This is a genomic window from Haloleucobacter albus, from assembly GCF_052492075.1.
In genome coordinates this window covers 112,911-168,380 of sequence record NZ_JBQWAS010000026.1, presented here as the reverse complement: position 1 = coordinate 168,380, position 55,470 = coordinate 112,911, and the positions used below count along the sequence as shown (strand labels likewise).

The window sequence follows — 55,470 nt, the reverse complement described above, 5'->3', positions numbered from 1 at the left end:
CATGTACATAGCAAGGGTTGCCTGCTGGAAACCGGCGAACTGTTGCACGCCGCGACCGGAAAAACGCTGGACGCCAATATCTTCAAGGCTCACCTCCAGCGGCGTTATGTCGGGAAAGACTGAGCCCTTGCCTCCCTCTCAGCCCACGGATCTCATGACCTCCTCCCCCTCTTATGAGCGTTTTCTCGCCCTGCCCGGCATCTTCAATCTGCGGGATCTGGGAGGGTATGCGGCTGAAACGCAGCCCACGGCCTGGCGTCGCTTTCTACGCTCGGACAGCCCGCATCGCATTGGCGAGGAAGGTATCCAGAAGCTTCTGGATGAAGGGGTTCGCATGGTCATTGATCTGCGCGGGCACAAGGAAGTGGCAAATGCGCCCAACCCCTTCGCGCAGATGGGGGAGGCAATGGATCGGCCGCCTGTGATCTATCGCCATGTTTCGCTGTTCAGCGGGCTGGCGCCACAGGCTCAGCCATCAGGCGATCTGTTGCAGGAACTGTATCTGCAAGCTCTCCACCAGAGGGCCGAGGTCTTCACCCAGGTGCTGACGGATATTGCTACAGCACCCGCAGGCACAGTGTTGTTCCACTGCACCGCCGGCAAGGATCGTACCGGCCTTGTCGCTGCTCTTCTGCTCTCTCTGGTCGGAGTGGAGCCGGAAATCATCATTTCCGATTATGCCCTGACAGAACACGCCATCACGCCCCTGCTGGCGGAGCTGGAGGCCGAAGCCACCAAACGCGGGGCAGACCCCGCCCTTCTGCGCCCCTTCATGGCTTGCAATTCGGAACTGTTAACCACCGCACTGGAGCAAATGAGCCAGCAATATGGTTCCGCTGAAGCCTATCTTCTGGCTGCTGGCATGAGCGGGCAGAACATCACCCGCCTCAAGGCCCGCCTTCTGGATTGAGGCCGGCTCACCGAGTGAAGGGCAAATAGAAAAAGAGCGCGGAACGGTGTGCCCCGTTCCGCGCTCTTTTCATCCCGATCAACAATCAGAAGCTCACCCGGCCGCCTGAACAGCAAGCTTCTGGGCAGAGGCATGGGCTTCTGGCTCAAGCCGCGCTTCCACTGCGGCCTCCGCCTCTTCTTCCTCTGCGGCGGCGCGCTGGCGGTTCCACAGCTCGGCATACAGGCCACCGCGTGCAAGAAGCTCCAGATGCGTGCCGCGTTCTGCCACCTGCCCGGCGGAGAGCACGAGAATCTCATCTGCATTCACAACCGTGGAAAGACGATGTGCAATCACCAGCGTGGTGCGTCCGGCGCTCACCCGGTCCAGCGCGCCCTGAATCTCGCGCTCGGTGTGGCTATCCAGTGCAGAGGTGGCTTCATCCAGAACCAGAATGGGTGGCGCCTTCAGAATGGTCCGGGCAATGGCCACACGCTGCTTCTCACCGCCAGAGAGCTTGAGACCGCGCTCACCCACCTGGGTCTGATACCCTTCCGGCGTGGAGCGAATGAAGGCATCAATCTGCGCCAGACGCGCCGCTTCTTCCACCTCATCCGGCGCGGCATCCTGCCGGCCATAGCGGATATTGTAGGCGATCGTATCGTTGAACAGCACCGTATCTTGCGGAACCATGCCGATCACCGCCCGCAGGGATTCCTGCGTCACGTCCCGAATATCCTGCCCATCAATGGTGATGCGCCCGGCGCTGGTTTCATAAAAGCGGAACAGCAGCCGCGAGAGGGTGGATTTGCCCGCCCCCGAAGCCCCGACAATGGCCAGCGTATGGCCTGCCGGCACCTCGAACGATACACCCTTCAGAATTTCCCGCCCATTGGCATCATAGGAAAAGCGCACATTCTCGAAGCGCACCGCACCACCGGAAACCACCAGTTCCCTTGCATCCGGCGCATCCATGATCTCCGGCTTCTTCGAGAGAATGCCGAACATGGTCTCGATATCAAGCATGGCCTGCTTGATCTCACGATAGATGAAGCCAAGAAAGTTCAGCGGCACATAGAGCTGGATCATCATGGCATTCACCATGACGAAGGAGCCCACCGTCTGCCGCCCGGCGCGGATATCGAACACGCACATCACCATGATGGCCGTGAGGCCGATGGCATAGATGATCGCCTGCCCCGCATTCAGCCAGGCCAGAGAGGTGAAGGTTGTCACCGTCGCCTTTTCATAGCGGGCCATGGAGCGGTCATAGCGCTCATTTTCCCAGCGATCGGCATTGAAATACTTCACTGTCTCGAAGTTCAGCAGGCTGTCCACCGCCTTGGTGTTGGCGTCCGTATCGCTCTCATTCATCTCGCGACGAACCGAAAGGCGATATTCGCTCATCTTGAAGGTGAAGAGCCCATAGGCCGCCACTGTCAGCACCACTACAGCCACATAGCGCCAGTCAAAGGCGAAGAACAGCACGGCCAACACCAGGGCCAGCTCCACAATGGTGGGGGCCAGTTGCAGCAGCAACATGCGCACAATGGTTTCAATGCCATTGCGGGCCCGCTCCAGAACGCGCGTCAGCCCGCCTGTCTTGCGCTCCAGATGAAACCGCAGAGACAGCATATGCATATGGCGGAAGGTCTGCATCGCCAGCTTGCGCACAGCATGCAAGGCCACCTTGGCGAAGATGCCATCCCGCAGCTGCGTTACCGCCGCCATCAGAATGCGCGCGCCACCATAGGCCAGAGTGAGCAGCACCGGAATGGCGACGATATAGCCCCAGTTGGCATCAAGCCGAGACATGGCGTCTGGCGCACCGGCCAGTGCGTCGGTCGCCCATTTGAAAACAAAGGGCACCACCATGGTCGCCCCTTTCGAGGCGAACAACAGCAGCATGGTGATGACTACGCGCACGCGCAGATCCGCCCTGTCCTGCGGCCACAGATAGGGCCACAGCGCGACAAGAGTTGCCCCCATGCCAGGCTCAGATGGCGGGCTGGAAGCTCCACTGGCGGGAACGGATGCAGCCTTGCCTGCAGATGCAGAGGCCGGAGAAGAAGATGTGGAGGACATGAAAACCCGAACTCATTCTATGGCTCGCCCTGTTCCGGCACCGCCAGAAGGGTACCGAACAGGGCATCCATTTCCTGACGCAAGGCCGCAACGACCTCGCGATCTATGTGATAGTGCATGCGCTGCCCCTCCGGGGCGCAATACAGCAGGCCCGCTTCCACCAACACCTTGAGATGTTGGGAAACGGTGGACTGCGCCAAAGGCAGATCACGCACAATATCCTTGCAGGGGCAGCACTCCTGCCGGGCAAGCCGCACCAGAACCCGCAGACGCACCGGATGAGCGAGCGCGCGCAACCGTTCGGCCAGCAGATCGCATTCCGCGACAGGCGTATCATTTGCAGAAGAACAGATGGAAGACTCATTCATCGTTTATCGACGATAAACGATGAATGATACATCTTCAAGACACGGCCTTCACAAGCACCTGTAGAACAGGGCAAGTGCGATCCCTGCCATATTCCCGTCGTGCAACAGGCCCAGCGTGACAGGGCTTCTCCCCGCATCAGCAGCGGTGCAGGGTGAAAAATGATGGTACAAGACCCCTATGGCAAAGATTGAAAACATCTGTGTGTATTGTGGCTCCGCGCCGGGGAAAGACCCGCTCTTTGCGGATGAAGCCCGCCGGTTTGGCCGCATTCTGGCTGCAAATGACATTCGTCTTGTTTATGGCGGCGGTGGCATTGGCCTGATGGGAGAAGTGGCCACGGCCACCGTTCTGGCCGGCGGCGCTGTCACCGGCATCATTCCCGAATTTCTGCAAACCCGCGAAGTCCGCTTCACCCATGATGCCGAAATGATCGTGGTGGCAGACATGCATGAGCGCAAAAGGCTCATGTTTGAACGGGCAGATGCCTTTGTGGCCCTGCCCGGCGGCATTGGCACGCTGGAAGAACTGGTAGAACAGCTCACCTGGGCGCAGCTTGGCCAGCACAGCAAGCCGGTTCTTCTCGCCAATATTGCCGGCTTCTGGGACCCGTTTCTGGAGCTGATCGCGCATATGCGCGCCACGGGGTTCATCCGCCCGCGCCCACCTGTCCATATTCTGACAGCGGAACGCATGGAAGATATTCTGCCCGCCCTTCAGGCTGCGGCCGATACCCTCTCCGAGCATGAACTGCACCGGAGGGACACAACATTGACACACCAGATGTAAAACCAGCCGCACTCCGGGGGAGACCCGCTCCCGCCGGGGTGCTCAGCCGCACAGTCTCAGCCGCCGCTATATTCGGCAAAAGACATCGCGGTTTCATAGACCTTCACAACTGCCAGCATGGGCATGGCCGGCTTGACCCGATCCCAGATCCAGATCGCGATGAGTTCTGCGGTCGGATTTTCCAGCCCTTCCACCTCATTCAGGCAGTGGTGATCCAGCCGCTGCAACAGCGGTGCGAAGGCCGCTTCCAGATCGAAGAAATCCACCACGAAACCGGTCACCGGGTCCACCGGCCCTTCCAGGGTCAGCTCCACCCGGTAAGAATGGCCATGCATTCGGCGGCACCGATGCGTTTCCGGCACATGGGGAAGAAAATGGGCGGCCTCGAAGGTGAAGCCCTGCGTAATCCGCACCGTATGCGTGTGCTGCTGGGTCATGGAATACCGATCACTTTGTGAGTCTGGAGAGACAGCCGCCAGCGCGGATGCTCAAGGCAATAGGCCACCACGGCCTCTGTATTGCCCAGACGATCCGGCCCGTCCATCGGCTGAAGGAAAAAGTGTGAGAAATCGAGGCCCGCGAAATCTTCCGGGTCGTGCTCCGGCTGGGGAAACACCAGCTTCAGCTCCTGCCCGCTGCGCTGCACCAAAGGCACGTTGCCCTTCGGGCTCACAGTCAGCCAGTCAATTCCGGGGGGCGCAGCGATGGTGCCATTGGTCTCCACCGCAATCTCGAAACCCCGATCATGCGCGGCTTTCACCAGCGCTTCATCCAGCTGCAACAACGGCTCTCCGCCAGTGAACACCACAAAGCGCCGCGCAATGTGCGGGCCCCAGACCTGCACCAGCGCATCCGCCAGCGCATCCGCAGTCGCGAAACGTCCGCCGCCCATACCGTCCATGCCCACGAAATCCGTATCGCAGAAGGTGCAGGCAGCAGCAGCGCGGTCCTCTTCGCGACCGGACCACAGATTGCAGCCGGCAAAACGGCAAAACACCGCCGCACGCCCGGCATGGGCGCCTTCCCCCTGAAGGGTTCGGAACATTTCTTTTACAGCATAGGCCATGGGGCGAAGCCTTTAGACCGAACCGGGCGGATGGGGAAGCGCCACCAGCGCAGAAGTTCCATATCTGCCATGCATGAGAGAAAATCGAGACAGGTTTTCAGTCACATTCTGGCGCGCACCCCTACCGGGGCACTTCCGCTGCTGCTTCTGCCGCGCATTTGTATAATATCAGGTCACGAATGATTCAGCAGGAAGCGGAACCCGTCCGTCATGACCAGTCTCGATCTCGATGCCCGTTTCGACCCGCGCGAACTGCGCAATGCCATGGGCCGTTTCGCCACCGGCATCGCCATTGTGATGGCGCATGATGAAGAAGGGCTGATGGGCGTCACGGTGAATTCCTTCTCTTCCGTCTCGCTGGAGCCTCCGCTGATTTCCTTCTGCATGGCCCGCACGCTGCATTCCTTGCAGAGATTGCAGGAGGTGGATGCTTATTCCGTCAATATCCTGCTTGAGGATCAGCTCGAAATTTCCAATCGCTTCGCACGGCATGGCATAGACAAATTCTCTGGCACGGCATGGGAGCATGGCCCCTCCGGCGCACCCCGCCTGGTGCCGACGCACGCCTGTTTCGAATGCGTGCCCTATGCCCATTATGATGGCGGCGACCATGTGATCTTCGTGGGCCGCGTGGTGCATCTTCATGCCGAAGGCGATGAATTGCCCCTGCTTTATTATCGCGGCAACTATCACCAGCTTGCTTCACGCTGAGCTGTTCTTGCCGCGCCCACCGCGACGCTACGTCATCCCATCCTTATCTTGCGGTGCAGGCGCAGACGGAGCACCATTCCTGTGATATTTGGCTGTCGTGCCATATTGACCTCTCTTGCCTGAGAGAAAGCCCTGTCAGTGGCTCGCGACAGCAACATCCAGAAGGAAGAACCATGCTTCAGAACATCAAGAGCGTGCTGGTGGGCATGACAGAGGAAGGCATGGATGAACCCTCCTCAGCACTGAGCTACGGCCTTTCTCTGGCGCATCAGGCTGGCGCGCACGCCACTATTCAGGCGGCCTCTCTCAAGGTGGTGATGGGCAGTGCCTTTATCAGTTCTGTCGCGCGTGAACTGGTGGCCGGGCATAATCAGCGCCTGCGCGAAGCTGCTGCGCAACTGGCCGAAAAGGCCAAGGGTGATGCCGCCGCCGCAGGCGTGAGCTGCTCTGTAGAAACTCCACAGCTCTCCTATACGGAACTCGTCAATGCGGCCGTGGCTCAGGCCCGGTTGCAGGATCTTTCCATTCTGGATGCCGAAACTGCAACCATCAATGCCGACCGCGGCCTGATCGAAGCTCTGGTCTTCAACAGCGGGCGGCCTTTGATTGTGGTCCCCGCTGGGGTTGAGGAGTTCCGTTGTGAGCGTGTGCTGATCGCATGGGATGGCAGTTCGCGCGCCGCGCGGGCTCTGAATGATGCCATGCCCATTCTCAAGACCGCCACCATGGTGGAGCTGCTCTCCGTCACCACCCAGGAAGAACTGGACGCAAACGTGCCCGGTGCGGAAATCGCCCCGCATCTTGTCCGTCACGGAGTGAATGTGACCGTGAAGGGGCTTGTCGCCGGTGATGCCGGGGCTGCCGCCACCCTGCGCGACCAGGCATCGCTCTTCAATGCGGACATGATTGTCATGGGTGCCTTCAACCACTCCATCATGCGTCAGTGGATGCTGGGTGGCGTGACTCAGGAACTGCTGAAGGAATGCAAGGTGCCGCTGTTCATGTCCTACTGACAGCCTGCCCTTGAAAGAAACCGGCCCGCACTGGTGCACAGCCGATGCGGGCCACACATTTCAACCGGGACAGAACGCCATTTTCGCTGGCATCACTCAGCTGACAGCCTGCCAGTGCCCATCCGTTTTGCAGGCGGCTCCGCGCGCAATCTGCGGACGACCCTTCACATAAATGGTGTGGGAATAATCACGACAGTTCTGGAAACCCGGACGTCGATAGGCAGGGCCGGCAATCACCGTGCCCCGCGCGCCGCTCTCCCCCTTCCAGCCAATGGGATAGCCGGGGCCGCCAGTTTCCAGCGCGGAAAGCTCTGCGTCATAACCACGCTGCCTGTCGGCGGCATCCAGCCCCTCGCCCAAAGCGCCGGAGAGAAACCCGCCGGAAACCGTGCTGGGCATGGCGGGCATCTGTCCGGCCCCACCCGGCCCACCGCTGGTGGCGCAGCCGGAAAGCGCACCACTCAGCAGCGTTACAAGCGCCAGAAAAGATGGCTTTGCAGACATCGACATGACAGCAGAACTCTCGACCTGACCGCACAGGCGGCACGAACGTTTGCAGGTTCAGGAGACCCCCCCCTCCCGCTATCTGTCCTCATATACGATGCGCCTCGCGCTTCAACCAGCCAGCCCCTTCCCTCTCCGGTGTCCGGCCGCAAAAAGTGCCACAATTGCCACACATTTGCGATGCTGGTGCAGATTTGCCACGGCTTATAGAACTTTAGATGTAGGAGTTATGCACCATACCGGCTGCATTCAGGCCGGCCCCGCATCGCGCCCTGTGCGCACCGCCTCCAGCCGCGCATTCTCCCCGCTCCGGGCCAAAAGGTAGAGCGTGACAGCCACGGCCAGAACGGCCACCGCCATGAGCCAGCCTGGCATATCCCCCAATTGCGCAAACCCGGAAAGGCGGGAGGAGGCATCCTGAATCTGATCCAGAACCCCGATCACCACGGCAGGCACACCCAAAGCCATGGCTGCGATACGGGCGCCGGCCGTGGCCCTGGCCACTTCATCTCCCGCCTGCCGAAGCTGACGCGCCGAAAGCCCAGCCCGCTCCACGCTGACAGGTCGCCGGCCAGCCGTGGAAAGACGTGCGGCGGTATGAGCATCCAGCCGGCCCGTCACAGGCAATTGCATGGTTGCCTGAAACGCCGCCACACCGGCCATGCTGCGCGGGCCCCAAATACCATCCACCATGCCGGTTTCCGCATATCCCAGATCTCGCAAACGCTGCTGGACAGAACGAATCTCCGCGGCAGAAAGGCCATCCGCCACCATCACATTCCCAATATCCATGGCCTTCGGCGCATCAAATGAAATGGACGGGTCCAGAACCATCAATCGCCTCATCAGTGGGGCAATGCCGATCTGACGATCCACCGCCGCAGCTGACCATTTGCCATCCGCCACATATTTGCCCTTGCTGTACTGGTTCGAGAAGCTCCACAGATAAGCGCTCGGCACACCACGCATGCGATAGCCGAAGCCATTGAAACGCTCTCCCTCATACAAGCAGCGCGCCAAAGACCACACCACCGCCCCCGGCTTGAACCCCTTGAGCGCCAGAGCATCACGGGCTGCCTCTTCCCAGCTTGTGAAAGGCCCCCGCCCCTTCGGCACCAGACGCGTCTTGTGGCCAGTTCCCAGAATACGCTCGCCATTATGCAGAAGACCGCGAAAGTCACAGCTGCTCTCGCGGGCATGCAACACGCCTATAAAGGCCCAGGGTACGCCGCTGTCCTGCGCCACGGCCTGATAACGGCCCTTGTGCATGATGATTTTGCGCGCCATGGCATCAATCTGCGCCAGACGAGAGGCAGGAATAGCCATATGATCCCAACGCTGGGCATAATCCTTCCGAGTACGATCAAAGCTGTATTGCGCCATGACAGGCTCCTTAAAAAGGAAAAGCCCGAATGCCTGACGCATCCGGGCCACATATTCTGGAAAATATTCAATCAACTCGCGTCAGAGAGCGAAGACCCGACTGGGCGTTTGTGGTGAAATTTCATCCGGTCCGAAATCCGGCGCATCTGCGGCATCACCCCACCACAGAATATTGATATGCCAGCCGGACACAGCGAGCAGTTCGCCCACCTCATCCACATCGAAACGGCTGTTCTGCCACCGGCCGACGGTGGGCAGCGCGCCGCTTTCCATATCCGGCGCATACCCCAGCACAGAATACAGGCCCGCCAGAGCAGCATTGCGATCTGCAAAACGCAGATAGATCGTTTTCATGCCCATGCCCTCGCCTGTTGCTTCACCCCGGCATCGCTGCCCCTGACAGGCCAGATCAGAAATTCATCAATTTCGTGCCGTGTCAGATTGAAGCCGCCCAGATACAGGGTGGACCAGTCAAAAGCATCGGTTGCAGAGCTGGCGTTTGATGCCACCATACCATTCAGCCCAAAGGCCACATCGTCTCCATTCCACGCCAAAACGACCCCGACATATCCGGGCAAATCCGGGCCGGCTGTGGCGTAAATCTGCGTTGGCAAAATGGCGAGCAGCCGGGTGCCCGCACCATTTGCGCGTACTGCACCATGCTGGTGAACCGTATCTCCGCCGATCATCACCTGACTGCCGGCCACAGCCCGCACATCACCTCGCCAGGCAACCGCTCCGGGGCCGGCCCTGCCAAGCAATGATGGCGTCAGGGCGCAGATGTCCGAGATGCGCGTGGCCTGAGAGGTCGTTGTCTCGATATAGCTGGTGGCGAGAGACCCCGCCTCAAGCTGCACCTTGCGCACATCCCCGCTGGTTGTCAGGGTCAGCATGCCGTCGGAAGGCGTGAAGGTCAGTGATGAGCGCACATTCCCTTCCCCTCCTGCCAGGCTGGCGGCATGCGCACCACTCAATGTGACAAGGCCCGTGCCGATGAATGACAATGTATAGGCCTGCGCCGATACATTCAGGCTTGCAGGGGCCGTGGGTGCTGCGCTGTCAATGAACAGGTTTGTCGCCGCCCCCTCCAGCACCATGCGCCGCCGGCCGGATGAATAATCGAAAGCCAGCACATTGGCCGGCACCTGCGTGCAAGCGCCATGCGCATCACTCACCCATTTGCTTCCGCCAGAACGGGTGAAAAGAGCATCCGCCGCACAGGGTGCGCCATCCTGCACATAGCGTTCACGCACAAAATCCGCGGCGAGCACAGGTGCGGCACCATCCAGCGCCATGCCCGGCTCCAGCCACCAGTTTTCCTCATCATCGGCCCTCGCAACCGGACACATCAGATAATGCAACCCCACCCGGACCCGTCCACCCGTGAAAGCTCCGCCTTGGGCTGTCAGCCGTATGGGGGTGGGGGCATAAAAAGCCGTGGGGCCAATGACACCCGCATTTGAAGCCCCATGCTGAATGCTCAAGGCGCTCCCAAATTTCCCGCCCTCCGCCGCCACCCCGCAATCATAGGCACTGGCCCCCGTAACCGGAGACAGGGTGCGAGTGGAGACGCCAAGCACAATGGCGCGTGCCGGAATGGTCATCCGTGTTTCCGTATAGGCACCGGAAAGAACCACATCTTCCGCCACCACCCGCGCTTCGATCGCGGCCCGGCCGGGCGTGCTGGCAAGGGGGGAGCCCCAGCCACCTCTCGCAAACATGGCGATGCGCCATTCATCGCGGATGAAGGCCTGCGCACCGTCCGGCAGATCCAGAAAATCAAAGACCCCCGCTTCCCAGCAGGCCAGTTGGCCCTCATGCCCGGCGAAAGCTCCGGCAGCGCCTTCCGGCACGAACCAGCATTGCCCCTCCGCCGGTGCACCCGGCGGTGCCTGTGTTGTGATGCTTTCCAGTGAGAGATGCACCAGCGCATCCAGCCGCCGCAGAGCCTCATTATGGGTAACGTGCTTCTGCGCCTGGGACGCCGCCAGATAAGGCAGGCCCAGCCGCGCCGATTGATCGAACATCGCGAAACCTCGTGATGAAGAAAAGAGTTACACCGCAACGGTGCGCGTCAGCATCGCGCCCGGCCCCACGCTCTGGGACAACTGGGCGATGCGGAAGGTCAGGTGGCGCTGTTCCGCGCCAAAGTCCGCCAGTTCCTGCGCTGCGCCATAGGTGAAGGCGGGTGAGGTGATCTCGAAACTGCGAACGGTTTCCTCGTCCTTCAGAACCTCCACGCGATAACGCTCATCAGCTTCGCCCAGAGGCACTTCCAGCGTTTCCCATCCATCACCATCCTGCCGGGTGCGACGGGTGAAACGGCCCTCCACGCCCTGAGCCCTACGCTGCACCCGCAGATGCACGGGTGAAAGCGGGCGCAAGGCGGCATCTCCCACCTGCGCGGAGATTTCTGTCACGTTCTCCCCGCCATGGTCTTCGCGCACCGGGCCGATGCGGTAGATATAGCGTCGTCCCAACGTGCCAATGCCCTTGGCGATGGGCAGCAAAGTGGCGTCCAGCCGGACCAGACGAGTCCCCGCAGGCCATGGCGTGCTTCCCACAGCTTCAGTCCCGGCAAAGCCACGCAGCAGACCCTTGAGCCGCCACATCCGCCCATCCACCAGATCCGCCTCGCTATATTGGATCAGCTCCGGCGGCCGGCCATCCGCCATCAGCACCAGCACATTCGCTCCACCCAGAACCTGGGTGGGACTGGCGGATTGCAGGGGCAAGGCATCCATCTGCACCAGCGGGCTGTTGAAATGATCGAACCGCCAGAACGGCCCCGGTTTCAGCTCTTCCAGCAAGGTGCCGAAAGCTGCGCCTGACGTGATGGGAGCGATAGCCTCGAAGCTCGCCCCATCCATGGAGCGCCACAGCGCCAATGTGCCCGGCCATGGCGAAACCGCCGCCGCCAGATACTGCATCGGCAAGGGCTCCTGCGTCGTCAGCGCCGGAAGATCCAGAATGGCCACCTGTGGCGGCCCCAATTCCGGCGGCACACTCACCGTGCCAGTCTCCGGCAGTGCAAGGGGCGCTTCAAACACCGCCGGCTCGATACTGCGTGCAGTGATGATGCGCGCCTCTGCCTCCTCCACCCGCGTGATTTCAAGCAGATGCTCGCGCCCGTCCAGCGACAGGCGCACCACATCGCCCGGCATCAGTGCGGCAGCGGAGGGCGGCAGGGTGAAGCTGAAACTCTCGCGCCCCGCCCACAAATCCTGAAGCCACATATCTGCGGCACGCGCCATCACATTGGCCGGGGCCACCACCGCCAGACTGGCCTGCGCCACATGATGACTGCCCCCCACCAGACGGCGCGAGGATATGGACGCCTGCCGATAATCATTCTGCGGATCAATAAAGCTGATCTGCACCTCAACCGGCAGTTCGCTTTCCTGCGCGCGGGTCAGGGCAAACAGGGAGGTCTCATGCTCGCGCACCAGCATGCCACCATCCAGCTCGACCACCGCCCCCGCCCCGCGTGGCCTGAAGGCCAGCCGACCATTCTCATCCGAGGCTTCAAAACCAAATGCGCGGGCAAGGGGCTCCAGCGCGGCGCGGGCGGTCATGGGCTGTTGCACCACATAGCCTTCAATGGCCCCGAAAAGCGCGCGGCTCTCCACCGCATCAGCCCCGAAATCAGCGCACAATGTCGCCACCAGCCCATCCAGCGGAGCCGCCCCCAGCCGGCCATTCAGCCAGTGGCCCGTCGCCCAGTTGGGCGCATCGCCCCACACATCCTCCAGCAGCGGAAATTGCGGATAGGGCCGCGCATCCCAGGTCCAGAAATAGACACAGCCCTTCTCCACCATGCGCCCGCCATAAAGTGGAGCTGGCGGATTATCCGCATCCTCCGCTCCGGCGGCGTGGTCAAAGGTCGCGAGTATCGCCTCATTGCAACGGCGCTGAACGGTGTCGTCGCGCTGGCCGCTGGAGAAAGGCGGCAGGGCATTTTCAGAGGATTTGGCGTCGGGAAAGGCGCTTGGCCGGTTGGGCCCCTTATCCACGGCGGCGCATCCCGCCTCCATCAGCCGGATGGGTTTGGAGCCCGGCACCCAGCCGGTTGCCACATCCTGCCGCACCCCATCCGTGCGGGGGTGGTGCGCCTGCGCCCACCAGTTCCAGATATCCTTCTGCCGATAGATCCAGGGCTCGCCATAAGCCCCATCGGTAATAGGCTGACGCTGCTGCGCGGCACGGGCGGCATCATCCGCATAATACCATTCATAAGCCTCCCCCGCCCTGAGACGACCCTTCAGATAGGCCGGATCATGAATGCTGCGTGAGAGGGCGGCATCCAGATGGGTTGCCCCATCGCGCCAATCTGTCAAAGGCGGGTAATAATCAATGCCGATGAAATCCACCGCAGCACTGGCCCACAACACATCCAGCGGAAAAGCCACATCGCCCCCACCCAGATTTTGCGCGCCATATTCTGTCCAGTCCGCCCCATAGGAGATGCGCACATCCGGGCCGAGAATGGCCCTCACATCTGCGGCCAGCCGGGCCAGCTCCTCGGCGGCGGGGAAGCGCCCAGCCTCATCACGCAGGCGGGTAAGCGCCGCCATTTCAGAACCGATGAGAAAAGCCTCGACCCCGCCAGCAGCACCACCTGCGGCCACAGCCAGATGTGCATAATGCAGCACCATGCGACGCAGGCTCCATTCGGCAGGCCCGTGATACAGCACCACATTGCCCAGCCGCGTAAAATCTGCCGGCCCGGCCTGCCCGAACAGGGTCTCGATCTGCGCGCGGCACTCTGCCGTGCCCTCCGCACTGTCGGCGCGCCCCGGCGCCGGGTCACATACAATGCGCCCGCGCCAGGGATAAGCTGGCTGGTTCTGCGCATCGCTCCACGGGTCCGGCTGGTTGTTGCCCTCCGGCACATCCATCATCAAAAAGGGGTTCAGCGTTACCTTCAGCCCCCGCGCAGACATGCGCCGGATGGCCTGAAGCACACTGAGATCCGAAGGCGTGCCGCCATAAGCCGGGCGCTCTTCATGCGTGGAAACTGAAGATGCCAACAAGCGCGTGAGCCCACCGACAGACCATTCCACCGGCGTGGTCGCCTTCATCAGCTTCTCACAGCGCGGGCGCACCTTACAGGCCCCGGCGCGCAGATCATCTCCAAACCAGGACACCACCAGCGACACCCGCTCCATGTTCGGGCAGGTGGCCAGCAACTGGTCCAGCGCCAGGTTGAAATCGCTCGCGCCTTCGCTCACATGTCGGTTCTCCGGGCCATAGCTGGCCGGACCGTAAGCTTGGCGTACGGTGGCCGTGGCATAACCGAACTCCGTCGCACCGGGAATCATCGTCACGGCGCGGATCTGCTGTTCCAGCCGGCCCACGGCGCGCTCACCTCAATGGTGATCTGCGGCAGGCGATTGCCGAAACTGGTGAGATCCAGATTTTCAAACACCACATAGGCGATGCCACGATAGGCTGGCGCACCCTGCGCCCCCTGTTTGGCTTCAATCCACGGATCGGGCACCTGATCGGGCGCACCCGTATGCAGGCGCACCGTGTGACGACGCGTATTCAACAATTTGCCATCGGCCCAGATCCGCCCGATACGCGAAACCGGCCCCTCGCACAACGCCACTGCAAAGCTGGCATAATAGCTGTAGGTGGTGTTGGTGGCGCTGGGCATGAGGCTGCCACCCTTGCCACCGACGGATTGGGTTTCCGTCTGCGCCACCTCCTTCAGCTTCGTGGCCCAGATCACCTGCCCGGACAGGCGTGCGCGGCCATAGAGCCGGGGAATGCCCGCCCCTTCCGTGGAAGCCATCACCTCAAGGTCGGAAAGGCGTGGCCCCTGCGTGCTGGTGGCGCGGTTGCCGCCGAACAGAGTCTGGTCCACCACAGCACCGCCCAGCGCGCCCAGCGCCCGGCCGGCTACCGCACCAATGGGGCCAAACAGCGCCCCGCCCACAAACCCACCTGCCGCGCCCAGTAGCAAGGTCGCCATGGCATCACCTCATGTCCAGAAACAATGGTTCCATCTGCCGGCGCTCAGTCCGTCACACCGGGAAAGGCGAAGGCGAAAGCCGTGCGTCTCCGCCACCAGGGGGTGAAATGCCCCTCGCACACGCTCACCCCATCATAGGCATGGATGATGCGTCCGTTATCGCTGAGAAAGGCGATATGCTTGGCTGGCAGATGCGAGCGGAAGCGGAACAGCAGCACATCTGCGGGCTGCGCTGCTGCCGGGGAAATCGCCACCAGATGGCGCGCGGCTGTCTGTGCCAGCGTTTCAGTGCGCCCGGCCTCGGCCCAATCCGGTGCATAAGGCGCCAGTGGCTCCGGTTCCGGGCCGATCAGCGCCCGCCACACGCCACGCACAAGGCCCAGACAATCCGCCCCCTGCCCCTTCAGCGAGGCGCGATGGCGGTAGGGCGTGCCAATCCAGCTGCGCGCCTCCGCCAAAATCTCCACCCGGCTCACCGCTGGAAATGGTGAAGCGCTCATGAGAGCAGGCTCCCGTCATATCCCCCCTCACCCGGCACCGCGACAGAGATGACGAAATCATTCCCCGGCATATGCGGAAAGCCCTGAAAGTTGAGCGCATTGGAGAAGCGGTCACGACAGGTTGCAAAGCGCTTGTCGCAGCCTGCACGCAGTTGCAGCCTGTCACCCTCCGCCACGGCCTGCGGCGGACCCTGCCATAGCGTGATGATGGCGCCTTCACCCTCAACCCTGTGGCTTTTCACCTCGGTGGCGAAGCCCGCATTCGCGCCAGAAAGAAACTGCGCCCGCCCCCGTGCGAAAAAGCCCCCGACAAAGCCGGAAACCCCGGAAACACTCAGCCGCAGCCCATCAGACACCCGGCTCACGACCCCTTCAGCCTGAAAGGCGGGGTGCGCCAGTTCCACGCCACAGCGCATGTCTCCCAGGTCCGCATCGCAATGCGCGGCGAAAACACGCCCGCGCGTCTGGTTCAGCGCATCGCTGGAAGCCCGGATCTCGGCGGTGAAAGCGCCCTCCTCACAGCGCACCTCCCCGATCGTGCCCCGGCGCAGCAGCAGATGGGCCGAAGGCTCCGCCCAGTTGAGCAGGAACAATTCCACCGCTGCGCCATCATAAAGGCCAGCGGCCAGATCATCCACCGTGAGAAGCCCGTGAGACAGCGCACCGGAAAGCTCCGCGCCCGTCACGGCCAGCCCCTGCGCTGTCGCATGTTCCGAACCGGCAATACCGGAAGCCGCCTTCAACTCCAGCCCTTCCAGCATCAAGTCACGGTCATGATCGGTAAAACCCAGCAGCACGCCATCACGACGGGTGATACGCCAGCCATGGCAAAGTGTGGTGACGCCGCTGGCCAGATGCGCAGCCAGCGCCTCATCTATCTGTCTCATATGGGGAAAACCTCGGAAAAACCTGAAGGTTCAAGGATGGATTTCGATTACCGGAATGCGCGGGATCTCACCGGCCTCGAAGGCCGACAGGTTCACTTCCAGAAAATCAGTATCGAAACGCACCGGAACATCGAACATGAACCCGGCGCTCACCACCGCATCAGCCGGTGGGATATGGCCTGCCGTGAAGGTAATCACACCCGTGGTGATCTCCACCGTGAAAGCCGTGCCCGCGCTCTGCTCCACCCCGTTCACGGCCACCCGCACGGAACCCGGAACCGGGCAGGTGATGGGCCGCCTGTAAGGTGCATGAAGCCCGCCATAGGTCTTGGAAAGAGTAAACTGGCGCAGCACGCCATCGCCCGTACCAATGCGCTGATCCTGCGCGGTGATGGGGGCACCAGGCGCAGCGGAGGCATGATCCAGCCTGTCGCGCCAGCGAAAGCCATGCAGCCGCCCGCGTCGTTCCTCGAAGAAAGCCACCACACCGGAAAGCGCCGTCAGGGTCTTCACCCCATATCCGGCATCCCATCGCCGGCGGGAATCCGCCATGCGGGTATTGCGTTCCTCTCGCCCGGTGGCTGTCGTTACCACCTGCGTCACCCGCTCCGGGCCTCCGGCCGCTCCCAACGCAATATCGAGGGGGAATAACACATCATGAAAAGCAGACATCAGATCTCGCACCCCTTTCCAGAAGCATAAAAGATGAAACCGGCTTGACACTCTCGCCACACACGCATTTACTTGCCTGTTTACTGAGAGGGCAAAAAGAGCATAACCAAGGCATCTAAAAGCAGGGCGAAGCTGAAGGCGCCTCACACCGCCGGGAAAGCGGAAAAGAAAGGTGGAAAAAAGCAAGCTACAACAGATGTGTCCGCACAAATGGCTCCCTTGCTGAAGGCTGAATCCACCCCTACGGAACGGCCCAAGGCCGCCAGTGCCAAGGCGAAGCTGATCGCCAGTCTTGTGCCCCAGCCCTGTGCCTTGAAACAGGAAAAGGCGCACAAAGCAGCCGAAACCCAGATAAAAGCTGAAAAGAAATCCAAGAAAACAAAGCAACCGAAGGCGCTTTCCAAAAAGAAAAAGCACAAAACCTCATCAGTCTGACGTGCAGCTCCGCCAGCCCTGATGCCCCTGCTCAGCCATTGCGCTGCGCCCGCGCCACGGCACGGGCCACAAGCCCGGAGAGATAGGCATCCGACCGGCGAAAGGCCGAAAAATCCGGCGTGCTCACATTCACTGTCACGGAAGGCCCGCCACCACCGGCCATGCGCACGCCGAGGCTGCCATCACTGGCCCTCTCCAGCGGCATGATGGCTTCCGCGCCCTTCTCCCCCATCAGGCCAAAGCTCGCGCCACCGCCCCCAAGCGGAAAATAGCTGGGCGCGGCGACAACGCCGCCCTTGGCGAAGGGGCGCACACGCCCTTCATCCACCACCCCACCTTTAGCGAATGCCAGCCCGCCCGAAAGGCCGGAAAACATGGAGGATATTCCGCTTTCCAGCGGTTTCAGCGCCGCCGTCAGCGCCAAGCTGGAGAGGCGCGTGGCCAGTTGTTCCAACACGCTGGAAAAATCCCTGCCCTGCACCACCAGCCCGGTGAAGGCCGTGGACAAGGCCCGCGCCATACCTCGGGTGGAGACCTCCACCTCATCCAGTGCGGAGAGAGCCTGCCGTGTATCCACCTCAATGGCAATATCCACGCTTTCGCTCATGCCCCATGCTCCTGTGTCCTGATGTCATCGGGAAAGCGCGCCATCAGCACGCCCAGTTCATCGCGTGTCATGTGACGGCTCAAATGGCGAGACAGGCCCGCCTCGCCGGAAACCGCACCGGAAATTGCCTCAAGAGCCAGCGCCAGCTCACGGGGCGTCATGCGCCAGAACTGTTCTGGAGGCAGCCGCAACAGGCCCAGCCCCGCCCCCATGGCCGCCGCCCATGGAAAAGCCCATGGCGCGTGGTGCGGAGGCGTATCCTCTTGCGAGGCATGGAAAGTCGGGGCAGGTTTCATGCCTGTTGCGGCCCGGAAGGGCGCATGGGAGAGCTCTGCGGTGCGCCCGGAAGGTCTCCCGCTTCCGCTTCAGTCCCGAAGGTTGCGGTCAGCAGGCTGGAGACGATGCGCGCAAAGCCAGCCGCCCCGCCCTCAGCGCGCATCTGCGCCACCTCATCCAGCGTCACATTTTCCCCGGCTCCACGCAGGCCGGCATGCAGAATGCGCACGGCATCACGCGCCGCAAGGCGGCCCTGCCCGAAACGCTCGGCCAGCGCCATCAAATCCTGCACGCCGAAGGCCTCTTCCAGTTCAGCCAACGCGCCAAGCGTCAGCACCAAAGTGCGCGGTCGGCCATCCAGAACCGCGCCAATTTCACCCCGTCTGGCATTGGGCATGGGCCCCTCCCTCACAGCGCGGCAAAGGTGAGGGCCCCGGCGCTTTCCAGCGTCAGGTCGAACGTCACCTCGCGATCATGATCTGCGGCGATTTCCAGTGCGGTGATCTGGAACGGGCCACTCACCGCTCCAAAATCGGGGATCACCACTTCGCTCGCCACCAGTGCACCGGCGAAAAAAGCCTGCCGCACCAACGCATCGGATTGCGCATCCTTGAATACGCCGGAGCCGGAAATACTGGCGCGTCTCACCCCTGCCCCCTCCAGCAACTCACGCCAGCGCCCGGCGGAATCCGCATGGGTCACATCCACACTCTGGGCATTGAAGGCCAAAGTGCGCGAGCGCAGGCCCGCGACCGTCACCATACCCGCCCCGGAATCCATCTTCAGCAGCAGGTCGCTGCCCTTCTGCGCGCTCATTCAACTCTCCATTTTTGAATGGTCTGAACCCTCACGCAGGCTCCGTCACGGCCCGGAACCGCACCAGCGCATGGAAGGTGCGGCCATCCTTCTCGCGCACCACTTCAGCGCTGGTGGCGCGCAGATTGGCCAGGTGATGGCCCGCAACGGCCAGCGGCGCATCATGCAGCGCCTGCTGCACCAGCGCGGCGAGCGCGAAAGCCTCCGCCCGCCCGCCACTGCGCGAGAAAACATGCAGCGTCAGCGCCTGTTCCGTGCCGGCCTCGGTTGCGGTGGACCAGTCACTCACCACTGCCTCACCCAGCGCCACATAGGGAAAAGGCGCATCCTTCGGCGGCACATCGAAGATGCGCGGCTCTCCCAATTGCGCCATCAGGGCTGCATCTGCCGAAAGGGCGGCATGAATGGCCGCCCGCAAACCAAGCGCCGGACTTGTAAAAGGCAATGTCATGCGCGTCCTCCGGCCTGTCGCTGAATATCCAGCCGGATACGATCGAGCACCGCATCGCCCGGTGTCTCCGCATTGCCGCGGATGCGGGCCAGCACCGCGTCATCCTCCACTCGCACGACCAGGCGTTCGGGGGAGCCCTGCAACCGGGGCTCCACACCTGTTTCCGCCGCGATCTCCCGCGCCAGTTTCCGTGCCAACCTGTCGCCGGCCTGCTGCCGGGCTGAAGGCAGGACACGCGCGGCGATGCGCTGCGCCAGACCCGACACGGCCGGAGATGAAATATCCACCTTCATGTCTGTTCCTCCCGGCATTGACAGCGGCTGAAGCGCCCCCAGCCATCCGCACTGCTCACGGCCTCGACATGGAACAGCCGCGCCCCCCAGAGCAGCCTGTCACCGGGGGTGATGGCGGTGGGTCCACGCACGGTGATGCGCACCAGATGCCGCGCCTTCGGGCGCTCTTCAGCAATTGCGAAATCAGCTGAAACCGCCTCCACCCGTCCCCAGATGCGATCCACGGTGATGAAATGGCGTGCATTGCCACCCGCGCCATCTGGCACATCCACGCTGGTCTGATGGGTCAGACGATGACGCAATGTGCCCAGCGGGATGATCTGCGCACTCACAACCGCACCAGACGGTAGGGTGCCAGCAGTGCCAGCACCGCCTCCGGCAGGCGTGTAGCATCACCCGCCCCTTCGCGATGCTCATGAAAATGCGCCACCAGAAGGCGCACCGCCTGCACCAGCTCAGCCGGAATATCCGCCACCTGCGTGCCATAACCGGCTTCATAGCTGATGCTGATGCCACCCTTGCCAACCGGCTGGGGCACCTGCGCCAGATCCACATGGATCAGCGCGCCTTCTCCCGGTCGCAACGCCCCTTCCGGTAGCTCCAGCACAGTGCCATCCGCTCTGCGCACCGAGGCCGAAATGATGCGTCGCACTGGCCCAAGCGGCGCGATGATGAGATGGCTCAAAGGCCAGGCATCCCGCACGAAGCGCCAGCTCTGCACCATCAGGGCCCGGCCGGTCTGGCTTTCCACCCAGCTTCGGGCGGTGGTGATGAGAGCATCCACCAATACATCTTCATCATCATGATCGAGACGCAAAAAATCCTTGGCCTCGGCGCGCGTCAGCGGCTCGGCGGCCGGGCCGACGAGAAGTTCTGCCATGAGAATGGCTCCCCTTATGTGTGAAAATCTGCTCGCGACATCCGGTGCGATACCGCTCAAATGCCGGGCTTCCCCTGTAGCCAGCTTCAGATCAGCCGGAGTTTCCGGGGCCGGCCCAAAAAACGAGAACACATTGAGACATCGCATTGACGGGCCACCGTCATGACGGCACAAGCATGGGTATGAAGCTCGCGCGCACCCTGCTTTCCGCCGCTCTGGCGCTGTCTGCCGGCTTGGCCCTCGCCAAGCCGGCCTATGCCATCATGGGCGGCGAGCCAGCCTCGACAAAGGTCGCGGCGCAAACAGCTCTTGTCGTCTCCACCCGCGGCGCATCCTGTTCAGGTGCGGTGCTGGCGCATGATCTGGTGCTGACAGCGGCCCATTGCGTCGCTCCGGCGGGCGATTATGCTGTGGCGCTGGTGGATGAAGCCCCACCGCGCCTGTTGCCGGCGGCGCGCATCATTGTGCATCCGCGCTTCAATTCCGGCCAATTCAAGAGTCGCAGGCCCACGCCCGATCTGGCGCTCATCAAGCTGGCCGGCCCCCTGCCGGCGCGCTTCACCCCCGTGCGCCTTTCCAGCGCCGGCATTCCGCCGAAGGGCTCCACCCTGCTGCTGGCCGGTTATGGCATGGTGCGCGATGGCGCGGAAAGCAGCGCCGGCACGCTGCGCATGGCCTCCCTGCCCTCCATCGGCACCACCGGCGGTTTCATGGTGCGCCTCTCGCGCGGCAGCAAGGGCGGCGCAGGGGCCTGCACCGGCGATTCCGGTGGCCCATCTTTCCAGAATGGTGCTCTGGCCGGCATCACGAGCTGGGCCACCGCCCCACACGGGCGGCGCGGCTGCGGCGGAGTTACGGGCGTCACCCTCGTTTCCCTCAACCGGGACTGGATCAACCAGACAGCGCAAACTCTGGGCAGCCCGCTGGAGTAACCCCCATGGCAACTGGTGTTTTCCCTCTTTTTCAATGGATACGCCGGCCTGCCATCGCTTCTGCTTTCGCTGGGCTGCTTGGGCTTACCACCTCTTTTTCCTGCCCTGTCTTTGCCACCTCTTTTTCCGGCCCTGCCATGGCGCAGCAGGCCCCGGCACAGGCCGAAAAGCCCGAAAACTTTGACCATGCCATTTGCCGGCTGATTGATGATGCCGCCGCCAGCAATGGCTTGCCCAACGCCTTTCTTACCCGGCTCATCTGGCGCGAAAGTTCCTTCCGCCCGCATGTGGTCAGCCATGCCGGGGCGCAGGGCATCGCCCAGTTCATGCCGGCCACGGCAAAGGCGCGCGGACTGGAAAACCCGTTTGACCCAGCCACCGCCATTCCCGCTTCAGCCGCCCTGTTGGCCGATCATATGCGCCAATTCGGCAATCTGGGCCTTGCAGCGGCCGCCTATAATGCCGGGCCAGGGCGTGTATCCGGCTTTCTGGCCGGCGGCGGTCTGCCAATGGAAACGCGCAATTATGTGCGTTTCATCACCGGCCGCAGCGCCGAACAATGGGCAGAGCTGAAACAGGGCGCACGCATCAGCCTGGCCACGGACGAGGAAAGCGGCGTCAAGCCGTCGCTTCCAAAAGACAGTTCGCCCACAAAGACCCCGGAAGAGGCCCCGGAAACGCCCGAAGAGGCGGACCCGTCAGGCGTGACCCTGTTTCCACCCGAGCCCTGCCTCACCACTCTGGCCAGCCTGCGCAAGGGCATGCCTGCACCGGAAGGTGAGGTGAACCCGCTTTTTGCGCCATGGGGCGTGCAGATCTCCGGCAATTTCAACCGCGCCACGGCGCTGGCCTCATTCCGGCGCACCGCCGCGCGCCATCGCAATGTGATGGGAGAGCTGACCCCGGTCATCGTCGCCACTCGGATGGGCGGACGCGGACGACGGGTTTTCTATCGCGTGCGCCTGCCTGCCGAAACGCGGCGCGAGGCCAATGCCCTGTGCAACCGCCTTCGCAAAGCTGGCGGAGCCTGCATCGTGCTCCCCAACTAATCCAGATTTCCGGGCGGCGACAGGCTTTCCCCGCCGCCGCCCGAAAAATCACGCCGCGCTGAATTTCATCAGCTTGGCGGCGTCGAAATCCTGCACCCCGCCACCCACGCGCCTGGTGGTGTAGAACAGCACATAGGGCTTGGCGGAGAAGGGATCGCGCAGCACATTCACCCCGGCCCGGTCCACCACCATGTAGAAACGGCGCATGTCACCAAAGGCGATGGCGCAACTATCGGCCGCCATATCCGGCATGTCCTCGCATTCCACGAGGGGGAAGCCCATCAGGCTGGCACCCTGCCCGGCCACTGCCGGTGGAGCCCACAGATAATTTCCATTCTCATCCTTGAGCTTGCGGGTGGCGGACTGGGTGCGCCGGTTCATCAGGAAGGTGGCATTATGCCGGTAACCGGCCTTCAGCGCATAAACCAGTTCCAGCAACGCATCGCCCGGATCGGTCGTGGCGAAATCACCCGCCGCCCCGCTTGCCACATGGCCCAGCTTGCCCCAGTTCCATTCCCCCTCGGCCACCGTATCATGGGTCAGGAAACCACGCGGGCAGGCCACGCCATCCCCATTCACAAAGGCCGCGCTCTCCTGTGCAGCGAAGGCGACATCCACTTCCTCGGCCAGCCACTCCTCCACATTCACCTGGGCATCATCCAACAGAGCCTGTGTGGCGGCAGGCTGGGCGTAAAGCTCCATGGCCGGGAAGTTCAGTTCGGCCAGAACCGGCGCTGTGGTCTGCGGACGCGCCGCCGTTTCTGCGGCCCAGCCAGCCACCGGGCCGGAGGTCATGAAGGGCTTGCGCAGCATGCCGGCGGAAATGGTGCGCACCGTCGCCAGCGCCCGAATGGGCGAGAGCGCCGCAAGCCGGCGGCCAATTTCCGCCTCGGCCTCATAGGGTACCAGAAACCCGCCATCGGCCCCCGTGCCCGCAGCCAGCGCCTTGCCCTCCAGAGCCTTGAGGCCACCTGCCTCGCCATGGCGCACATAAGCATCAAAAGCCGCGCCATGCTCCCTGCTGGCCAGCGCCTGCACCACGCTGCGCGGACCTTCCAGCGCCGGACGACGCGCCTTGGTGGCCAGCACATCCAGCTTCGCCTGTTGGGCATCCAGCGCAGCATCAATCCGGGAGAGCTTCTCCTGTGTCAGCACATCGGTGCTGCGCCGCTCCATCTCGGCCAGACGCGTCTCATTCGTGGCTTTGTAAGCCTCGAAGGTGGAAAGAAAATCCGCCATGGCGGCGTGGGTTTCCCGGAGGTCCCCGTTCGGCATATCAGCCATGGCCACCTTGGTTTCAGGCGCGCGCATCATGTTCGACATGTGATCCATCCATATGTGAAAGAGAAACATCAGGGCCGCAGCCCCAAAACAGGTGCGGACAGCTCAGGGCTGCCCCGTCATGGAGGCCCTCAACCGCGCCGTGGCGCCGGCCAGAGCGAGGACCGGCGAAAGCCCGGCAGCGGGCCGCGCGATGCGGGCCCCCGGCTGCATGGGGAAGGTGACGATGGAAATTTCCCAAAGCTCGATACGCTCCAGCCGGCGCACGCGGCTGCGCGGGTCCGTGCGGGCCTTCACAGCCTTGAAGCCGATGGAAAGCCCATCCAGCGCCCCCTCTTCCACCAGCGCCGCGCATTCGCGGGCACGGGCCACACGGGGCGAGAGCAGGCCACGCACATGCAGGCCCTGCGCATCCTCCAGCAAATGGGTCCACACCCCGATGGGCTGGGCCGGATCATGCTGGTAGAGCATCCGCACCCCACCCGCGCCCATCTGCGCCACACTGTCGGCGAAGGCCCCCGGCATCACCATGTCGCGCCCCAGATCGGTGACGCCGAACAGGCAGGCATAGCCTTCCACCACAAAGCCTTCGTTCTCATGGCCCCGCGCTGGCGTGGAAGAGGCGACGAGCCGATCCCGGAAAGGTGAGCCCGTCATGCCGTGCCTCCCTTTCCGCTCCGGGATCTGGCCGCCACAGACGCATCGGCATTTCGCGTCAGCACGGCCTTACGCCGACGTCCCCGTTCCAGCCTCTCCAGCGTCGCGACGAAATCCCGGAAGACATGACCGGCCGCAGTTGTGCGCGACGCAGCCCTTGAACCGGCCGGCCGGGATGAGGCAGCCCTAGCCGCCTTGACCGAACCCGCACCGGGCCGGCCAGCGCCGCCCAACGCACGAATGCGCGGCATCGACGCCTTCTGAAAAGGAGCACGCATGAAAGCTCTCCACAGATTGAAAAAGAAAAGCCGGGCCAACAGCCCGGCACACTGATGCAGGCGGCAGCCTGTGTCGGCCTGCCCGTCCATGGTGTGGCGGAACACGATATTGCGCGGCCACATCCCACCAGCCTGCGCGCGGGCTTAATCTTGCCTTATGAGAGCGATAGCTGATGCACGCTCACACGCCCCACTTGAGGAAACAGCCATGATCCAGCTCCGCTCCGGCCTCGCCGGCCTTGCATGCCTCGCCGCGTTCACATCAGCTCCGGTCATGGCTCTGGCAGCGGAAAATCAACCGCCCATGGTGGGGCTCGCCAATCCGGCCTCTCAATATTGCGCCAGCCTGGGCGGCAAGCTGGAAATGCGCACCACACCCGAAGGCCAGGTGGGCTATTGCCACCTGCCGGATGGCCGCATTGAAGAAGAATGGGCGCTGTTCCGCGCCAACCATCCCCAGCCCGGCGATCAGGACACCCCACAGCATAAGCCTGCGGACAATGCAGACATGCCCAAGTGATCCTTCCTCACTGAGCTGGCTGCTACGCCTCATCTTCGAAATGGGCGTTGAAACGCGCCAGTTCGCGGATGAAAGCATCCATGCGCGCGCTGGCCTGTGTCAGCGCGTTCAGCGCCCGCCAGCAGGTTGCCGAGGCCAGAAGCGCCCACAGCAGCAGCGCCACATGGGCCAGATCCCCCCGCTCCGCAAAGGTGCGGATGAGACTATCCATCCCTATCTCCCATATTTAACAGCCTGCGGGTTGGCGCGATGACAGGCTGGCCCTATGATGGCTGAAGCATCATCTTTCCGGGCCGCAGGTCCGGTCGCCAGCTGCGTATTGCCGCATCGCCAGCTTTTCTCGGATGCCTCCCTGCCAGAGCCCTGTTTCCGCGAGGTGAGCTGATGTCAAACGCCGGAGCGAGACCTGTTCGTGACATTCTGCGCCGCCCCGGCATGATGCGCCGCCTCCTGCTGCGTTTTCTGCTGGGCGTCGTGCTCTGGGGCCTGCCTTTCGGTCTGGCCCTGGCCTTTATTGCCGGAGTGGGCGAAAACCCATGGCGCACGGTGGCCGTGAGCGTTTTCATCTATGGCGGCACCATGTCCGCCTTCACCTCTGTGCTGGAGATCTGGAAGCTGCGTGAGGCTGAAAGCACCGGCACGCGTACAGCCCCTCACGCGCCATAACCCACGGCCTCCCGCTTTTCCTCATCGCTCAGAAAATCTGCTGCACCCACGCGCGCCCACAAGTCCGAGCGTTCACTGGAGAGCGCCTCCACCTGATCGAGGTCCGGCACCAGCCGCAGCCCCTCACCCCAGGCGGGCCCCAGCCAACAGGAGAGCCCTTCCGCCACGCGCTTCACCAGCGGTAGAACGCTCTGCCGCCACAAGGCGCGGTTGGCCTCGGCATAGTTGGAATAGGTGTTGTCGCCGGGAATGCCCAGCAACAACGGCGGCACCCCCACCGCCAGCGCAATCTCGCGCGCCGCACCATTGCGGGCAGCCTCGAAATCCATATCACGCGGCGACATGGAGAGCGGACGCCAATCCAGCCCGCCCTCCAGCAACAGCGGGCGGCCGGCATTGGTCGCACCCTGAAAGGAAGATTCAAGCTCATCCTTCAGGCGCTCGAACTGTTCATCGCTCAGCACACCAGCCCCGCCATAGACCAACGCGCCGGATGGCCGGGCGGCATTATCAATCAGCGCCTTGTTCCAGGCGGTGGCGGAATTGTGCAGGTCCAGCGCCTGCGCGGCGGCTTCCAGTGGCGCGAAGCCATAATGGTCATCCAGCGGATTGAAGGCCGTCAGATGGAGAATAGGCGGCACATCCACCCCCTCCACCATGCTGGCCTGTGCAATGCGCTGGGTTCTCCCGCCAAGCGTATAGTCAAAAGCCTCCGGCCAGCCATCCGGCCCCGGCACCACGCGCATCCTGTCCGGCCGCAGCACATGCAACTCGCGCAGGCGGCCATCAACAGCCACCCCTTCCACATAGGCATTGCCCGAAACCAGAAGATAGCTCACCACCGCTTCCATCAGCGATGTGCCGGTGAGGCGTGGATTGGGCCGGGCGAGCAGATCAAGAAGCGGATGCTCATCCAGCTCACGCGCACCCTCCATCAGCACCAGCGGCACCGAGGCTGCCGCCTCGCCGATCAGCCGCACGGCGCGATAAGCGATGGCGTTGCGGGCGAAACCCTCCCGCGCAAGGCTGGCATAATCACGCCCGCTCCAGCGCGCACGCCCGGCCCCCAGCAGCGCCACCAGCGCCGCCGTGCGGCTGGCCTTGACCTCCTGTGGGCCTGAACGAGCCGGGCGATGCCGCCAGGTTCCAAACAGAGAAGAGAGCATCCGCACCCCCGAAAAAAGAAAAAGCCGCACGGCTGAAACCGGCGGCGATATAGATGAACAAGAAGAAATGACGGATACCGGCAAGCACATGGCAGGGTCCAAGCACATGCCAGGGCCCAGACACATGCCAGGGCCCAGACACATGGCAAGGCCCCAAGGATTGGGCGCACGCACGGGCATCAATTTGGCAAACAGCACACAATCGGATTATTGGTAAAGAATGCGAACCTTCGCTCTGTAATGAGGCGCTATCCGCTCTCTTAAGTACAGAGGGTGCGGGGGCTTGGGATAGCCAAGACCCCCGCTCGCATATCCCGCTTTCATATCTTCACCTTTCAAAGCCCACGCACACGCGGCGGCGGTGCCTGCGGCTTGAGAGCCAGTGCCGTCAGCGCCCAAACCAGCGCATCCAGCCTGTCGGGCGAACGACCGGATGACAGCCCCTCCGGTCCGAAATCACACAATTCGTCTTCCAGAGTCGGGAAGGCCCCGCAATGGTGAACCCGGCCTTGCTCATAAAGCGCGGCCACTGGCTCGGCGCGCACATATTTGCCGCGCGTGGCCCGCACCTGCTCCACGGCGACAGTCGGGTCCACCTCGCCGATCACAGCTTGGACCATCTCCCCGCCCTGATTGACCTCGGCCACGATGAGATCCGCCTCGAAACGCCGATAGAGCGCCACGACCCGCGCCGCCCACTGGGCCGGGCGCAGGCCGCTGGCGCTGTCATCAGCCAGCACATGCAGCCCGCCGGTGGCGTCCATGCCGGCGCAGACAATACCGCAGGCATCCGCCCCGGCACGGGAAGAGGCTGGCGGGTCCACCGCCACCACAATGCGTTGCAGGGGCGGTGCTTTCTGTGTGCGCGCCGCCTCCAGCGCCGGGCGGGTCCAGAGCGCATCGGGCCGGTCTTCGATCAGTTCGCCATCCAGCTCCTGCCGGCCCAGCCGGGTGCCGCCATAACGCTTGAGCACATGGGTCAGAAATCCGGGCGCGAGATGCAGCGCATTATCGGCAGTCGTCGCCCGTGTCACCGCTGTGTGCGGGTCCGCCAGCAGGCGACGCAGAAGCGCGGAGGGGCGCGGCGTCGTCGTCACCATCTGGCGTGGTTGTTCTCCCAGCCGAAGGCCGAATTGCAGCATGTCGAACGTATCTTCCGCACGTTTCCATTTGGCCAGCTCATCCAGCCAGGCGGCAGCGAATTGCGGCCCACGCAGACTTTCCGGGTCTTCGGCGGAAAAGCCCTGCGCCACCGCGCCGTTCGGCCATTCCAGCCGGCGGCGCGTCGGTTCCCATTTCGGCCGCTCGCCCGGTGGATGAACGGCCAGAATGCCAGAGACCCCTTCCACCATCACTTCGCGCAGATCGGCCATGGTTTCGGCCACCAGTGCAATGCGCCCCACCGGGCGATGCGCGAAGGGCGCCTGCCCCAGCGCCAGCCCGCGCACCCATTCGGCTCCGGCGCGGGTCTTTCCAGCCCCGCGCCCACCCAGAACCAGCCATATATTCCAAGGCCCGCCACCCTGCGCCGCAGAGGGGGGCAACTGATCCGGCCGCGCCCAGAGCGCCCAATCCGCCAGCAGATGCTGCGCTTCCGCCTCATTCAGGCTCGACAGCAACTGGCGGATCGTCTGCGGCTTGCAACTGCTCAAGGCGACGCGCAAGCTCGCTGCGGAAGTCTTCGAGATTGCGCGTGCCATCCGGCTCCCCATCTTGCTGTGTATCGGGCTTGGCACTCCGGCTGCGGCCAGCTTCATCTTCCGCCGCCGCAAGCTCACGCAAGGTGCGGGCAATCAGCGCCAGCGCCCTTGCATCCTTCTCGCTGTCAGCGGCGGTGCGGGGCGACAGCTCAGCATCCCCATGGGCAACCTGCATACGCCCCTCAATTTCCGCCACCTGCCGCTCCGCCGTGCGCCACAACCGGGCCAGAAGCCTCTGGCGGGGCTGGCGTCTCGGTTGCGGCGGGCGAGGAACGGAGCGAGGGGCCAAAACCAACCCAGCCTCCCCCAAAGCGGCTTGTGGTGCCGGGCTGCGCCGGGAAGAGCCGGCCTGTTTCCGCCTCGCAGGAAGCGCCCGACGCGGCATCCGTCGCCGGGCCGGCCTCAGGCTCACCACACCTTCAGGGCTCACATCCCGATCCGCCCAGTAATAGATGGCGTGGCGGGAGAGCCCCGTCTGGCGGGCGATCTCCACCAGCGGCACGCCACTTTCATAAAGCTGACGCGCCTGCTTTCGGCGCTCCATTTCAGCCTTGTCCGATAGCTCGGGACACGCAGCAGCAGGCCGCGCGCCAGCATGAGGAGCAGCGATTTTCGACATGGCATATCCAGAAAAGAAAGGGAAAAATCCGATCAGGCTGGCAGCGTGCCATTCTTGACGACACCGCCGGATGATGGATCTGCACATGCACGAGACAGCAGATACAGAACAGCAGGCACACGGCCCCTGCCGCAGACCTGTTTCACCACGGCAACCCCACCGCCAGCCCCGAATGTTTTGAAAAGCAAAACAGCGGCCCGCGCCTCTCCGCGGCGGGCACAACTGTGGAACATGGCAAAACTCTAGCCTGGTAGCGTTACGCTGTCAATGACTATTTTCCTATCTAGGGAAAATTTCCTATATCGTCGCGACCTCATCCTGCGCCTCTTCCAGATAAACGCAGTTTCTGCCGGCCAGTTTCGCCGCATACAAAGCCTTGTCCGCCCGGCCATAAATGGAGTTGAACGTATCGCCCGGCCGCACCTGCGCCACGCCGGCGGAGAAGCTGTAGGAAAAATCCGGCTTGTCGGCCAGCGGGCGGGAATCGCGCACCAGAGTCAACATACGGTTCACGATTCTGGCGGCGTCCTCCAGCATGGTATCCGGCAAAACCAGAACGAATTCCTCGCCACCCACCCGGCCGAAGCAATCGGAGCGACGTACCCGGCCATTAATGCGGGCCGAGAAATCCCTCAAAATGGTATCTCCGGCCTGATGCCCGTAACAATCATTGATATATTTGAAATTATCGAGGTCCAGCACGCACACACAGCCGGTGGTGTCCGCGCCCAGCCCCATACCCTTGCGGGCCAGCATGTCATCAACGCGGGCGGTGACGAAACGGCGGTTGGCCACGCCCGTCAGGTCATCCGTATGGGCGGCGCGAATGGCCTGATCGCGCGCCACCCGCACGGCGCGTGCATCCTGCCGCATATGTGAAACATCACACAGCGTGCACATCAGCCAGCCCCCTGCGGCCACGCTTTCAGTCAATTGCATCCACCGGCCATCATGCAGCTTCAACTCAAAAGAGCGCTCCGGCACCTTGCCCCGACGGGAACTGGATGAGGTCAGCCAGCCCTCAAAATCCCGCGTTGGAATGACAGGCCCTGTTTTCCGCAGGAAATTCCGATGCATCAGATCCGCCCAGAGCGGCTCTTCGCCGGCCTCTACCCCATAGGCCGCACGATAAGCCGCATTGGCATAGCGCAGCCTGTCTCCCGGATCATAAGCAGCCATCAGCACCGGGCTGGCATCCAGAAGCAGATGCAGATGTTCGGCGATATCATCCATGACGTATCCGGCACATGAGAAACCATCGGCGAAGGCCAGAGGCGCTGCGCGAATCCTTCCTCTATATACAAGCACATAGGTGTATTTTGGGCGAACGCATCGCAAGAAAGACACAAGAAGAGGATCTGCCCTGCTCAGGACGCGCTTGAAATCTGCCGGCGCAGGCGTCACAACCACCGACTTTTGGAGAGCAAGATGCGCGCGTGCGGGCTGGACTTCGGCACCTCAAACACAACATTGGGGCTCAACACACCCGACGGCCCGCGCCTGTGCCTGTTGGAAGGCACGCATGAAACCGTGCCCAGCGCTATCTTTTTCGAGGCTGATGGCTCCGAGCAGATCGGCCGTGCCGCCATTTCCGCCTATGTGGATGGCGTTGGCGGCCGCCTGATGCGGGCGCTGAAATCCGTTCTCGGCAGCGCCCTTCTGGATGAGGTGACCCTGGTGGGCCGCCAGCGCGCGCCCTTCCGCAAGGTGATTGCCCATTTCATCGCCGAGGTGAAGGCCCGCGCCGAGCAGCAGGCGGATGCGGAAATCACCGCCGTGGTGCATGGTCGCCCGGTGCATTTCGTGGATGGCGACCCGGAGGGCGACAAGGCCGCCGAGAATGCCTTGCGCGAGATCGGCCACTCCATCGGCTTTCGCGATATTCTCTTCCAGTATGAGCCCATCGCCGCCGCGATGGATTATGAGCAGCAGATCAGCCATGAGGAAATTGCGCTGATCGCCGATATTGGTGGCGGCACGTCGGATTTCTCGCTCGTGCGTATCAGCCCCGAGCGACGCCATGCGGCAGACCGCGCCGGGGATATTCTGGCCAATGATGGCGTGCGCATTGGCGGCACCGATTTTGACCGGGTTCTGAGCCTGGCCACCCTCATGCCCCTGCTGGGCTATGGCACCGCCATGAAGCGCGCCGGCCTGAATGTGCCCTCCGGCTATTATCATGATCTGGCGAGCTGGCATTCCATCAACCGCATCTATGATCCCAAGGTGATGCGAGAGCTGCGCGAGGTGCGGCGCGAGGCGCAGGCCCCCGAACGGCTGGAACGTCTGATGCAGGTGATCGAGGAGCGCCGCGGCCATGCCCTGGCCGGCGATGTGGAAGCCGCCAAGATCGCCCTTGCCGCCGCGCCGGAAACGCAAATCCCCCTGGGCTGGATGGAACCCGACCTGACCCTTGGCCTGAACCGCGCCGAGATGGCCGAGGTCACCGCCCTTCTGGCCGAGCGCATTGCCGGGCGCATTGACAGCCTGCTGCAACAGGCCGGCCTGAAGCGCGAGCATGTGGATGCTCTCTTCCTCACCGGCGGCTCCACGCGGCTGGCCCATGTGCGCCATGCCATTGTGAGCACGCTGGGCGAGGCCCGCGTGGTGGAAGGTGATACTTTCGGCTCGGTCGGCGTCGGCCTCACCATTGATGCGCGCCGCCATTTCGGCTGAGACGGCTGGCTCCACAAGCAGGGACTGAAACAAGAAAGGCGCAGCCACTGGCCGCGCCTTTTTACCTGTTCGCAACAGCCTTCAGGCTGTCGCCCCCTCCTGCAACAGCTTCCAGGTGATGGAATCCAGCAGCGCCTCGAACGAGGCATCAATGATGTTGGCCGAGACACCCACCGTGGTCCAGCGCTGGCCGGTTTCGTCGGCGCATTCCACCAGAACGCGCGTCACCGCCTCGGTGCCGCCATTCAGCACCCGCACCCGGTAATCCGTAAGCCGCAGGCCGGAAATCAGGGGCTGATATTTGCCCAGATCCTTGCGCAACGCCACATCCAGCGCATTCACCGGCCCATTGCCCTCGGCAGCGGAGATGAAGGTCTGCCCTTCCACCTCGACCTTCACGATGGCCTCGGCCACGGTGATAAGCTCGCCCCTGGCATTGTAGCGACGCTCCACATTCACGCTGAAGCGTTCCACATTGAAATAGTCCGGCACTTCGCCCAGCGCCCGGCGAGCCAGCAGCGCGAAGGAGGCATCCGCCGCCTCATAACTGTAGCCCAGCGCCTCGCGCTGCTTCACATCCTCCAGCAGACGGGAGAGGCGCGGATCATTCTTGTCCATCTCCACGCCCAGCCGCTCCAGCTCGGCCAGCACATTGGATTTTCCAGCCTGATCGGACACCAGAAGCTTGCGCCGGTTGCCCACTGCTTCCGGCGGCACATGCTCATAGGTGCTTGGGTCTTTCAGGATGGCCGAGGCATGAATGCCGGCCTTGGTGGCGAAGGCGCTGTCGCCCACATAAGGAGCATGGCGATCAGGCGCGCGGTTCAGCATCTCATCCAGCGCGCGTGAGACATGCACCAGCTCTCCCAGCCCCTGCTGCGAAACGCCGATATCGAAACGCGCGGCATAATCCTGCTTCAGCAGCAAGGTGGGGATGATGGAGCACAAATTGGCATTGCCGCAGCGTTCACCCAGACCGTTCAGCGTGCCCTGAATCTGCCGCGCGCCAGCCCGCACCGCCGCCAGAGAGTTGGCCACGGCCTGCTCGGTATCATTATGGGCATGAATACCCAGATTGTCGCCCGGCACCACACGGGCCACATCGCGCACAATCTCTTCCACCTCATGCGGCAGGGTACCGCCATTGGTGTCGCACAGCACCACCCAGCGCGCGCCGGCCTCATGGGCCGCCTTCACGCAGGCGAGCGCATATTCCCGGTTTTCCTTGTAGCCATCAAAGAAGTGCTCGCAATCCACCATGGCTTCGCGCCCGGCGTCCACGGCCGCCTTCACGCTGTCGCGGATGCAATCGAGGTTCTCCTCCTGCGTGGCCCCCAGCGCCACTTCCACCTGCCAGGCAGAGGATTTGGCCACATAGCAGATAGCGTCGGCCTTCGCCCCGATCAGCGCTGCCACGCCGGGATCATTCGAAGCGGAACGGCCGGGCCGCCGCGTCATGCCGAAGGCGGAGAGGCGCGCGCGCATGGCGGGCGGGGCTTCAAAAAGCTGGGTGTCGGTGGGGTTCGCACCGGGATAGCCGCCCTCCACATAATCCACCCCCAGCTGATCCAGCAGGGTCATCACCTTCTGCTTGTCTGCCAGGGTGAAGGCCACCCCATTGGTCTGCGCCCCGTCACGCAGGGTGGTGTCATATAGAAACAGGCGTTCTTTCACAGCCATCTTACAGCCTTCCCGCCTCATCGCATGCGCCGGTCTCCCGGCCCTCGCCGGGCAGGCAGCCTTCAGGCCACCCCGCCCGCTGCGACACAGGCCCTTAACATCCATATGCGGCCAGGCCGCATGATCTTTTCATGACCCTGGCGCGGTCGGAGGCCCTCGGAACCTCAGTGCAATCGCGTCTGTTCTTCAGAAGGCTGCTCCAGCGCCTTCTTCATGCTGGTATTGGCCAGCCAGACATCCCCGCGTGAAACCGAATTGCGTTGCTGGGGCACATAGCCGCGCTGCTGGAAGAAGCCGAGCGCGCTGTCGCTGGCATCCACGCTCATCTGTGTGGTGCCGCGCGCACGGGCCAGCGTTTCCGCCGCCTCGCACAGCGCCGCCCCCACACCGGAGCCCGCCGCCTGCGGCGCGACATAGAGCATCTCGATATGCGCATTGTCCTTCACCGCCACGAAGCCGGCTGGCGCGCCATCGCAGGTGGCGATGAGGGTGAGAAGACCCGAGAGCTTCTCACCAAAGGCGGTCTCGTCATCGGCCGCAGCAGACCATGCCTCCTGCTGGTCAAGGTTATAATCCTCGCCCGTGAGTTCGGCGATGGAGGCCCGGAACAGCGCCGCCAGAACCGGCGCATCCGCAGGCAGAAAGGGGCGCAGGGCGATACGCTGCGCCTTGCCATGCGTGCTCATCGCGCCACCTCCCAGCTCGTGGTGCCATCCTTGTTGTCCATCAGCACGATGCCCTGAGCCGCCAGCTCCTCGCGGATCTGGTCGGCGCGCTTGAAATCGCGGGCCTTGCGGGCGGCGAGCCGTTCTTCCACCAGCGCGGAAATCACGCCTTCATCCAGCGCCACGGCCTCACGCGCACGGGCGCGCCAGGCGCTTTCCGTCTCGTCCAGCAGCCCCATGAGATTGGCCGCCCCCTTGAAGCGCCGACGCAACGCCGTGGAGCTTTCCTCATGCTCGGCCACATCCGCCAGATGGTGCAGATGTGCGATAGCGGAGGGGCTGTTGAGATCATCACTCAGCCGCTCGGCGATTTCATGCGCGAAGGGGTTATCCTCTCCGCAATCGGCATCCACGTCGCCAATCACGCGATACCATTTATCCAGCGTGCGGGCGGCAAGGCCCAGCCCCTGCCGGGTCCAGTTGATGGGCTGGCGATAATGGGTGGAGAGCATGGCGAGGCGCAGCACCTCTCCCGGCCATTCTTCCAGAAGCTCCCCGATGGTGACGAAATTGCCGAGCGATTTCGACATTTTCTCGCCTTCCAGCATCAGGAAGCCGTTATGCACCCAGGTTTGCGCCATCATGCCTGAATGGAAAGCGCAGCGGGACTGGGCAATCTCGTTCTCATGGTGCGGAAAGACCAGATCAATGCCACCGCCATGAATATCGAAGGTTTCGCCCAGATGTTTCCAGCTCATGGCCGAGCATTCGATATGCCAGCCCGGCCGCCCCGGCGTGGCGATGCCGCAGGGCGAAGGCCAGCCCGGCACGCCTTCATCGGAAGGCTTCCACAGCACGAAATCCATGGGGTCGCGCTTGTAGGGGGCCACATCCACCCGCGCGCCGGCCACCATCTCATCCAGCGGACGGCGTGAGAGAGCGCCATAATCCGGCATGGAGGGCACATCAAACAGCACATGCTCTTCCGCCACATAGGCATGGCCAGAGGCCACCAGCCGCTCAATGATGGCGTGCATCTCCACGATATGCTCCGTGGCGCGTGGCTCCACACTGGGCCGCAGGCAGTTCAGCGCCGCCGTATCATCCCGGAACCAGCGATAGGTTTCTTCCGTCAGCTCCCGAATACTGATCCCCCGCGCTGCGGCGCGCATATTGATCTTGTCATCGACATCCGTGATGTTACGGACGTATTTGACATGCTCGGCCCCATAGAGGCGTTGCAGCAGGCGAAAGAGCACATCAAACACGATCACCGGGCGGGCATTGCCAATATGGGCGCGGTCATAAATCGTGGGTCCGCACACATACATGCGCACATTGGCCGGATCCAGCGGACGCAGAGGGTCCTTTGATCGTGTCAGTGTATTGTGAAGCCGCAGCTCCATGGATCGCTCCGCTCGCTTGAGGCCGCTTGCCGCGGGCCTGGTCATTTCGTGACGGATACGCCCCTTTCAGGACGATCCGCCCACACACGCCCGCAACCGGAGAGCACGCCCTTCACACGGGAGGGGGCGCGCTCCAGAGAGCAGGCAGGCACACACGCCGCCGGTCCACCGGCCGGGCGCCCAGGTCCTTCAATGTCGAGAGTGCAGCAAAGGACGGCCGCGGCCAGCTTCTGGGGCTAACCGCAAATAATCGGCGCACAAATGCCGAAAGATGAAAAAAGACCGTTCATGACGCGGAACAATGGTTCGCCCGCGCCCGCCCGTCAAGGCTTTTTGGCAGGGCATCCTATCCCATATCGCCCGTCCCGCCGCCTTTTTCCTGCCTTCACTTCAGAAAATCGGCGCAGCGCTGCACCTCACCCGCACCGCCCCAGGGCATGATGGGTACGGTGGAGGTGGAATTCTTCGGGCTACCCTCCACCAGCTTGTCGGAATACACCAGATAGACCAGCACATTCCGCTTGGTGTCACAGCCCCGCACAATCTGCATTCTCTTGAACAGCAGGGAGCGGCTCTGGCGAAACACCACATCGCCCTGGCTGAATTTCTCCTTGAAGCGGATCGGCCCCACCTGACGGCAGGCCAGAGAAACATCGGAGACCTCCTCCGCCACCCCGAACATACCGGAAACACCCCCCTTTTCAGGCAGGGTATAATGACAGGCCACCCCCTCCACCTCAGGATCATCAATGCCATAGACCACCAGCTTGTCATCGGGGGTCAGAAACTTCCACACGGTGGATTTCTTGAAGATCACATCCGGCTCGGCCGCCCGCGCATCTTGAGCACTGGCAGCCACGCCTGCCACGGCACCCGCCAGCGCCAGAAAAAACGCGCCCGCGCGCAGTATGGAAGGGGTGAAAGACATGCCGCTCATCCTCCAGTCAACTTCTCATATGGCCCTGCCTGCGCGGCAGAAAAGCCCCCAGAATGCGCCTCGCCTCCCGGAAAATGCGCATCAGCCCCCCGCTTTTTGCGGACAGGTGCATGATATGATTGACGAAAGCCGCAAAGACATGACACCCCATATCAAAAGCGGCCCGACTTCATCTTGCATGATAGAGAATCGCGCCGCCCCGCCTGGCGGGCTGTAAGGAGTATTCTCATGGAGACCACCCGCCGGCGCTTTCTTGGTGCCACAACAACCGCAATTACCAGCGGCGCCATCGCCAGCAGTGCCATTGCCGCCCCGGCCGTGACAAATGGCCAGCCGGATATTCGCTGGCGCATGACCTCTTCCTTCCCCCGCCAGCTTGATTCCCTGTATGGCGGCGCGCAAATGCTGGCCCGCTATGTCGAGGAAGCCACGGATGGGCACTTCCGCATCCAGACTTTCCCCGCCGGTGAAATCGTGCCCGGCCTGCAAGCTCTCGATGCCGTGTCTTCCGGCGCTGTGGAATGCGCGCAGAGCGCCACCTATTTCTACACGGGCAAAAACCCCGCTCTGGGTTTTGGCACCGGCATTCCCTTCGGCTTCAACACCCGCCAGCAACTCTCCTGGTGGAACTTTGGCGGCGGCGGGGAAATCATCAATGATATTCTCCAGCGCTATAAGGTGCTGGCCATTCCGGCCGGAAATTCCGGCTGCCAGATGGGCGGATTCTTCCGCAAGCCACTGGAAACGGTGGAAGATCTGAAGGGGCTGAAGTTCCGCATTGCCGGGCTGGGCGGCGAGGTTCTCGCCCGCCTCGGCGTGGTGCCGCAGCAAGTGCCGCCCGGCGATGTGTATGCAGCGCTGGAACGCGGCACCATTGATGCCGCCGAGTTTGTCGGCCCCTATGATGATGAGAAGTTCGGCCTCGTGCGGGTCGCGAAATATTATTACTATCCCGGCTGGTGGGAAGGCGGCGCGCTGCTGCATCTCATGGTGAACCAGGACCAGTGGGCCAGCCTTCCGAAAAACTATCAGGCCATTGTGCGTCTGGCCTGCGATGCGGCCAATAACTGGATGCTCTCGCGCTATGATTCGGTAAACCCGCCGGCCCTGCGTCGTCTGGTGCAGCAGGGGGCGGAGTTGCGACCCTTCCCCAGTACCATCATGGAAGCAGCCTACAAGGCAGCCCAATCGCTCTATACAGACCTTGCCGCCCAGAATGAGGATTTCCGCAAGGCGTGGGATTCCATGAAAGCCATTCGCAATGAACAGCTGGTGTGGATGCAGATTGGCGAATACGCCTTTGACAGCTTCAATCTGCGCACGCGAGGCAAATAAAAGCGGGCCACACGCGGACATGGCATTTTTTCGCCCTGCCCGCGCTTCCTGCAACCTCTCGGCTGTGGCAAGAAACACGGACATTCCTTAGTTTCGTCACCATTTCCAGCCGGCGAAACGCTATATATGCAGATGCTGCCGGTCGTTGCGTACCCTTTGAACCGCAGCGCTGGACCCAAGAAGGTTGAGGATGGGATTTTCGCGACGCTTCGCCCCCCGCTCGGGCATTTCTTTCGGCATCCGCCTGGGCGGCATGGCCCGATCGCTTTGCGATACGCTGGCGCAGGGAACCGGTCGCGGATTGGTCATTGCCGGCTTTTCCCTCGCGGGCCTCGCCTTCTCCGCACCCGCCATGGCGCAGGCTGCAAGCTGTGCCCAGCTTGAAGCCTCCCTCGCCTCACTGGATCGTGGAGCAGGCTCATGGGCCGCGCGCCAGTCCAGCATTGCCCGGCAGCGCGCTGAACTGGCGAACCTCACCTCCCGCGCCCGCGCCATGGGGTGCGACAAGCCGCGCGGCTTCCTGATTTTCCAAGGCCCCTCGCGTCCGCCCCAGTGCGACCAGATTGACGATCAGATCTCCCGCCTGCGCTCCTCCATTGCCGGGCAGGAACAGGGCAGCTCCAGCCAGGCCAACCAGCGCAAGGCGCTCATTCTGGCTCTGGCACAAAATAATTGTGGCCAGCAATACACCAATGCCGTGCGCCGCAACGCACCGGCCCAGCCGCAGCGCCCGCGCAATTTCCTGGAAAGCATTTTTGGCACCCCGATGCAGAACGCACCGGAAGAAGCCATGCCTGATGTCGATCTTTCGGCGGTGGATACCTCCCGCAGAAGCGGCGGCTCGCGCACAGTATGCGTGCGCACCTGTGACGGCTTTTTCTTCCCGCTCTCCACCGGCTCCAACCCCAGCCGCTATTTCTCGGAAGAACAGCTGTGTCAACGCCTGTGCCCGGCGGCCGAAACGCATCTCTACACTTATTCCGGCGGCGATATCCGCACCGGCGTCAACATGAATGGCGAGAGCTACATGTCGCTGCCCAATGCCCTGCGTTATCGCAAGGAGCTGGTGCAGGATTGCTCGTGCCGCACCCCCGGCCAGAGCTGGGCGCAGGCTCTGCAAGGCATTGAGGATCAGACCACCCTGCGCAAGGGCGATATTCTGGTGACAGAACAGCAGGCGCGAGAAATGTCGCAGCCCAAGCTCACACCCCAGCAGGCTGAAAAGGCAGAGAAGGAGCAGTTGGATCGCCACGGCTCCATCACCGCCACGGCCAGCGCCCCCCTGGCACCAGCCGCAGAGCAGCCCGGCCAGCGCCCGGTGCGCATTATTCCCCTGCCGCGCTCGCGCAATGCCCAGCAAAAGCCCGAGCCCTTCGGTGAGACGGATCAGACCGATTCCGAAACCACGGATTGAGCCGGGCCGGTATCCCGCGCACAACCAGTACAGCCAAATGACAAACGCCGGGCCCTGCGCCCGGCGTTTTCATATCTGATGCCAGCGCCCCCGTTTCGGGGAAGCGCCTGCGAAGAAGGCGTCCCCAAGGGAAGAAGCCTCAAAGAGAAGCCGTCTCAAAAACAAGAATCCGGCCGCAAGAATGCCCGCTTGGCAGACCTGCCTAGCAGACAGGCCACAGGAAGCTGGAAAACAGGGTTGCCCACACGCCGCGCGGGCTTCACCCAAGGCCGTCATCCATCCACCGGCTGCGGCATGAACCGCCCGTATTCCCTGTCAGCCCGCCTGGCCCTGAAGCCGGGCCAAGACCCGAGCACGGCCCATGACAAGCAGCAGGCGCGCCAGTTCAGGGCCAGCCTCACGGCCTGTCAACGCCAGCCGCAATGGATGAAACAGGGCGCGCCCCTTGCGGCCCGTCCCAGCCTTCACGGCCGTCATCCATGCGCCATAGGTCTCCTCATCCCACGGCTCCGGTGGCAGAAGGGCGGCAGCCTGCGCAAGAAAATCCGCATCTTCCGGTGCAATCACACCCTTCCGCGCAGTCGCGCAGATGGTCCACCATTCCGCGGCATCGGCAAAGGTGGAAAGATTGCCCCGCACCGTCTCCCAGAAGGTCGCACCACCCCCGATCCCCGCCTCAGCCAGCCGCATGTCCACAGCATAAAACGGCAGACCATGAAGCGTGCGTGCCGTGAGGCCAGCCACCTCTTCGGGATCGAACCGGGCCGGCGCACGGGAAATGGTGGAAAGGTCCACCCGCTGCGCCAGTTCATCAAGGCTTTCCACCGGCTGCAATGCCTGTGATGTGCCAACAAGAACAGCCGTTGCAGCCACGGCCAGCGCTTCCTGTCCTTCATCGCGCAGGGCGCGCAGGGAGAGATGGCCAAGACGCTTGGAAAGCCCTTCGCCATTCGGCAGAACCAGCAGATTGTGATGCGCAAAGCGCGGCGCCTGCCCGCCCAGCGCCTCGGCAATCTCGATCTGGACAGCTGTGTTGGTCACATGGTCTTCACCGCGCACCACATCGGTGACACCCATCTCCAGATCATCCACCACGGAGGGCAGCGTGTAGAGGAAGGAGCCATCCTCCCGCACCAATACCGGGTCGGACAGATTGCTGGTATCCACATGCTGCGGGCCGCGCACGCCATCATCCCATTCCACCACCTTGTGGGCAAGGCGGAAGCGCCAGTGTGGCTTGCGGCCTTCGGCCTCCAGACGGGCACGGGCGACATCATCCAGCGCCAGCGCCGCGCGATCATACACTGGCGGCAGGCCACGCGCGCGCTGGAGCCGGCGCTTGCGCTCCAGCTCCTCCTCCGTCTCATAAGCGGGGTAGAGGCGACCGTCCGCTTTCAGTTTTTCCGCCGCGACATCATAAAGCGCCAGCCGCGCCGACTGACGGTAGGTGACATCCGGCGCAATGCCCAGCCAGGCCATATCCGCCCCGATGGCTTCGGCATATTCCACGCGGGAGCGCGCCAGATCCGTATCATCCAGCCGCAGAATGAAGAGGCCGCCAGCGCGCCGCGCCAGCAGGGCGTTCAGCAGCGCCGTGCGGGCATTGCCCACATGCAGAAAGCCGGTGGGTGAAGGCGCGAAACGAAAAACGGGTCGGGAAGAAGAATGCTGGGACATGACCATGGCCATAGAGCATTTCCCCTCTCTCTTGAAACCCGAAAATGCAAACGGACCTGCCGAAACTGGAAAGGACGACCCGCAAGTCGCCCTTTCCTTCCCGTTACGAGCCAATCGAGCCCCTAACGATGCAGCCCCCTCTGGCCAGGCTGATGTTGTCCCGGTTGCGGTTTGCCGGGATGGGGTTTGCCGGGATGGGGTTTGCCTGCCCCCTTCTGCATCTGGCCCGGACGACCCGCAGGCGCATGAGGCCCCGGCTTTGTTCCCGGCCCGGCCGGACGCGGAGCCACAGTGGACGGAGGCTTGCCCGGACCACCCGCATGAGGAGGCGGCTTCACCTGCCCGCCACCCGGACGTGGGCCGGGCGGCTGCATGGGGCCTCCGGGTTTCGGCCCGCCCGGATGGGGCTGCCCCGCAGCAGGCGGCCGGCCAGCCGGCCCCGGCCCACCAGGACCACCGGGCCCACCGGGCCTTCCAGGACGCGGACCAATGGCGGGGCCCGGCGCATGACCTGGCCCACCGGGCCTGCCTCCACCTGCATGGGGCGGCGGCGGCTTGTAGCCGGGCTTCCACCAGCCCGCCGGGCGTGGGCCGGGCGGCGGCGGATACCAGCCGGGACGCGGACGTGGCGTATAGGCATACCAGCGCGCACGTTCCCCATACCATGGGCGACCGACATAATAGCGGTTCCAGTAATCAGCCGCGGCAAAGGCCACGATGGGAATACCAATAGCCGCCAAGCCCCAATCCGGCACGACAGCCGTCTGGCCCTGCCGCACCGTGGCCAGATAGGTACTGTAGACCCAGCCCCTCAGCCCACCCCAGTTCACATCGCACCAGGATTCATCCTGAAGGCAGCCTTCAATGGTGAGAGGCGCGCCACTGGGAATGACCCCTGCGGAAGGATAGGCCGTATCCGGCCCCGTGCGCAGATTGACATTTGCAGTGGCATAACCCGGCGCACCAGCCTGAGCCACGCTGACACCGGCCACCGCAAGGCCCGCGACGACGCTGATTGTTTTCAGCACCTTCATGAACAGCCTCTCTTTCCTGCCTGCCAACAGATCTGCCTGTCATTGTAAGGTGACGGCGTTTCATTTGATGAGGGAAGAATGAAATTTTGCAGGCTGAACAGGGGCGTCAATGCGTCAGGAGACCGTAAACGGAATAATATCCCGCACATTTTCATTCACATGAATATCCCGGTCCAGCGGAGGAAAGGCCCGCAGGTCACAATCCCGCCGCGGGCAGATGCGGCAGGAAACGCCCAGATGCGCCACCGGCGCTGATTTCAGATCAATACCATCCGCATAGACAATATCATGCGCGAAGGCGACCTCGCAGCCCAGCCCGAAGGCGAAGGCCCGTGTCGGCTGTCCATATTGCTGGGCCGGCACAGCCATGGCGCGGGCAATGCCAATATAGCGCACGCCATCCGGCATCTCGCCCAGTTGCACCAGCGTGCGCCCCGGCATCTCGAAGGCCTCATGCACATTCCACGCAGCGCAGGCCCCGCCATGGCGGGCGAACTGGAAGCGCGTGGCTGAATGGCGCTTGATGATATTTCCGGCCCTGTCCACCTTGGCGAAATAGAAGGGCACCCCTTTTGCCCCCGGCCGTTGCAAGGTGGAAAGCCGATGACACACCTGCTCCAGACTGGCCCCTGTTTCCAGCACCAGCCGGTCCAGATCATGCCGCAGACGCCGGGCCAGCTCCTGAAACGGGCGATAGGGCAACATGGCCGCGCCGGCGAAATAGTTGAACAGGGCCAGACGGCAGATCTCTGCTGCGGTTTCGCTGCGAAACCCGCCAGATGTCACGCTTTCCGCCACCAGCGCGGCATGTTCGAGCTGGGCGATGGTGGCCGCCATGCGGAAGGCGCGGGTGGAGGCCACCAGCGTGCCCGAAAGCACCAGACGGCGCGTGCGCGGATCAAAGCGGGAGAGCGGAAGGGCTGGGTCCGAGGCGCTCACCTCCACTGTCACCCCATGGCGCTGGGCCAGATGGTTGCGAAAGGCCTGCACCGGGTCTGCGCCATCCAGAATGCCCAGATCATTGGCGAAACGCTCCGCCGCCCGGTCCAGCGCATCCACGTAATTATCAATGTAATGGAAGAAATCGCGCACTTCCTCATAGGGAATGAGGCGGGCTTCCGTACCGCCCCGCGCCTCCCCGGCCGCCAGCATGTCATCAATGGAGGCCCGCCACTCCGTATTGCGCCGCACCGCCACATGCATGCGCAGAAAGGCATGAGCGAAGGCCGGCGAGAGGTTCGCAACCGCCTTCACATCCTGTAGGCCCAAGCCCAGATCGCTGAAAAAGGGGTCAGCCGTTACTTCCCGCAGATCGGCAACCAGACGATCCAGATCCTCCGCCCCGAAGGAGGTTATATCCACAGCGAATGTGCGCGAAATGGCGATGAGAATGGAGGCCGTGAGCGGGCGCTGATTGCTCTCGATCTGATTCACATAAGAAGGTGAAATGCCAAGGCGCTGAGCCAGCTCGGTCTGTTTCAGCCCTTCTTTTTCACGCAGCCGGCGCACCGCATGACCGGCATAAATCTTCTGACGGACTGACATGCAGCGCCCACTCCCCGGCTTCGCAGCCCCCCTTCCCTTGCCGCACACCCATTGCGAGCAACGTTTTGCGCAACACTCTTGCGCAAAATGGGGCAGGCTGAGACATATTCCACAATATACGCTAATCAGTATTGTAAAATTTTCACAAATTACAATGCAAAACTTTTACACATTCAAATTCGCATCGCGGGCTGATAGCGAAATTTGCAAACAAAATGTGCGGGAGGAAATGCACAGGCAGGCGGGCGACCATGGCCACCTGTTTTATTCCTGCACAACCCACTTCACCCCGGAATAAAGGCACGTGGCATGAAGTCAGTTCTCGAGGAGCTTGAAAGCCGGCGCGAGGTTGCGCGCCTGGGCGGCGGTGAAAAGCGCATTGAAGCCCAGCACAAGCGTGGCAAGCTGACCGCGCGTGAACGCATCGAGCTGATGCTCGATCGTGGCACGTTTGAAGAGTATGACACCTTCGTGCAACATCGCTGTGTCGATTTCGGCATGGAGAAGCAGAAGATCTCCGGCGATGGCGTCGTCACCGGCTGGGGCACCGTGAATGGCCGCAAGGTGTTTGTCTTCGCAAAGGACTTCACCGTGTTCGGCGGCTCCCTCTCCGAAGAGCACGCCCGCAAGATCACCAAGATCCAGGATATGGCGCTGAAGACCCGCGCCCCCATTATCGGCCTGTTCGATGCCGGCGGCGCGCGCATCCAGGAAGGTGTGGCGGCGCTGGGCGGCTATGGCGAAGTGTTCAAGCGCAATGTGCTGGCTTCCGGCGTCATTCCGCAAATCTCGCTCATCATGGGCCCCTGCGCGGGCGGCGATGTGTATTCGCCGGCCATGACGGACTTCATCTTCATGGTGCGCGACACGAGCTACATGTTCGTGACCGGGCCGGACGTGGTGAAGACCGTGACCAACGAGACCGTCACCTCGGAAGAGCTGGGCGGCGCCAAGGTCCACACCTCCAAATCCTCCGTGGCCGATGGCGCGTTTGAAAACGATGTCGAGATGCTGCTGGAGACCCGCCGCCTCATCGACTTCCTGCCCTCCAACAATCAGGAAGGCGTGCCCACCTGGCCCTCGTTCGACGAGCCTGGCCGTTATGATGAGAGCCTTGATACGCTTGTGCCGGATAATCCGAACAAGCCCTATGACGTCAAGGAGCTGATTCAGAAGGTCGCCGATGAAGGCGATTTCTTCGAAATCCAGGCCGCTTATGCCCGCAATATCGTGACCGGCTTCGGCCGTATCGAGGGACGCACGGTGGGCTTCGTCGCCAACCAGCCCATGGTGCTGGCCGGCGTGCTTGATTCCGACGCCTCCCGCAAGGCGGCCCGCTTTGTGCGCTTCTGCGATTCCTTCGAGATCCCGATCGTCACCTTCGTGGACGTGCCCGGCTTCCTGCCCGGCACCGCGCAGGAATATGGCGGCCTCATCAAGCATGGCGCAAAGCTGCTGTTTGCCTATTCGCAGGCCACTGTTCCGCTGGTCACCGTCATCACCCGCAAGGCCTTTGGCGGCGCGTATGACGTGATGGCCTCCAAGCATGTGGGCGCAGACGTCAACTATGCCTGGCCCACCGCACAGATCGCCGTGATGGGCGCCAAGGGTGCGGTGGAAATCATCTTCCGTCAGGATATGGACGATCCGGAAAAGATCGCCGCCCAGACCAAGAATTATGAAGACCGCTTCCTCTCGCCCTTCGTGGCGGCCGAGCGGGGCTTCATTGATGAGGTCATCACCCCGCGCTCCACGCGCCGTCGCCTTGCCCGCGCGCTGGCCATGCTTCGCACCAAGAAGCTGGAACAACCCGCCCGCAAGCATGACAACATGCCGCTGTGATCCGCGCCGCCGGGAGCATTCGCCTCCCGGCCCGGCCATCCCCGCCGCGCCGGCCCACAAGGGCGGCAGCAGGGCGGGAGAGCCAAGGTAACTGAGACATTCGGCGCCTGAGGCGCAGGAGAAACTGATATGTTCTCGAAAATCCTGATCGCGAACCGAGGCGAAATCGCCTGCCGCGTCATCAAGACCGCGCGCAAGATGGGTATCAAGACCGTGGCCGTCTATTCCGAGGCGGACAAGGATGCCCTGCATGTGAAAATGGCGGATGAGGCCGTGTTCCTCGGCCCACCCCCGGCCGCACAGTCCTATCTGCTGGCCGACAAGATCATCGAGGCCTGCAAGGCCACCGGCGCTGAAGCCGTGCACCCCGGCTATGGCTTCCTCTCCGAGCGCGCCTCCTTCGCGCAGGCGCTGGCGGAAGCCGGCATCGTCTTTATCGGCCCCAACCCGCACGCCATTGAGGCGATGGGTGACAAGATCGAATCCAAGAAGGCCGCAGCCGCAGCCAACGTTTCCACCGTTCCCGGCTATCTGGGTGAAATCGCCGATGGCGAGGAAGCCGCGAAGATCGCCGATGAGATCGGCTATCCGGTGATGATCAAGGCCTCCGCCGGCGGCGGCGGCAAAGGCATGCGCATCGCCTACAGCCGCGATGAAGTGCAGGATGGTTTCGACCGCTCCAAGTCGGAAGCCAAATCCTCCTTCGGCGATGACCGCATGTTCGTGGAAAAGTTCATCGTCGATCCGCGCCATATCGAAATTCAGGTGCTGGGCGACAAGCACGGCAATGTTATTTATCTGGGCGAGCGTGAATGCTCCATCCAGCGCCGCAATCAGAAGGTTGTCGAGGAGGCCCCCTCCCCGCTGCTGGATGAAGCCACCCGCAAGAAGATGGGTGAGCAGGCCGTCGCGCTGGCCAAGGCCGTGGGCTATGACAGCGCCGGCACGGTGGAGTTCGTCGCCGGGCAGGACAAGAGCTTCTACTTCCTGGAGATGAACACCCGCCTTCAGGTGGAGCATCCCGTCACCGAGCTTATCACCGGCATTGATCTGGTGGAGCAGATGATCCGCGTGGCGGCGGGTGAGCCCCTCACCATGACGCAGGATGATGTGAAGCTGACCGGCTGGGCCGTTGAAAGCCGCATCTATGCGGAAGACCCCTACCGCAATTTCCTGCCCTCCACGGGTCGCCTCGTGCGCTATCGCCCGCCGGCGGAAGGCCATATCGGCCCCATCACCGTGCGCAATGACACCGGCGTGTATGAAGGTGGCGAAATCTCCATCTTCTACGATCCGATGATTGCCAAGCTGGTGACCCACGCCCCCACCCGTGCCATGGCCATCGAGGCTCAGGCCGATGCGCTGGACGCCTTCGCCATTGAGGGCATTGGCCACAACATCCCCTTCCTCTCGGCCCTGATGGCGCATCCGCGCTGGCAGTCCGGCAACCTCTCCACCGGCTTCCTCGCCGAGGAATATCCGGACGGCTTCTTCCCCCGCGCGCCGGAAGGTGAGCTGGTGCACTATCTGGCGGCTGTGGCTGGTGTGGTTGACCACATCAAGAACACCCGCAAGCGCCAGATTTCAGGCCAGACCTCCGGCGTGCCAGTGGCCTTCTCCAAGCGCCGCATTGTCAATCTCACGGCGGGCGAAGACATCATCGCCGTGCCCTGCGAGATTGAGGCGGTGGACGGTGGCTACAAGGTCCAGATCTTCGACAAGGACGGCAACCCCGGCCATGCGCATCTGCTGCGCTCGGACTGGAAGCCGGGTGATCTGGTATGGACAGGCACCATCGACGCCAATCAGGTGGCCATGCAGGTGCGTCCCATCTCCAATGGCGTGGCGCTGGCCCATCGTGGCATCGCCACCCAGGCCAAGGTCTTCACCGAGCTTTCCGCCCATCTCCAGTCACTGATGCCGAAGAAGGAGAATGCCGGCGGCGGCAAGGAGCTGCTGTGCCCCATGCCGGGCCTCGTGGTCTCCATTGCGGTGGAAGCCGGGCAGGATGTGAAGAGCGGCGAGATTCTCGCCGTGGTGGAAGCCATGAAAATGGAAAACGTGCTGCGCGCCGAGCGTGACGGCACCATCAAGGCGGTGCACGCCAAGGCCGGCGACAGCCTGGCGGTGGATGAGGTTATCCTCGAATTCGCCTGACGCCTTTTGCGTTCCAGCCCCACCCGGCCCTTGCGGCACGGGTGGGGACCGGGAAAATGCGGGCTGGCTTTCCACGCCTGGGCGCGACATGCTGCACCCGCATTTTCCACTTATCTCTCCCCTTCTCCACCGCACGAGACAGGGGACAGCCGGAGGCCGTTTCATGCGTCTGCTCTCCGCCCTGCTCGGGCGTTTTGTCGAGAAAGGCCGCCTCACGGTCATCACGGCCGATGGCGGGCGTCACAGCTTCGGCACCGGGCAGGATGGCCCAGCCGTTACCGTGCGCCTGCATGACAGGAAGCTGGAGCGGGAGCTGTTCTTCAACCCCGAGCTGACAACAGCCGAAGCCTATATGGATGGCCGCCTCAGTTTCGAGGAGGGCGCGGGCGCATTCGAGTTGCTCTCGCTGTTTTCAGTCAATCGCAAGGGGCTGGCGAGCCATCCGGTGCAGCAGGCTTTGCGGCGGGGCTGGCAGGCCATGCGCAAGTTCCAGCAGGCCAACCCCGTGGGGCGGGCCAAAACCAATGTGTCCAGCCATTATGATCATCCAGCGGAATTTTACCGTCTCTGGCTGGATGAAACCATGACATATAGCTGTGCCTATTTCCGCGATGCGGAAGAACCTCTGGCGCAGGCGCAGCGCAACAAGTTTCGCCATATTGCCGCCAAGCTGAATATCTCCCCCGGCATGCGCGTGGCCGAGATCGGCTCCGGCTGGGGTGCCATGGCCATTTTTCTGGCAAAGGAATGCGGTGCGCATGTCACCGCCATCAATGTCTCGCCCGAACAGCTGGCCGAAAGCCGCCGGCTGGCGGAAGCCGCTGGCGTGATCGACCAGATTGATTTTCGCGAGGTGGATTATCGCCACCTTGAGGGCAAGTTTGACCGGGTGCTCTCCATCGGCATGATGGAGCATGTGGGCGTCGCCCATTATGATGAGTATTTCAATACCATCCGCAATCTTCTGGATGAAGGTGGCTTTGCGCTGGTGCATGCCATTGGCCGCATGTCTCCGCCTGGCACCACGGCCCCCTTCATCCGTAAATATATTTTCCCCGGCGGCTATGTGCCGGCGCTTTCCGAGGTGTTCGCCTCCACCGAGCGCACCCATCTGTGGGTGGATGACTGCGAAGTGCTGCGGCTGCATTATTACTGGACCATCCGCGCCTGGCGGCGCAACTTCATGGCGAAACACTCCGAAGTGGAAGCCATGATGGGCCAGCGCTTCACCCGTATGTGGGAATTCTATCTCGCCGCGGTGGAGCTGGGCTTTCTGCATGGCTCCAACATGGTGTTCCAGCTTCTGCTGTCTGAAAAGCGCGATGATGTGCCGGTGTTGCGCGATTATATGGTGGATGGCGAGCGCGCGCTGGCGGTTCGTTCAGGCGCACGCTGATGACGGGTTCCGAAACATCAACCCGTTCGAGATTTCTGCCCCCTGCGGGGTTATGTTCCGGTGCGCCTGCGCGTGCCTCTTTCCTCTCGCGCCGACCTGCTGAAAAGGTTTGGCCGTTCAATCCTTCCTGCTTCTTTCCGGAGGCCCAGCCATGACCCTTCTTCCCTTTGCCACAGGCCTCGCTCCCGTCTCCCGCGAGGACTGGATGAAGCTGGTCGAGGGCGTGCTCAAGGGCGCGCCTTACGACAAGAAGCTTGTGACCCACACCTATGAAGGGCTGGCGCTGGATGCCTTGCCGCCACGCAAGCCAGAGGCCCCCATTCTGGCCGGGCGTGCGGCTGGCGCCCCCTGGGTGGTGAGCATGCGGGTGGACCAGCCGGACGCCGCCGCAGCCAGCGCCCAGGCGCTGGATGATCTGGATGGTGGCGCTTCCGGCCTGACGCTGGTGTTTGCCTCCTCACCGCAGGCCTATGGTTTCGGCCTGCCCGAAAATGCCGATCTCGACGCCGCACTCAAAGGCGTGATGCTTGAGCTGATCGACACCAGACTGGAAGCAGGCCAGTTTTCCGGCGGCCAGGCGGCCCTCGCCTTCGCCGAACTGGTGGAGAAGCGTGGCCATGACCCCAAGGCCATGTCGGTTTCCTTCGGCCTGAACCCTTTGGGTGATCTGGCCGCCACCGGCAACATGCCGATGACATGGGGCGAGTTGGCCCAGCGCTTCAACGCCACCTCCGCCACTTTGGTGGAGAAGGGTTTCAAGGGCCCCATCGCCCGTGCAGATGGCGCAGTATTCCACAGCGCCGGCGCATCCGATGCGCAGGAGCTGGCCGCCGTGCTTTCCAGCGCTGTCGCCTATCTGCGCCTTTATGCGGAAGCCGGCGTGCCTCTGGAAGAAGCCGCGCCGCGCATAGAAGCCGCGCTGATGGCTGATGTGAACCAGATCGCCACCATCGCCAAATTCCGCGCCATGCGCCTGCTGTGGGGTGCTGTGCTGCGTGAAACCGGCCTGCCGGAAACCCGCCTGAAGCTGCATGGCACCACGGCGTGGCGCTCCATGACCCGGCGTGATCCTTATGTGAACCTGCTGCGCTCCACGGTTGCCGCCTTTGCTGCTGGTGTTGGCGGAGCGGACAGCATCACCGTGCTGCCCTTCACCCAGACGCTGGGCCTGCCGGATGCCTTCGCCCGCCGCCTGGCACGCAACACGCAGGTCATGCTGATTGAGGAATCCAATGTCCATCGCGTGGCCGATCCCGGCGCAGGCGCGGGTGCCATTGAGGACCATACTGACGGCCTTGCCTCCCGAGCGTGGGATCTGTTCCGCCACATGGAAAAGCGGGGTGGCATCGCCGCTGTGCTGGAAGATCGCTGGCTGAAGGCCAATATCGCCGCCGTGAAGGAAAAGCGTGAGAAGGATGTGGCCACCCGCAAGGCGCCCATCACCGGCACGTCTGAATTCCCCATTCTGGTTCAGGAGATGCCGGAGGTTCTGGCGCCCATGCCTGCTCCGACCACAGATGCGGTCGCCGAGGGCGCCCTGACGCCTTATCGCACCGCCGAGCCTTATGAAGCCCTGCGCGACAAGGCCGAGGCTGCCGGCACACCGCCGGCCATGTTCCTCGCCACGCTGGGGCCCATTGCAGCCTTCACCGCACGCGCCACCTTCGCGAAGAACTTCTTCGAGGCCGGCGGCCTGAAGGCCGATGTGCCGAATGGCTATGCGGATCTAGACGCGCTGGTTGAAGCCTTCAAGGCTGCGGGTACGCCACTTGCCTGCCTCACCTCTTCTGATGAGATGTATGCCGAGCAGGCCGTGGCCGCAGCCAGGGCCCTACAGGCCGCCGGTGCGAAGGCCGTGTGGCTGGCCGGCAAGCCTTCCGCCGAGCTTGAGGCCGAACTGAAGGCTGCGGGCGTGGACGGCTTCATCTTCGCCGGTTGCAATGTGCTGGAGCGCCTCACTGCGGCCCAGGCCCTTCTCGGCCTGTGACCCACAGGATGGAACCGGCGGGGAAACCCGCCGTTTCACAGTCATGTTCCGCATAATTCCGTTTCAGCCGCGCACCCGACATGGAGAGCGCGCCAAAATTGAGATAGGATGACCCCATGAGCCGCCCGAACAGCCGCTTGCCAGCCTTCGCAGATATTGCCTGGCGCGCCCCCGATCTGGCGCAGCCGGCCGCCGACGCCCCTGCCTGGAACACGCCGGAAGGCATCCCCGTCAAGCCCGTCTATGGCCCGGAAGATATTGCCGGCCTCAATTATATCGACACCTATCCCGGCATCGCGCCCTTCCTGCGCGGACCCTACCCCACCATGTATGCGGTGCGGCCGTGGACCATCCGCCAGTATGCCGGCTTCTCCACCGCCGAGGATTCCAACGCCTTCTACCGTCGCAATCTGGCGGCCGGCCAGAAGGGGCTTTCCGTGGCCTTCGATCTGGCCACCCATCGCGGCTATGATTCAGACCACCCCCGCGTGGCCGGCGATGTCGGCATGGCCGGTGTGGCGATCGACTCCATCTATGATACGCGCACCCTGTTCTCCGGTATTCCGCTGGATCAGATGAGCGTCTCCATGACCATGAATGGCGCGGTGCTGCCCATTCTGGCGCTCTATGTGGTGGCCGCAGAAGAACAGGGCGTGCGGCACGACCAGCTTTCCGGCACCATTCAGAATGATATTCTGAAAGAGTTCATGGTGCGGAATACCTATATCTACCCGCCCGCGCCCTCCATGCGCATCATCTCGGATATCTTCGCCTATACCTCGAAGGAGATGCCGCGCTTCAACTCCATTTCCATCTCCGGCTACCATATGCAGGAAGCTGGCGCGACGCAGGATCTGGAGCTGGCCTATACGCTGGCCGATGGCGTGGAATATGGCCGAGCCGGCATGGCCGCAGGGCTTGATATCGACAAGTTCGCCCCCCGCCTGTCCTTCTTCTGGGCCATTGGCATGAACTTCTACATGGAGGTGGCGAAGATGCGCGCCGCCCGCCTCCTGTGGAACAGGCTGATGAGCGATCTGGGCGCGAAGAACCCCAAATCCCTGCCGCTGCGTACCCATTCGCAGACCTCCGGCTGGTCGCTCACCGCGCAGGATGTGTTCAACAACGTGATGCGTACGGCCATTGAAGCCATGGCCGCCACGCAGGGGCAGACCCAGTCCCTCCACACCAATGCGCTGGATGAGGCGCTGGCCCTGCCGACGGACTTCTCCGCCCGTATCGCCCGTAACACCCAGATTCTTCTGCAACAGGAAAGCGCCACCACCCGCGAAATCGACCTGTGGGGCGGTTCCTATTATGTCGAGAAACTGACCTACGATCTTGCATCCAAGGCCTGGGCTCACATTCAGGAAGTGGAAGAGCTGGGCGGCATGGCCAAGGCCATCGAGGCCGGCATTCCCAAGCTGCGCATCGAGGAAGCGGCTGCCACCACACAGGCCCGTATCGACAGCGGCGCACAGACCGTGGTGGGCGTGAACAAGTTCAAGCCCGCCAAGGACCGGATCATCGACGTGCTGAAGGTGGACAACACCGCCGTGCGCGCCGCCCAGCTCGACAAGCTCCAGCGCCTGCGCGCCGAGCGCAGCCAGGCGGATGTGGAGTCGGCCCTCACCGCGCTCACCAACGGGGCAGCCGGCAATGGCAACCTGCTGGAGCTGGCCATCAACGCTGCCCGCGTGAAGGCCACTGTGGGTGAAATTTCGGATGCGCTGGAGAAGGTGTTTGGCCGTCATCGCGCCGAAATCCGCGCCATTTCCGGGGTCTACAAGCGGGAGGCCAGCGCCATGAGCAACAAGGTGTCTGAAATGCAGAAGCTGGTGGAAGCCTTCGAGGAAGCTGAAGGTCGCCGCCCGCGTATCCTCGTCGCCAAGGTGGGACAGGATGGGCACGACCGCGGCCAGAAGGTGATTGCCTCCGCCTTCGCCGACCTCGGCTTCGATGTTGATATTGGCCCGCTCTTCGCCACCCCGGAGGAAGCCGCCCGGCAGGCCGTGGAAAACGACGTGCATGTGGTGGGCATTTCCTCGCTCGCCGCTGGCCATCTCACCCTTGTGCCGGCGCTGAAGGCGGCGCTGGAGGCCGAAGGCCGGGGCGATATCATGGTGGTTGTGGGTGGCGTTGTGCCTCCGCAGGATTATGACGCCCTTTATGCCGCCGGCGCCCAGGCCATTTTCCCGCCCGGCACGGTGATTGCCGATGCCGCCAAGGAGCTGGTGGTCGCCATTTCCGAGCGTCTGGGCCACAAGCTTCAGGCTGCCGAGTGAGCCAGTCGCGCTGGCCATAGTGATGATTGAAACGGCGGGGCTCTCCCCGCCGTTTTCCGTTGCCAGAGGGGCATGATGAATATGACACTGCGCGAGCCGGGCTCCACCCTGCGTGTGCTTTCCCCCTGCCCGCATGTTCTGGCCTTTTATGATGGCCGCAGACCCGGCACTCGTCTTTTCAGCCTGGAAGAGAACTGGCTGGATGATGGAGCCTACAGCCTCGGCATCGCCAGCTATGCCATGCTGGATGGGGCCGAAGCGCTGGTATTTGACACGCATCTCTCGCTCGCCCATGCACGGCTGGTGCGCAATACACTGGAGGCGCGCGGTGTGCGCCGCATCCGCGTGGCGCTGAGCCACTGGCATGATGACCATATCGCCGGCAATGCCGTGTTTGCCGATTGCGAGATCATCGCCAACGAAGAAACGGCCGCCCTGCTGGCCGAAAACCGGGAACGGCTGGAAACCGCCTTTCCGCCTATTTGCCCGCTGGTGATGCCCAATCGTCTGTTTTCCGGCAGGCTGTCGCTCACCGTGGGCCGCCTGAGCGTCACGCTGCAACAGATGGATATTCATACCCGTGATGGCACAGTGGCCCTGTTGCCTGATGGGCTGATGCTGGCTGGCGATGTGCTGGAAGACCCGATCCCCTATGTGGATGAACCGGAGCGGCTGGCGACCCATCTGCGCGGGCTGGAGCATCTGGCCGCCTTGCAGCCCCGCCGTATTCTGCCCGCCCATGGGCATGAGGCAACGATTGCAGCGGGAGGCTATGGCCCGGCGCTCATCACCGCCAACCGGATCTATCTGGAAAAGCTTCTGCACCTGAAGCATGAGCCGGAACAGGCGCATCTGCCGCTGCCGGAATTTGCCGCGGAAGCCTTCGCCACCGGGGCGCTGCATCCCTTCGCGCCTTATGAGGAAGTGCACCGGCAGAATGTGGCGCGTGTGCTGGCCGTGCAGGATACCGCCGGGAGCGACTGACAGCGGGAGCCGACAGGTTCACGTAGATAAGACGGATGGAAAGGAACCTGGCAGGCGCTGTGTGAGGCAGCGATGGAGCAGATATCAAAGACGCCATCAGGCCATCAGGCCATCAAAAACACGGTCTGTCGAGCGGCCCCGTAGAGTCAAAGTTTAGAACAGCCCCTGCCCTGAGCTCATCCTTCTTCCCCACTGGTGCGGAAATTTCAAGAGGGGCACTCAAACTGAACCCGCCCCCTGCCCCTCACTTTCCAGCGCCTGCAAGCCCCGGCCCAGAAAGCCCCGGCGCCAGTGAACCAGTGGCGCACCCAACCGCATCGGCTTCAAAAGTTCCGGGCCGCAACCCCGGCCCACCCCGGCAAGCTGGCCTCACCCGGCGCGGAACAACCCGCGTTCGGCCGGCTTCTGGCCGACCAGCGTTTGCGCCTTCGCCACAATGGCGTCGGCATCCAGCCCGGCTTCGGCAAGCTGGCGGGCCTGCGTATCCTGATCGATATAGAGATCCGGCAGCACCATGGCGCGCACCTTCAGCGCCCCCTGATCCAGCGCGCCCTCATCGGTGAGAAGCTGGAGCACATGGCTGCCGAAGCCGCCAATGGAGCCTTCTTCCACCGTCAGCAGCGCCTTGTGGCCCTGCGCCAGCTTTAGCACCAGTTCATGATCCAGCGGCTTGGCGAAACGGGCATCGGCTACGCTCACGCGGAAGCCGGCATCTTCCAGCCGTTCCGCCGCCTTCAGACTATCCGCCAGACGGGTACCGAGGGAGAGAATGACAATATCGCCCTCACCCGTACCATGCACCATGCGGCCCTTGCCGATGGGCAGCACCGCGCCCCGCTCCGGCCGGTCTACACCCACGCCTTCGCCACGGGGAAAGCGCACGGAGATGGGGCCATCATCATAAGCTACGGCCGTGGCGATCATATGGGTCAGCTCGGCCTCATCGGCCGGAGCCATCACCGTCATGCCCGGCAGGCAGGTG

54 protein-coding genes and 1 pseudogene (2 of these 55 running past the window's edge) are annotated in these 55,470 nt (G+C 62.9%); 19 read left to right on the top strand and 36 right to left on the bottom strand.

What is annotated here, in order from left to right:
- On the top strand, window positions 1-123 hold the 3' end of the coding sequence (locus ACT6QH_RS09140) for a carboxypeptidase M32 (protein WP_444974510.1). The gene continues 1,377 nt to the left of window position 1, outside the view; only the last 123 of its 1,500 coding nucleotides appear in the window; the start codon falls outside the window, past its left edge; it ends in the stop codon at window positions 121-123.
- Between the two features lie 31 nt (window positions 124-154).
- Window positions 155-910: a tyrosine-protein phosphatase gene (locus tag ACT6QH_RS09135; protein ID WP_444974509.1), complete on the top strand. Its 756-nt coding sequence runs from the start codon at window positions 155-157 to the stop codon at window positions 908-910.
- 93 nt (window positions 911-1,003) lie between these two features.
- Here ACT6QH_RS09135 and ACT6QH_RS09130 read toward each other — a convergent pair whose 3' ends face one another.
- A complete protein-coding gene (locus ACT6QH_RS09130; RefSeq protein WP_444974508.1) occupies window positions 1,004-2,878 on the bottom strand; it encodes an ABCB family ABC transporter ATP-binding protein/permease in 1,875 nt (624 codons plus the stop codon).
- 113 nt (window positions 2,879-2,991) lie between these two features.
- Window positions 2,992-3,342 carry an ArsR/SmtB family transcription factor gene (locus ACT6QH_RS09125; RefSeq protein ID WP_444974507.1) on the bottom strand — a complete coding sequence of 117 codons (351 nt, stop codon included), beginning with the start codon at window positions 3,340-3,342 and terminating at the stop codon, window positions 2,992-2,994.
- Window positions 3,343-3,520: 178 nt separating this feature from the next.
- Between ACT6QH_RS09125 and ACT6QH_RS09120 the strand changes: the two genes are divergently transcribed.
- On the top strand, window positions 3,521-4,129 hold the full coding sequence (locus ACT6QH_RS09120) for an LOG family protein (protein WP_444974506.1): 609 nt from the start codon (window positions 3,521-3,523) through the stop codon (window positions 4,127-4,129).
- 56 nt (window positions 4,130-4,185) lie between these two features.
- On the opposite strand, the gene queD is transcribed toward ACT6QH_RS09120, so the two are convergent.
- Both queD and queE read right to left on the bottom strand, forming a co-directional pair.
- Window positions 4,186-4,542: a 6-carboxytetrahydropterin synthase QueD gene (queD, locus tag ACT6QH_RS09115; protein WP_444974638.1), complete on the bottom strand. Its 357-nt coding sequence runs from the start codon at window positions 4,540-4,542 to the stop codon at window positions 4,186-4,188.
- A gap of 20 nt (window positions 4,543-4,562) precedes the next feature.
- The gene (queE, locus tag ACT6QH_RS09110; protein ID WP_444974505.1) at window positions 4,563-5,195 is read right to left on the bottom strand and encodes a 7-carboxy-7-deazaguanine synthase; all 633 of its coding nucleotides are present in this window, start codon (window positions 5,193-5,195) and stop codon (window positions 4,563-4,565) included.
- A gap of 210 nt (window positions 5,196-5,405) precedes the next feature.
- Here queE and ACT6QH_RS09105 point away from each other — a divergent pair, with 210 nt between their 5' ends.
- Window positions 5,406-5,906, top strand: a complete 501-nt coding sequence (locus ACT6QH_RS09105; RefSeq protein WP_444974504.1) for a flavin reductase family protein — start codon at window positions 5,406-5,408, stop codon at window positions 5,904-5,906.
- 173 nt (window positions 5,907-6,079) lie between these two features.
- Window positions 6,080-6,919, top strand: coding sequence for a universal stress protein (locus tag ACT6QH_RS09100; protein ID WP_444974503.1), 840 nt, complete (start codon window positions 6,080-6,082; stop codon window positions 6,917-6,919).
- Between the two features lie 96 nt (window positions 6,920-7,015).
- Here the strand turns inward: ACT6QH_RS09100 and ACT6QH_RS09095 are convergent, their stop codons facing one another.
- The 8 genes and pseudogenes from ACT6QH_RS09095 to ACT6QH_RS09060 form a co-directional block, all read right to left on the bottom strand.
- The gene (locus ACT6QH_RS09095) at window positions 7,016-7,429 is read right to left on the bottom strand and encodes a hypothetical protein (RefSeq protein ID WP_444974502.1); all 414 of its coding nucleotides are present in this window, start codon (window positions 7,427-7,429) and stop codon (window positions 7,016-7,018) included.
- Between the two features lie 243 nt (window positions 7,430-7,672).
- Window positions 7,673-8,806 carry a peptidoglycan-binding protein gene (locus ACT6QH_RS09090; protein ID WP_444974501.1) on the bottom strand — a complete coding sequence of 378 codons (1,134 nt, stop codon included), beginning with the start codon at window positions 8,804-8,806 and terminating at the stop codon, window positions 7,673-7,675.
- A gap of 81 nt (window positions 8,807-8,887) precedes the next feature.
- Window positions 8,888-9,160 carry a hypothetical protein gene (locus ACT6QH_RS09085; RefSeq protein ID WP_444974500.1) on the bottom strand — a complete coding sequence of 91 codons (273 nt, stop codon included), beginning with the start codon at window positions 9,158-9,160 and terminating at the stop codon, window positions 8,888-8,890.
- Window positions 9,157-10,833 (bottom strand): DUF2793 domain-containing protein, encoded by a 1,677-nt coding sequence (locus tag ACT6QH_RS09080; RefSeq protein ID WP_444974499.1) that lies wholly within the window; start codon window positions 10,831-10,833, stop codon window positions 9,157-9,159. The genes ACT6QH_RS09085 and ACT6QH_RS09080 overlap by 4 nt, the downstream gene beginning before the upstream one ends.
- Window positions 10,834-10,860: 27 nt before the next feature.
- Window positions 10,861-14,783: pseudogene (locus ACT6QH_RS09075) on the bottom strand (baseplate multidomain protein megatron).
- Window positions 14,784-14,827: 44 nt separating this feature from the next.
- Complete coding sequence (locus ACT6QH_RS09070; RefSeq protein ID WP_444974498.1) at window positions 14,828-15,283, bottom strand: NlpC/P60 family protein; 456 nt, start codon at window positions 15,281-15,283, stop codon at window positions 14,828-14,830.
- Window positions 15,280-16,170 carry a phage/gene transfer agent baseplate hub protein gene (locus ACT6QH_RS09065; protein WP_444974497.1) on the bottom strand — a complete coding sequence of 297 codons (891 nt, stop codon included), beginning with the start codon at window positions 16,168-16,170 and terminating at the stop codon, window positions 15,280-15,282. The genes ACT6QH_RS09070 and ACT6QH_RS09065 overlap by 4 nt, the downstream gene beginning before the upstream one ends.
- A gap of 30 nt (window positions 16,171-16,200) precedes the next feature.
- Entirely contained in the window at window positions 16,201-16,842 is a 642-nt protein-coding gene (locus ACT6QH_RS09060) for a phage distal tail protein, Rcc01695 family (protein ID WP_444974496.1), read from the bottom strand.
- A 198-nt stretch (window positions 16,843-17,040) separates the two neighbouring features.
- Here ACT6QH_RS09060 and ACT6QH_RS09055 point away from each other — a divergent pair, with 198 nt between their 5' ends.
- The gene (locus ACT6QH_RS09055; protein WP_444974495.1) at window positions 17,041-17,277 is read left to right on the top strand and encodes a hypothetical protein; all 237 of its coding nucleotides are present in this window, start codon (window positions 17,041-17,043) and stop codon (window positions 17,275-17,277) included.
- A gap of 31 nt (window positions 17,278-17,308) precedes the next feature.
- Here ACT6QH_RS09055 and ACT6QH_RS09050 read toward each other — a convergent pair whose 3' ends face one another.
- From ACT6QH_RS09050 to ACT6QH_RS09015, 8 genes are read right to left on the bottom strand one after another with little or no spacing between them, the layout of a single operon-like run.
- Window positions 17,309-17,884 carry a phage tail tape measure protein gene (locus ACT6QH_RS09050; protein ID WP_444974494.1) on the bottom strand — a complete coding sequence of 192 codons (576 nt, stop codon included), beginning with the start codon at window positions 17,882-17,884 and terminating at the stop codon, window positions 17,309-17,311.
- Window positions 17,881-18,180, bottom strand: a complete 300-nt coding sequence (locus ACT6QH_RS09045; RefSeq protein WP_444974493.1) for a rcc01693 family protein — start codon at window positions 18,178-18,180, stop codon at window positions 17,881-17,883. The genes ACT6QH_RS09050 and ACT6QH_RS09045 overlap by 4 nt, the downstream gene beginning before the upstream one ends.
- On the bottom strand, window positions 18,177-18,557 hold the full coding sequence (locus tag ACT6QH_RS09040) for a gene transfer agent family protein (protein WP_444974492.1): 381 nt from the start codon (window positions 18,555-18,557) through the stop codon (window positions 18,177-18,179). The genes ACT6QH_RS09045 and ACT6QH_RS09040 overlap by 4 nt, the downstream gene beginning before the upstream one ends.
- 11 nt (window positions 18,558-18,568) lie before the next feature.
- Window positions 18,569-18,976, bottom strand: coding sequence for a phage major tail protein, TP901-1 family (locus ACT6QH_RS09035; RefSeq protein WP_444974491.1), 408 nt, complete (start codon window positions 18,974-18,976; stop codon window positions 18,569-18,571).
- Window positions 18,977-19,007: 31 nt separating this feature from the next.
- A complete protein-coding gene (locus ACT6QH_RS09030; RefSeq protein ID WP_444974490.1) occupies window positions 19,008-19,427 on the bottom strand; it encodes a DUF3168 domain-containing protein in 420 nt (139 codons plus the stop codon).
- On the bottom strand, window positions 19,424-19,720 hold the full coding sequence (locus ACT6QH_RS09025; protein WP_444974489.1) for a hypothetical protein: 297 nt from the start codon (window positions 19,718-19,720) through the stop codon (window positions 19,424-19,426). The genes ACT6QH_RS09030 and ACT6QH_RS09025 overlap by 4 nt, the downstream gene beginning before the upstream one ends.
- Entirely contained in the window at window positions 19,717-20,052 is a 336-nt protein-coding gene (locus tag ACT6QH_RS09020; protein ID WP_444974488.1) for a head-tail adaptor protein, read from the bottom strand. The genes ACT6QH_RS09025 and ACT6QH_RS09020 overlap by 4 nt, the downstream gene beginning before the upstream one ends.
- Entirely contained in the window at window positions 20,049-20,600 is a 552-nt protein-coding gene (locus tag ACT6QH_RS09015; RefSeq protein WP_444974487.1) for a head-tail connector protein, read from the bottom strand. The genes ACT6QH_RS09020 and ACT6QH_RS09015 overlap by 4 nt, the downstream gene beginning before the upstream one ends.
- Window positions 20,601-20,776: 176 nt before the next feature.
- Between ACT6QH_RS09015 and ACT6QH_RS09010 the strand changes: the two genes are divergently transcribed.
- Window positions 20,777-21,532: a S1 family peptidase gene (locus tag ACT6QH_RS09010; RefSeq protein ID WP_444974486.1), complete on the top strand. Its 756-nt coding sequence runs from the start codon at window positions 20,777-20,779 to the stop codon at window positions 21,530-21,532.
- Between the two features lie 137 nt (window positions 21,533-21,669).
- Window positions 21,670-22,581: a transglycosylase SLT domain-containing protein gene (locus tag ACT6QH_RS09005; RefSeq protein WP_444974485.1), complete on the top strand. Its 912-nt coding sequence runs from the start codon at window positions 21,670-21,672 to the stop codon at window positions 22,579-22,581.
- Between the two features lie 48 nt (window positions 22,582-22,629).
- On the opposite strand, the gene ACT6QH_RS09000 is transcribed toward ACT6QH_RS09005, so the two are convergent.
- From ACT6QH_RS09000 to ACT6QH_RS08990, 3 genes are all read right to left on the bottom strand, one after another.
- Window positions 22,630-23,904 (bottom strand): phage major capsid protein, encoded by a 1,275-nt coding sequence (locus tag ACT6QH_RS09000; RefSeq protein ID WP_444974484.1) that lies wholly within the window; start codon window positions 23,902-23,904, stop codon window positions 22,630-22,632.
- A 63-nt stretch (window positions 23,905-23,967) separates the two neighbouring features.
- Window positions 23,968-24,519 (bottom strand): HK97 family phage prohead protease, encoded by a 552-nt coding sequence (locus ACT6QH_RS08995; RefSeq protein ID WP_444974483.1) that lies wholly within the window; start codon window positions 24,517-24,519, stop codon window positions 23,968-23,970.
- Window positions 24,516-24,797 (bottom strand): hypothetical protein, encoded by a 282-nt coding sequence (locus ACT6QH_RS08990; protein WP_444974482.1) that lies wholly within the window; start codon window positions 24,795-24,797, stop codon window positions 24,516-24,518. The genes ACT6QH_RS08995 and ACT6QH_RS08990 overlap by 4 nt, the downstream gene beginning before the upstream one ends.
- A gap of 208 nt (window positions 24,798-25,005) precedes the next feature.
- Between ACT6QH_RS08990 and ACT6QH_RS08985 the strand changes: the two genes are divergently transcribed.
- Window positions 25,006-25,317 carry a putative hemolysin gene (locus ACT6QH_RS08985; RefSeq protein WP_444974481.1) on the top strand — a complete coding sequence of 104 codons (312 nt, stop codon included), beginning with the start codon at window positions 25,006-25,008 and terminating at the stop codon, window positions 25,315-25,317.
- Between the two features lie 22 nt (window positions 25,318-25,339).
- Here ACT6QH_RS08985 and ACT6QH_RS08980 read toward each other — a convergent pair whose 3' ends face one another.
- A complete protein-coding gene (locus tag ACT6QH_RS08980) occupies window positions 25,340-25,528 on the bottom strand; it encodes a hypothetical protein (RefSeq protein ID WP_444974480.1) in 189 nt (62 codons plus the stop codon).
- A 173-nt stretch (window positions 25,529-25,701) separates the two neighbouring features.
- On the opposite strand from ACT6QH_RS08980, the gene ACT6QH_RS08975 reads away from it, so the two are divergent.
- Window positions 25,702-25,983: a hypothetical protein gene (locus tag ACT6QH_RS08975; protein ID WP_444974479.1), complete on the top strand. Its 282-nt coding sequence runs from the start codon at window positions 25,702-25,704 to the stop codon at window positions 25,981-25,983.
- Here ACT6QH_RS08975 and ACT6QH_RS08970 read toward each other — a convergent pair.
- The 4 genes from ACT6QH_RS08970 to ACT6QH_RS08955 all read right to left on the bottom strand — a co-directional run bounded on the left by ACT6QH_RS08970 (window position 25,971) and on the right by ACT6QH_RS08955 (window position 30,701).
- Entirely contained in the window at window positions 25,971-27,149 is a 1,179-nt protein-coding gene (locus ACT6QH_RS08970) for a phage portal protein (protein WP_444974478.1), read from the bottom strand. The genes ACT6QH_RS08975 and ACT6QH_RS08970 overlap by 13 nt on opposite strands.
- 335 nt (window positions 27,150-27,484) lie before the next feature.
- Window positions 27,485-28,756 carry a DNA-packaging protein gene (locus ACT6QH_RS08965; protein ID WP_444974637.1) on the bottom strand — a complete coding sequence of 424 codons (1,272 nt, stop codon included), beginning with the start codon at window positions 28,754-28,756 and terminating at the stop codon, window positions 27,485-27,487.
- Window positions 28,749-29,468, bottom strand: coding sequence for a terminase gpP N-terminus-related DNA-binding protein (locus ACT6QH_RS08960; RefSeq protein WP_444974477.1), 720 nt, complete (start codon window positions 29,466-29,468; stop codon window positions 28,749-28,751). The genes ACT6QH_RS08965 and ACT6QH_RS08960 overlap by 8 nt, the downstream gene beginning before the upstream one ends.
- Before the next feature lie 297 nt (window positions 29,469-29,765).
- Window positions 29,766-30,701 (bottom strand): GGDEF domain-containing protein, encoded by a 936-nt coding sequence (locus ACT6QH_RS08955; protein ID WP_444974476.1) that lies wholly within the window; start codon window positions 30,699-30,701, stop codon window positions 29,766-29,768.
- A 195-nt stretch (window positions 30,702-30,896) separates the two neighbouring features.
- On the opposite strand from ACT6QH_RS08955, the gene ACT6QH_RS08950 reads away from it, so the two are divergent.
- The gene (locus ACT6QH_RS08950; protein WP_444974475.1) at window positions 30,897-32,144 is read left to right on the top strand and encodes an Hsp70 family protein; all 1,248 of its coding nucleotides are present in this window, start codon (window positions 30,897-30,899) and stop codon (window positions 32,142-32,144) included.
- Window positions 32,145-32,225: 81 nt separating this feature from the next.
- Here the strand turns inward: ACT6QH_RS08950 and cimA are convergent, their stop codons facing one another.
- From cimA to ACT6QH_RS08930, 4 genes are all read right to left on the bottom strand, one after another.
- Entirely contained in the window at window positions 32,226-33,824 is a 1,599-nt protein-coding gene (gene cimA / locus ACT6QH_RS08945; RefSeq protein WP_444974474.1) for a citramalate synthase, read from the bottom strand.
- Between the two features lie 164 nt (window positions 33,825-33,988).
- Window positions 33,989-34,510: a GNAT family N-acetyltransferase gene (locus tag ACT6QH_RS08940; protein WP_444974473.1), complete on the bottom strand. Its 522-nt coding sequence runs from the start codon at window positions 34,508-34,510 to the stop codon at window positions 33,989-33,991.
- Window positions 34,507-35,895, bottom strand: a complete 1,389-nt coding sequence (cysS, locus tag ACT6QH_RS08935) for a cysteine--tRNA ligase (protein ID WP_444974472.1) — start codon at window positions 35,893-35,895, stop codon at window positions 34,507-34,509. The genes ACT6QH_RS08940 and cysS overlap by 4 nt, the downstream gene beginning before the upstream one ends.
- Window positions 35,896-36,280: 385 nt before the next feature.
- Window positions 36,281-36,823: a CreA family protein gene (locus tag ACT6QH_RS08930; RefSeq protein ID WP_444974471.1), complete on the bottom strand. Its 543-nt coding sequence runs from the start codon at window positions 36,821-36,823 to the stop codon at window positions 36,281-36,283.
- 237 nt (window positions 36,824-37,060) lie between these two features.
- On the opposite strand from ACT6QH_RS08930, the gene ACT6QH_RS08925 reads away from it, so the two are divergent.
- Window positions 37,061-38,167 carry a TRAP transporter substrate-binding protein gene (locus tag ACT6QH_RS08925; protein ID WP_444974470.1) on the top strand — a complete coding sequence of 369 codons (1,107 nt, stop codon included), beginning with the start codon at window positions 37,061-37,063 and terminating at the stop codon, window positions 38,165-38,167.
- Between the two features lie 190 nt (window positions 38,168-38,357).
- Window positions 38,358-39,581, top strand: a complete 1,224-nt coding sequence (locus ACT6QH_RS08920; protein ID WP_444974469.1) for a DUF2865 domain-containing protein — start codon at window positions 38,358-38,360, stop codon at window positions 39,579-39,581.
- A 315-nt stretch (window positions 39,582-39,896) separates the two neighbouring features.
- Here ACT6QH_RS08920 and ACT6QH_RS08915 read toward each other — a convergent pair whose 3' ends face one another.
- The 3 genes from ACT6QH_RS08915 to ACT6QH_RS08905 form a co-directional block, all read right to left on the bottom strand.
- Window positions 39,897-41,264 (bottom strand): glutamate--tRNA ligase, encoded by a 1,368-nt coding sequence (locus tag ACT6QH_RS08915; RefSeq protein ID WP_444974636.1) that lies wholly within the window; start codon window positions 41,262-41,264, stop codon window positions 39,897-39,899.
- A gap of 116 nt (window positions 41,265-41,380) precedes the next feature.
- A complete protein-coding gene (locus ACT6QH_RS08910; RefSeq protein ID WP_444974468.1) occupies window positions 41,381-42,292 on the bottom strand; it encodes an SH3 domain-containing protein in 912 nt (303 codons plus the stop codon).
- A 114-nt stretch (window positions 42,293-42,406) separates the two neighbouring features.
- Complete coding sequence (locus ACT6QH_RS08905; protein WP_444974467.1) at window positions 42,407-43,837, bottom strand: helix-turn-helix domain-containing protein; 1,431 nt, start codon at window positions 43,835-43,837, stop codon at window positions 42,407-42,409.
- A 309-nt stretch (window positions 43,838-44,146) separates the two neighbouring features.
- On the opposite strand from ACT6QH_RS08905, the gene ACT6QH_RS08900 reads away from it, so the two are divergent.
- From ACT6QH_RS08900 to ACT6QH_RS08875, 6 genes are all read left to right on the top strand, one after another.
- Complete coding sequence (locus ACT6QH_RS08900) at window positions 44,147-45,679, top strand: acyl-CoA carboxylase subunit beta (protein ID WP_444974466.1); 1,533 nt, start codon at window positions 44,147-44,149, stop codon at window positions 45,677-45,679.
- Between the two features lie 129 nt (window positions 45,680-45,808).
- Window positions 45,809-47,836, top strand: a complete 2,028-nt coding sequence (locus tag ACT6QH_RS08895) for an acetyl-CoA carboxylase biotin carboxylase subunit (protein WP_444974465.1) — start codon at window positions 45,809-45,811, stop codon at window positions 47,834-47,836.
- A 163-nt stretch (window positions 47,837-47,999) separates the two neighbouring features.
- Window positions 48,000-49,232, top strand: coding sequence for a class I SAM-dependent methyltransferase (locus ACT6QH_RS08890; protein WP_444974464.1), 1,233 nt, complete (start codon window positions 48,000-48,002; stop codon window positions 49,230-49,232).
- Between the two features lie 151 nt (window positions 49,233-49,383).
- Window positions 49,384-51,219, top strand: a complete 1,836-nt coding sequence (locus ACT6QH_RS08885) for a methylmalonyl-CoA mutase family protein (protein WP_444974463.1) — start codon at window positions 49,384-49,386, stop codon at window positions 51,217-51,219.
- A 116-nt stretch (window positions 51,220-51,335) separates the two neighbouring features.
- Entirely contained in the window at window positions 51,336-53,504 is a 2,169-nt protein-coding gene (gene scpA / locus ACT6QH_RS08880) for a methylmalonyl-CoA mutase (RefSeq protein ID WP_444974462.1), read from the top strand.
- Window positions 53,505-53,576: 72 nt separating this feature from the next.
- The gene (locus ACT6QH_RS08875) at window positions 53,577-54,488 is read left to right on the top strand and encodes an MBL fold metallo-hydrolase (RefSeq protein WP_444974461.1); all 912 of its coding nucleotides are present in this window, start codon (window positions 53,577-53,579) and stop codon (window positions 54,486-54,488) included.
- A gap of 369 nt (window positions 54,489-54,857) precedes the next feature.
- Here the strand turns inward: ACT6QH_RS08875 and dxs are convergent, their stop codons facing one another.
- On the bottom strand, window positions 54,858-55,470 hold the final stretch of the coding sequence (gene dxs, locus ACT6QH_RS08870; protein ID WP_444974460.1) for a 1-deoxy-D-xylulose-5-phosphate synthase. Its footprint extends 1,319 nt past the window's final position; only the last 613 of its 1,932 coding nucleotides appear in the window; the start codon falls outside the window, past its right edge; its stop codon occupies window positions 54,858-54,860.

What these genes read in the sequence shown, in the direction of transcription:
- ACT6QH_RS09085 (WP_444974500.1), bottom strand. Translation starts at nt 9,160, where the DNA reads ATGAAAACGATCTATCTGCGTTTTGCAGATCGCAATGCTGCTCTGGCG.
- ACT6QH_RS09130 (WP_444974508.1), bottom strand. Translation starts at nt 2,878, where the DNA reads ATGGGGGCAACTCTTGTCGCGCTGTGGCCCTATCTGTGGCCGCAGGAC.
- ACT6QH_RS08895 (WP_444974465.1), top strand. Translation starts at nt 45,809, where the DNA reads ATGTTCTCGAAAATCCTGATCGCGAACCGAGGCGAAATCGCCTGCCGC.
- ACT6QH_RS09015 (WP_444974487.1), bottom strand. Translation starts at nt 20,600, where the DNA reads ATGGCAGAACTTCTCGTCGGCCCGGCCGCCGAGCCGCTGACGCGCGCC.
- ACT6QH_RS09095 (WP_444974502.1), bottom strand. Translation starts at nt 7,429, where the DNA reads ATGTCGATGTCTGCAAAGCCATCTTTTCTGGCGCTTGTAACGCTGCTG.
- ACT6QH_RS08900 (WP_444974466.1), top strand. Translation starts at nt 44,147, where the DNA reads ATGAAGTCAGTTCTCGAGGAGCTTGAAAGCCGGCGCGAGGTTGCGCGC.
- ACT6QH_RS08925 (WP_444974470.1), top strand. Translation starts at nt 37,061, where the DNA reads ATGGAGACCACCCGCCGGCGCTTTCTTGGTGCCACAACAACCGCAATT.
- ACT6QH_RS08910 (WP_444974468.1), bottom strand. Translation starts at nt 42,292, where the DNA reads ATGAAGGTGCTGAAAACAATCAGCGTCGTCGCGGGCCTTGCGGTGGCC.
- ACT6QH_RS09010 (WP_444974486.1), top strand. Translation starts at nt 20,777, where the DNA reads ATGGGTATGAAGCTCGCGCGCACCCTGCTTTCCGCCGCTCTGGCGCTG.
- ACT6QH_RS09045 (WP_444974493.1), bottom strand. Translation starts at nt 18,180, where the DNA reads ATGAAACCTGCCCCGACTTTCCATGCCTCGCAAGAGGATACGCCTCCG.
- ACT6QH_RS09135 (WP_444974509.1), top strand. Translation starts at nt 155, where the DNA reads ATGACCTCCTCCCCCTCTTATGAGCGTTTTCTCGCCCTGCCCGGCATC.
- ACT6QH_RS09120 (WP_444974506.1), top strand. Translation starts at nt 3,521, where the DNA reads ATGGCAAAGATTGAAAACATCTGTGTGTATTGTGGCTCCGCGCCGGGG.
- ACT6QH_RS08940 (WP_444974473.1), bottom strand. Translation starts at nt 34,510, where the DNA reads ATGAGCACGCATGGCAAGGCGCAGCGTATCGCCCTGCGCCCCTTTCTG.
- ACT6QH_RS08950 (WP_444974475.1), top strand. Translation starts at nt 30,897, where the DNA reads ATGCGCGCGTGCGGGCTGGACTTCGGCACCTCAAACACAACATTGGGG.
- ACT6QH_RS08905 (WP_444974467.1), bottom strand. Translation starts at nt 43,837, where the DNA reads ATGTCAGTCCGTCAGAAGATTTATGCCGGTCATGCGGTGCGCCGGCTG.
- ACT6QH_RS09025 (WP_444974489.1), bottom strand. Translation starts at nt 19,720, where the DNA reads ATGAAGGTGGATATTTCATCTCCGGCCGTGTCGGGTCTGGCGCAGCGC.
- ACT6QH_RS08915 (WP_444974636.1), bottom strand. Translation starts at nt 41,264, where the DNA reads ATGGTCATGTCCCAGCATTCTTCTTCCCGACCCGTTTTTCGTTTCGCG.
- ACT6QH_RS08885 (WP_444974463.1), top strand. Translation starts at nt 49,384, where the DNA reads ATGACCCTTCTTCCCTTTGCCACAGGCCTCGCTCCCGTCTCCCGCGAG.
- ACT6QH_RS08985 (WP_444974481.1), top strand. Translation starts at nt 25,006, where the DNA reads ATGATCCAGCTCCGCTCCGGCCTCGCCGGCCTTGCATGCCTCGCCGCG.
- ACT6QH_RS09065 (WP_444974497.1), bottom strand. Translation starts at nt 16,170, where the DNA reads ATGAGACAGATAGATGAGGCGCTGGCTGCGCATCTGGCCAGCGGCGTC.
- ACT6QH_RS08990 (WP_444974482.1), bottom strand. Translation starts at nt 24,797, where the DNA reads ATGCGTGCTCCTTTTCAGAAGGCGTCGATGCCGCGCATTCGTGCGTTG.
- ACT6QH_RS09035 (WP_444974491.1), bottom strand. Translation starts at nt 18,976, where the DNA reads ATGAGCGCGCAGAAGGGCAGCGACCTGCTGCTGAAGATGGATTCCGGG.
- ACT6QH_RS09105 (WP_444974504.1), top strand. Translation starts at nt 5,406, where the DNA reads ATGACCAGTCTCGATCTCGATGCCCGTTTCGACCCGCGCGAACTGCGC.
- ACT6QH_RS09005 (WP_444974485.1), top strand. Translation starts at nt 21,670, where the DNA reads ATGGCGCAGCAGGCCCCGGCACAGGCCGAAAAGCCCGAAAACTTTGAC.
- ACT6QH_RS09125 (WP_444974507.1), bottom strand. Translation starts at nt 3,342, where the DNA reads ATGAATGAGTCTTCCATCTGTTCTTCTGCAAATGATACGCCTGTCGCG.
- ACT6QH_RS08930 (WP_444974471.1), bottom strand. Translation starts at nt 36,823, where the DNA reads ATGTCTTTCACCCCTTCCATACTGCGCGCGGGCGCGTTTTTTCTGGCG.
- ACT6QH_RS09100 (WP_444974503.1), top strand. Translation starts at nt 6,080, where the DNA reads ATGCTTCAGAACATCAAGAGCGTGCTGGTGGGCATGACAGAGGAAGGC.
- ACT6QH_RS08875 (WP_444974461.1), top strand. Translation starts at nt 53,577, where the DNA reads ATGATGAATATGACACTGCGCGAGCCGGGCTCCACCCTGCGTGTGCTT.
- ACT6QH_RS08920 (WP_444974469.1), top strand. Translation starts at nt 38,358, where the DNA reads ATGGGATTTTCGCGACGCTTCGCCCCCCGCTCGGGCATTTCTTTCGGC.
- ACT6QH_RS08980 (WP_444974480.1), bottom strand. Translation starts at nt 25,528, where the DNA reads ATGGATAGTCTCATCCGCACCTTTGCGGAGCGGGGGGATCTGGCCCAT.
- ACT6QH_RS08890 (WP_444974464.1), top strand. Translation starts at nt 48,000, where the DNA reads ATGCGTCTGCTCTCCGCCCTGCTCGGGCGTTTTGTCGAGAAAGGCCGC.
- ACT6QH_RS08970 (WP_444974478.1), bottom strand. Translation starts at nt 27,149, where the DNA reads ATGCTCTCTTCTCTGTTTGGAACCTGGCGGCATCGCCCGGCTCGTTCA.
- queE (WP_444974505.1), bottom strand. Translation starts at nt 5,195, where the DNA reads ATGGCCTATGCTGTAAAAGAAATGTTCCGAACCCTTCAGGGGGAAGGC.
- ACT6QH_RS09090 (WP_444974501.1), bottom strand. Translation starts at nt 8,806, where the DNA reads ATGGCGCAATACAGCTTTGATCGTACTCGGAAGGATTATGCCCAGCGT.
- ACT6QH_RS08960 (WP_444974477.1), bottom strand. Translation starts at nt 29,468, where the DNA reads ATGTCGAAAATCGCTGCTCCTCATGCTGGCGCGCGGCCTGCTGCTGCG.
- ACT6QH_RS09060 (WP_444974496.1), bottom strand. Translation starts at nt 16,842, where the DNA reads ATGTCTGCTTTTCATGATGTGTTATTCCCCCTCGATATTGCGTTGGGA.
- ACT6QH_RS09040 (WP_444974492.1), bottom strand. Translation starts at nt 18,557, where the DNA reads ATGCCCAATGCCAGACGGGGTGAAATTGGCGCGGTTCTGGATGGCCGA.
- ACT6QH_RS08955 (WP_444974476.1), bottom strand. Translation starts at nt 30,701, where the DNA reads ATGGATGATATCGCCGAACATCTGCATCTGCTTCTGGATGCCAGCCCG.
- ACT6QH_RS08975 (WP_444974479.1), top strand. Translation starts at nt 25,702, where the DNA reads ATGTCAAACGCCGGAGCGAGACCTGTTCGTGACATTCTGCGCCGCCCC.
- ACT6QH_RS09000 (WP_444974484.1), bottom strand. Translation starts at nt 23,904, where the DNA reads ATGTCGAACATGATGCGCGCGCCTGAAACCAAGGTGGCCATGGCTGAT.
- ACT6QH_RS08995 (WP_444974483.1), bottom strand. Translation starts at nt 24,519, where the DNA reads ATGACGGGCTCACCTTTCCGGGATCGGCTCGTCGCCTCTTCCACGCCA.
- scpA (WP_444974462.1), top strand. Translation starts at nt 51,336, where the DNA reads ATGAGCCGCCCGAACAGCCGCTTGCCAGCCTTCGCAGATATTGCCTGG.
- cimA (WP_444974474.1), bottom strand. Translation starts at nt 33,824, where the DNA reads ATGGCTGTGAAAGAACGCCTGTTTCTATATGACACCACCCTGCGTGAC.
- ACT6QH_RS09080 (WP_444974499.1), bottom strand. Translation starts at nt 10,833, where the DNA reads ATGTTCGATCAATCGGCGCGGCTGGGCCTGCCTTATCTGGCGGCGTCC.
- cysS (WP_444974472.1), bottom strand. Translation starts at nt 35,895, where the DNA reads ATGGAGCTGCGGCTTCACAATACACTGACACGATCAAAGGACCCTCTG.
- ACT6QH_RS09030 (WP_444974490.1), bottom strand. Translation starts at nt 19,427, where the DNA reads ATGACATTGCCTTTTACAAGTCCGGCGCTTGGTTTGCGGGCGGCCATT.
- ACT6QH_RS09050 (WP_444974494.1), bottom strand. Translation starts at nt 17,884, where the DNA reads ATGAGCGAAAGCGTGGATATTGCCATTGAGGTGGATACACGGCAGGCT.
- ACT6QH_RS09070 (WP_444974498.1), bottom strand. Translation starts at nt 15,283, where the DNA reads ATGAGCGCTTCACCATTTCCAGCGGTGAGCCGGGTGGAGATTTTGGCG.